The organism is Paenibacillus sambharensis, assembly GCF_003233845.1.
GTDB lineage: Bacteria > Bacillota > Bacilli > Paenibacillales > Paenibacillaceae > Paenibacillus_I > Paenibacillus_I sambharensis.
This window is the reverse complement of the sequence record NZ_QKRB01000053.1, coordinates 1-57,671: the sequence shown is the minus strand read 5'-3', so window position 1 is coordinate 57,671 and position 57,671 is coordinate 1. Positions and strand designations below refer to the sequence as shown.

50 protein-coding genes (1 of these 50 running past the window's edge) are annotated in these 57,671 nt (G+C 52.6%); 27 read left to right on the top strand and 23 right to left on the bottom strand.

From position 1 onward, the window contains the following. Positions 1 to 245 carry the end of a protease modulator HflC gene (gene hflC / locus DNH61_RS17920; protein WP_111148060.1) on the top strand. It extends 634 nt beyond the left edge of the window, so 245 of the gene's 879 nt are visible here — the last part of the coding sequence; its start codon lies off the left edge, out of view; it ends in the stop codon at positions 243 to 245. Positions 246 to 364: 119 nt separating this feature from the next. Here the strand turns inward: hflC and DNH61_RS17915 are convergent, their stop codons facing one another. The 3 genes from DNH61_RS17915 to DNH61_RS17905 form a co-directional block, all read right to left on the bottom strand. Further along, the gene (locus DNH61_RS17915; protein WP_245948254.1) at positions 365 to 1,336 is read right to left on the bottom strand and encodes an HD domain-containing protein; all 972 of its coding nucleotides are present in this window, start codon (positions 1,334 to 1,336) and stop codon (positions 365 to 367) included. A 184-nt stretch (positions 1,337 to 1,520) separates the two neighbouring features. After that, complete coding sequence (locus tag DNH61_RS17910) at positions 1,521 to 2,216, bottom strand: response regulator transcription factor (protein ID WP_111148058.1); 696 nt, start codon at positions 2,214 to 2,216, stop codon at positions 1,521 to 1,523. Between the two features lie 125 nt (positions 2,217 to 2,341). Then, positions 2,342 to 6,121 carry a response regulator gene (locus DNH61_RS17905; protein ID WP_181438768.1) on the bottom strand — a complete coding sequence of 1,260 codons (3,780 nt, stop codon included), beginning with the start codon at positions 6,119 to 6,121 and terminating at the stop codon, positions 2,342 to 2,344. Positions 6,122 to 6,308: 187 nt separating this feature from the next. Here DNH61_RS17905 and DNH61_RS17900 point away from each other — a divergent pair, with 187 nt between their 5' ends. The 3 genes from DNH61_RS17900 to DNH61_RS17890 all read left to right on the top strand — a co-directional run bounded on the left by DNH61_RS17900 (position 6,309) and on the right by DNH61_RS17890 (position 12,580). Then, a complete protein-coding gene (locus DNH61_RS17900) occupies positions 6,309 to 7,547 on the top strand; it encodes an ATP-binding protein (protein ID WP_111148056.1) in 1,239 nt (412 codons plus the stop codon). Between the two features lie 68 nt (positions 7,548 to 7,615). Next, positions 7,616 to 10,780 (top strand): PAS domain S-box protein, encoded by a 3,165-nt coding sequence (locus DNH61_RS17895; protein WP_111148055.1) that lies wholly within the window; start codon positions 7,616 to 7,618, stop codon positions 10,778 to 10,780. 189 nt (positions 10,781 to 10,969) lie between these two features. Further along, positions 10,970 to 12,580 (top strand): family 10 glycosylhydrolase, encoded by a 1,611-nt coding sequence (locus tag DNH61_RS17890; protein WP_111148054.1) that lies wholly within the window; start codon positions 10,970 to 10,972, stop codon positions 12,578 to 12,580. Between the two features lie 124 nt (positions 12,581 to 12,704). Here DNH61_RS17890 and yhbH read toward each other — a convergent pair whose 3' ends face one another. Beyond that, positions 12,705 to 13,853, bottom strand: coding sequence for a sporulation protein YhbH (gene yhbH, locus DNH61_RS17885; protein ID WP_111148053.1), 1,149 nt, complete (start codon positions 13,851 to 13,853; stop codon positions 12,705 to 12,707). 266 nt (positions 13,854 to 14,119) lie between these two features. On the opposite strand from yhbH, the gene DNH61_RS17880 reads away from it, so the two are divergent. After that, positions 14,120 to 14,617 carry a DNA-deoxyinosine glycosylase gene (locus tag DNH61_RS17880; RefSeq protein ID WP_245948236.1) on the top strand — a complete coding sequence of 166 codons (498 nt, stop codon included), beginning with the start codon at positions 14,120 to 14,122 and terminating at the stop codon, positions 14,615 to 14,617. 47 nt (positions 14,618 to 14,664) lie between these two features. On the opposite strand, the gene DNH61_RS17875 is transcribed toward DNH61_RS17880, so the two are convergent. Further along, positions 14,665 to 15,114 carry a hypothetical protein gene (locus DNH61_RS17875; protein WP_111148052.1) on the bottom strand — a complete coding sequence of 150 codons (450 nt, stop codon included), beginning with the start codon at positions 15,112 to 15,114 and terminating at the stop codon, positions 14,665 to 14,667. Positions 15,115 to 15,169: 55 nt separating this feature from the next. On the opposite strand from DNH61_RS17875, the gene DNH61_RS17870 reads away from it, so the two are divergent. Continuing rightward, the gene (locus DNH61_RS17870) at positions 15,170 to 15,556 is read left to right on the top strand and encodes a DUF423 domain-containing protein (RefSeq protein WP_342771462.1); all 387 of its coding nucleotides are present in this window, start codon (positions 15,170 to 15,172) and stop codon (positions 15,554 to 15,556) included. A gap of 128 nt (positions 15,557 to 15,684) precedes the next feature. On the opposite strand, the gene DNH61_RS17865 is transcribed toward DNH61_RS17870, so the two are convergent. Further along, entirely contained in the window at positions 15,685 to 16,269 is a 585-nt protein-coding gene (locus tag DNH61_RS17865) for a hypothetical protein (RefSeq protein ID WP_111148051.1), read from the bottom strand. Positions 16,270 to 16,464: 195 nt separating this feature from the next. Here DNH61_RS17865 and DNH61_RS17860 point away from each other — a divergent pair, with 195 nt between their 5' ends. Then, entirely contained in the window at positions 16,465 to 16,767 is a 303-nt protein-coding gene (locus DNH61_RS17860; RefSeq protein WP_111148050.1) for a YunC family protein, read from the top strand. A gap of 42 nt (positions 16,768 to 16,809) precedes the next feature. Here DNH61_RS17860 and mtnA read toward each other — a convergent pair whose 3' ends face one another. Together mtnA and mtnK are read right to left on the bottom strand one after the other, a co-directional pair. Further along, entirely contained in the window at positions 16,810 to 17,889 is a 1,080-nt protein-coding gene (gene mtnA / locus DNH61_RS17855; protein WP_111148049.1) for an S-methyl-5-thioribose-1-phosphate isomerase, read from the bottom strand. Between the two features lie 79 nt (positions 17,890 to 17,968). Then, the gene (gene mtnK, locus DNH61_RS17850) at positions 17,969 to 19,180 is read right to left on the bottom strand and encodes an S-methyl-5-thioribose kinase (protein WP_111148048.1); all 1,212 of its coding nucleotides are present in this window, start codon (positions 19,178 to 19,180) and stop codon (positions 17,969 to 17,971) included. Between the two features lie 179 nt (positions 19,181 to 19,359). On the opposite strand from mtnK, the gene DNH61_RS17845 reads away from it, so the two are divergent. The 9 genes from DNH61_RS17845 (at position 19,360) to DNH61_RS17805 (ending at position 27,735) form a co-directional block, all read left to right on the top strand. Then, positions 19,360 to 19,950 carry a DUF1802 family protein gene (locus DNH61_RS17845; protein ID WP_111148047.1) on the top strand — a complete coding sequence of 197 codons (591 nt, stop codon included), beginning with the start codon at positions 19,360 to 19,362 and terminating at the stop codon, positions 19,948 to 19,950. A gap of 186 nt (positions 19,951 to 20,136) precedes the next feature. Next, a complete protein-coding gene (gene sufC, locus DNH61_RS17840) occupies positions 20,137 to 20,916 on the top strand; it encodes a Fe-S cluster assembly ATPase SufC (RefSeq protein ID WP_111148046.1) in 780 nt (259 codons plus the stop codon). A 22-nt stretch (positions 20,917 to 20,938) separates the two neighbouring features. Further along, positions 20,939 to 22,246 carry a Fe-S cluster assembly protein SufD gene (sufD, locus tag DNH61_RS17835; protein ID WP_111148315.1) on the top strand — a complete coding sequence of 436 codons (1,308 nt, stop codon included), beginning with the start codon at positions 20,939 to 20,941 and terminating at the stop codon, positions 22,244 to 22,246. Next, positions 22,243 to 23,469: a cysteine desulfurase gene (locus DNH61_RS17830; protein WP_111148045.1), complete on the top strand. Its 1,227-nt coding sequence runs from the start codon at positions 22,243 to 22,245 to the stop codon at positions 23,467 to 23,469. Before sufD ends, DNH61_RS17830 begins: the two co-directional genes overlap by 4 nt. After that, a complete protein-coding gene (gene sufU / locus DNH61_RS17825; protein ID WP_111148044.1) occupies positions 23,456 to 23,872 on the top strand; it encodes a Fe-S cluster assembly sulfur transfer protein SufU in 417 nt (138 codons plus the stop codon). The genes DNH61_RS17830 and sufU overlap by 14 nt, the downstream gene beginning before the upstream one ends. A gap of 58 nt (positions 23,873 to 23,930) precedes the next feature. Further along, complete coding sequence (gene sufB, locus DNH61_RS17820) at positions 23,931 to 25,328, top strand: Fe-S cluster assembly protein SufB (protein WP_111148043.1); 1,398 nt, start codon at positions 23,931 to 23,933, stop codon at positions 25,326 to 25,328. Positions 25,329 to 25,510: 182 nt separating this feature from the next. Next, a complete protein-coding gene (locus tag DNH61_RS17815; protein ID WP_111148042.1) occupies positions 25,511 to 25,972 on the top strand; it encodes a hypothetical protein in 462 nt (153 codons plus the stop codon). 27 nt (positions 25,973 to 25,999) lie between these two features. Further along, positions 26,000 to 26,410 (top strand): hypothetical protein, encoded by a 411-nt coding sequence (locus DNH61_RS17810; RefSeq protein WP_111148041.1) that lies wholly within the window; start codon positions 26,000 to 26,002, stop codon positions 26,408 to 26,410. A gap of 146 nt (positions 26,411 to 26,556) precedes the next feature. Further along, positions 26,557 to 27,735: a C40 family peptidase gene (locus tag DNH61_RS17805; protein WP_111148040.1), complete on the top strand. Its 1,179-nt coding sequence runs from the start codon at positions 26,557 to 26,559 to the stop codon at positions 27,733 to 27,735. 95 nt (positions 27,736 to 27,830) lie between these two features. On the opposite strand, the gene DNH61_RS17800 is transcribed toward DNH61_RS17805, so the two are convergent. The 3 genes from DNH61_RS17800 to DNH61_RS17790 all read right to left on the bottom strand — a co-directional run bounded on the left by DNH61_RS17800 (position 27,831) and on the right by DNH61_RS17790 (position 30,816). Next, positions 27,831 to 28,880 (bottom strand): HD-GYP domain-containing protein, encoded by a 1,050-nt coding sequence (locus tag DNH61_RS17800; RefSeq protein WP_111148039.1) that lies wholly within the window; start codon positions 28,878 to 28,880, stop codon positions 27,831 to 27,833. A gap of 126 nt (positions 28,881 to 29,006) precedes the next feature. Then, a complete protein-coding gene (locus tag DNH61_RS17795) occupies positions 29,007 to 30,056 on the bottom strand; it encodes a ThiF family adenylyltransferase (protein ID WP_181438767.1) in 1,050 nt (349 codons plus the stop codon). Positions 30,057 to 30,078: 22 nt separating this feature from the next. Continuing rightward, positions 30,079 to 30,816, bottom strand: coding sequence for a molybdenum cofactor biosynthesis protein (locus DNH61_RS17790; protein WP_111148037.1), 738 nt, complete (start codon positions 30,814 to 30,816; stop codon positions 30,079 to 30,081). A gap of 100 nt (positions 30,817 to 30,916) precedes the next feature. On the opposite strand from DNH61_RS17790, the gene moaA reads away from it, so the two are divergent. The 7 genes from moaA (at position 30,917) to DNH61_RS17755 (ending at position 38,458) form a co-directional block, all read left to right on the top strand. Further along, the gene (moaA, locus tag DNH61_RS17785) at positions 30,917 to 31,921 is read left to right on the top strand and encodes a GTP 3',8-cyclase MoaA (protein WP_111148036.1); all 1,005 of its coding nucleotides are present in this window, start codon (positions 30,917 to 30,919) and stop codon (positions 31,919 to 31,921) included. A 55-nt stretch (positions 31,922 to 31,976) separates the two neighbouring features. Further along, positions 31,977 to 32,459: a hypothetical protein gene (locus DNH61_RS17780; protein WP_111148035.1), complete on the top strand. Its 483-nt coding sequence runs from the start codon at positions 31,977 to 31,979 to the stop codon at positions 32,457 to 32,459. 67 nt (positions 32,460 to 32,526) lie between these two features. Beyond that, on the top strand, positions 32,527 to 33,963 hold the full coding sequence (locus DNH61_RS17775; RefSeq protein ID WP_111148034.1) for a bifunctional metallophosphatase/5'-nucleotidase: 1,437 nt from the start codon (positions 32,527 to 32,529) through the stop codon (positions 33,961 to 33,963). A gap of 239 nt (positions 33,964 to 34,202) precedes the next feature. Beyond that, on the top strand, positions 34,203 to 35,315 hold the full coding sequence (locus DNH61_RS17770; RefSeq protein WP_111148033.1) for an HD-GYP domain-containing protein: 1,113 nt from the start codon (positions 34,203 to 34,205) through the stop codon (positions 35,313 to 35,315). 160 nt (positions 35,316 to 35,475) lie between these two features. After that, positions 35,476 to 36,618, top strand: coding sequence for a radical SAM/CxCxxxxC motif protein YfkAB (gene yfkAB, locus DNH61_RS17765; protein ID WP_425452276.1), 1,143 nt, complete (start codon positions 35,476 to 35,478; stop codon positions 36,616 to 36,618). 67 nt (positions 36,619 to 36,685) lie between these two features. Then, positions 36,686 to 37,717, top strand: a complete 1,032-nt coding sequence (ytvI, locus tag DNH61_RS17760; RefSeq protein WP_111148031.1) for a sporulation integral membrane protein YtvI — start codon at positions 36,686 to 36,688, stop codon at positions 37,715 to 37,717. A 57-nt stretch (positions 37,718 to 37,774) separates the two neighbouring features. Beyond that, the gene (locus DNH61_RS17755) at positions 37,775 to 38,458 is read left to right on the top strand and encodes an HAD-IB family phosphatase (RefSeq protein ID WP_111148030.1); all 684 of its coding nucleotides are present in this window, start codon (positions 37,775 to 37,777) and stop codon (positions 38,456 to 38,458) included. A 64-nt stretch (positions 38,459 to 38,522) separates the two neighbouring features. Here DNH61_RS17755 and DNH61_RS17750 read toward each other — a convergent pair whose 3' ends face one another. The 6 genes from DNH61_RS17750 to DNH61_RS17725 are packed head-to-tail and all read right to left on the bottom strand — an operon-like array spanning position 38,523 to position 45,324. Then, positions 38,523 to 39,734 (bottom strand): YheC/YheD family endospore coat-associated protein, encoded by a 1,212-nt coding sequence (locus tag DNH61_RS17750; protein WP_111148029.1) that lies wholly within the window; start codon positions 39,732 to 39,734, stop codon positions 38,523 to 38,525. Positions 39,735 to 39,737: 3 nt separating this feature from the next. Continuing rightward, a complete protein-coding gene (locus tag DNH61_RS17745) occupies positions 39,738 to 40,226 on the bottom strand; it encodes a GNAT family N-acetyltransferase (RefSeq protein ID WP_111148028.1) in 489 nt (162 codons plus the stop codon). Beyond that, complete coding sequence (locus DNH61_RS17740) at positions 40,226 to 41,371, bottom strand: YheC/YheD family endospore coat-associated protein (protein WP_111148027.1); 1,146 nt, start codon at positions 41,369 to 41,371, stop codon at positions 40,226 to 40,228. Before DNH61_RS17740 ends, DNH61_RS17745 begins: the two co-directional genes overlap by 1 nt. Beyond that, complete coding sequence (locus DNH61_RS17735; RefSeq protein ID WP_111148026.1) at positions 41,372 to 42,745, bottom strand: YheC/YheD family endospore coat-associated protein; 1,374 nt, start codon at positions 42,743 to 42,745, stop codon at positions 41,372 to 41,374. Positions 42,746 to 42,765: 20 nt separating this feature from the next. Then, entirely contained in the window at positions 42,766 to 43,944 is a 1,179-nt protein-coding gene (locus DNH61_RS17730) for a YheC/YheD family endospore coat-associated protein (protein ID WP_181438766.1), read from the bottom strand. Between the two features lie 15 nt (positions 43,945 to 43,959). Then, entirely contained in the window at positions 43,960 to 45,324 is a 1,365-nt protein-coding gene (locus tag DNH61_RS17725; protein WP_111148024.1) for a YheC/YheD family endospore coat-associated protein, read from the bottom strand. Positions 45,325 to 45,532: 208 nt separating this feature from the next. Here DNH61_RS17725 and DNH61_RS17720 point away from each other — a divergent pair, with 208 nt between their 5' ends. Then, positions 45,533 to 46,708, top strand: a complete 1,176-nt coding sequence (locus DNH61_RS17720) for a DUF445 domain-containing protein (protein ID WP_111148023.1) — start codon at positions 45,533 to 45,535, stop codon at positions 46,706 to 46,708. A 126-nt stretch (positions 46,709 to 46,834) separates the two neighbouring features. Next, the gene (locus DNH61_RS17715; RefSeq protein ID WP_111148022.1) at positions 46,835 to 47,107 is read left to right on the top strand and encodes a hypothetical protein; all 273 of its coding nucleotides are present in this window, start codon (positions 46,835 to 46,837) and stop codon (positions 47,105 to 47,107) included. Between the two features lie 457 nt (positions 47,108 to 47,564). On the opposite strand, the gene DNH61_RS17710 is transcribed toward DNH61_RS17715, so the two are convergent. From DNH61_RS17710 to DNH61_RS17700, 3 genes are all read right to left on the bottom strand, one after another. Beyond that, the gene (locus tag DNH61_RS17710; protein WP_181438765.1) at positions 47,565 to 48,482 is read right to left on the bottom strand and encodes a transposase; all 918 of its coding nucleotides are present in this window, start codon (positions 48,480 to 48,482) and stop codon (positions 47,565 to 47,567) included. 711 nt (positions 48,483 to 49,193) lie between these two features. Then, positions 49,194 to 50,507: a Spo0B domain-containing protein gene (locus DNH61_RS17705; RefSeq protein ID WP_111148020.1), complete on the bottom strand. Its 1,314-nt coding sequence runs from the start codon at positions 50,505 to 50,507 to the stop codon at positions 49,194 to 49,196. Between the two features lie 20 nt (positions 50,508 to 50,527). Continuing rightward, positions 50,528 to 51,412: a sensor histidine kinase gene (locus tag DNH61_RS17700; RefSeq protein ID WP_111148019.1), complete on the bottom strand. Its 885-nt coding sequence runs from the start codon at positions 51,410 to 51,412 to the stop codon at positions 50,528 to 50,530. A 245-nt stretch (positions 51,413 to 51,657) separates the two neighbouring features. Between DNH61_RS17700 and DNH61_RS17695 the strand changes: the two genes are divergently transcribed. Beyond that, a complete protein-coding gene (locus DNH61_RS17695; RefSeq protein WP_111148313.1) occupies positions 51,658 to 52,959 on the top strand; it encodes a DRTGG domain-containing protein in 1,302 nt (433 codons plus the stop codon). Between the two features lie 45 nt (positions 52,960 to 53,004). Here the strand turns inward: DNH61_RS17695 and DNH61_RS17690 are convergent, their stop codons facing one another. From DNH61_RS17690 to DNH61_RS17680, 3 genes are all read right to left on the bottom strand, one after another. After that, entirely contained in the window at positions 53,005 to 53,289 is a 285-nt protein-coding gene (locus DNH61_RS17690) for a YtpI family protein (RefSeq protein ID WP_111148018.1), read from the bottom strand. Between the two features lie 121 nt (positions 53,290 to 53,410). After that, positions 53,411 to 53,917 carry a sporulation membrane protein YtrI gene (locus DNH61_RS17685; protein ID WP_111148017.1) on the bottom strand — a complete coding sequence of 169 codons (507 nt, stop codon included), beginning with the start codon at positions 53,915 to 53,917 and terminating at the stop codon, positions 53,411 to 53,413. Between the two features lie 3 nt (positions 53,918 to 53,920). Then, entirely contained in the window at positions 53,921 to 54,247 is a 327-nt protein-coding gene (locus DNH61_RS17680; RefSeq protein WP_111148311.1) for a YtrH family sporulation protein, read from the bottom strand. A 157-nt stretch (positions 54,248 to 54,404) separates the two neighbouring features. On the opposite strand from DNH61_RS17680, the gene DNH61_RS17675 reads away from it, so the two are divergent. Continuing rightward, the coding region (locus DNH61_RS17675; RefSeq protein ID WP_111148016.1) for a DNA polymerase III subunit alpha at positions 54,405 to 57,671 on the top strand (3,267 nt) is incomplete at its 3' end.

Here is a 57,671-nt window from a genome sequence, read left to right as displayed (position 1 = left end):
TCACCTCCAATGCAGACCGTCAGGCGACGGAACTTATTGCCCAGGCCGAGGCCGATGCCAAGAAAATCGTAGCTGAAGGCGAGCGTGAAGCCGCCCGGATCTATAATGAAGCCTATGGCAAGGACCCGGAGTTCTATAAGCTGTATCGCACACTCGAGAGCTACGTGACGACATTCAAAGGCGAGCCTGTCATCATGCTGCCGATTGACTCGCCGTACACGCGCATACTGAAAGGTGAGAAGTAAGCTAACGATTCGGGTAACCTGCATAGTGTCAATGTAAAAAAGCCGGTCCCCCGGCGGTGCCCCTAAAACGGGAGCTGCTGGAGGACCGGCTTGCTTTGTTTACAGGCATATCCACGCTGTTAAGGCTTCACCAGTGAAGCGGGCATCGAGGACAAGCCGTCCGGCATCACGATTGTGCTGGTGCCGCTGAAGCGGAGCATCGGCCTGTCCGCACGCTCGGTCAGCTTGACGACAACAGCCGTGCGGCCGTCATGGACCTTGATTGTGCTGCCGGGCATATACTTGGGTGCGACCTGGACAAGCGCCTGGAGTTCATCTCCGGTAAACATAGTGTTATGCAGCGCCATCAGCACTTCAAGTGCGCCATAATGCATCGCCTCTCCCTCACAGCTTAAGTGATCCAGGTAATTGCACATTTGGCAGATCCGGGTCAGCTCCACGAAAGGCTTGTCTAACGTGAACCTGCGGAGTCCCGCCATCGGTACGTTCTGATGCTGCAGGACAATATGCGGTATATCGGAACTCGGCGGGAACTGCCGCTTCACAAACCGGTAGCCGGCCTCAGCATGCTCGCTCTGCTGTTCGGTCAGCAGCTTACCGATATCATGCAGCAGGCACCCTACTGTCAGATCAACGAGACTGCTTGCATGAAGGTCTATGTGGACACCGATCTGGGCAGCCCATATCGCAACGTTGACGACGTGTGCGAATGGCTGGAGAGCGCAGGGGACAGAGCTCGTTGGCAGGGGGACAATCATGGAGCGGGTCCGGGCCTGTTCAACAATGGACATCGCTGCATCGAACAGCTCAAATTCTGCAAAATCGCCTGAAGTCGCGTTCAAATAAACCTTTCGCATTATCAGCACATACCGCATCCACAGCTTGGATTCGATCAGCTCGTCGAACCGAACGTCCCTTGTCTCCTCATCCGTGATCACCGCATGGCGGATGCCAAGACGCCTCATATCCTCGAGCAGGGCAGCGGACAGCACGGTACCGGGCTCGATAATCGGCTGGCCGATCGTGCCGTATACAGGGCGTGAGGCAGCAGCCTGTTCGGGAGGGACAGTAGATAAATCCGTTATATGCACCAAAACTCATCTCCTAATTTCAAAGGTAGCTTACTACTATTATCGGAGAAAAGTTTGTGAAAAGTTGTACCTTAGGTATCAAACAAGTGTTAAAAAGCTGTGTGGTTTCCCCATGAAAAAGGCGGTATTCTCACATTTATCTGCGAGAATACCGCCTGCGGCCCTGCCCGGTCCGTGGCAGATGTCAGGGAACAAACTTGTAACCAACGCCCCATACCGTCTTGATGTGCTTCGGTTCCTTCGGATTGACCTCAATCTTCTTGCGGAGATTGGTAACATGCACGTCAATCGCCCGGTCGTTGATATAGGAATCCACACCCCGCAGTGCGTTGATCAGTTCTTCCCGGCTGAAGACACGGCTTGGGTTCTGGCAGAACATCCGCATGATTTCGAAGCCGGAATAGGTAGTTTCCTGATGCTGTCCATCAATGACGATGGTACGCCGCTCATGATCGATCTGAATTCGTTCGAGTGGAGCCTCGGGTGCCTGCTGAAGGCTGGTCTGCATCGCGGGATTCGCCTGGAAACGACGCCAGATTGTTTCAATCCGGGCTTTAAGCTCCTGCATGCTGAACGGTTTGCACATATAATCGTCTGCACCCGCCGTGAGGACCTTGATCTTCTCACTGACGTTCGACTTCATGGAAACGACGATAATCGGAGCCTGTGTGATACTGCGGATTTGTACACAGAGATCTGCCCCGTCTCCATCGGGCAGCACCAGGTCAAGCAGGATGACTCCGGGCTGGTAGGAGGTGACTGCCGCAAGCCCGTCCCGGGCGGTTTCGACATGCTTCACCTCAAAGTTCTCTCCAGTAAGATATAAACTCAGCATCTCTCCAAAAATCTTGTCATCTTCGATAATTAATATTCTCATCATGAGGTCGCACCTGCCTAAATATGTGAGCGATTTATTAAAAAATGAAACACTTTGTTAATAATTTTACCGCTAACCAGATTATAGCTCGTGCAGGGCTGGAAGTCTATTTCCGTTTTTGTCGATTATCAAATTTTTGCAATAATATTGTCGAAAGTTGATATATCCGTCCTTAATTCGTGAATGAGCTGAGGGAAAAATGCCGAATCCTGACGTTCGATGGCCGTTTCCAGCCTGCCGGCGGTACGGGAGACTGCCCCGGCAGCAAGGCTCCCGGCTGCACCGCGCAGCGAGTGGGCAAGCCGGCGTGCAGTTGCTAAATCCTGCTCTTGCAGATAAGATTCTATCCGGTCGGCTGCATCGCCGTACTGCTGACGGAAGGAGGTGAGCAGCTGCAGGAGAAGCTCTTCCTTGCCATCCAGCAGATGCAGAGCGGCCGACGGATTGAAGATGGCGGGATGGGCCTGAATATCCTGAAACCTGGATGACGTCATGTCATGCGGCCTGCCTGCTGAAGCCAAGTCCTGAATAACTTCTTCAGACGGGATGCCGCCGCCCGGCAGCCATCGGCTTACAGCCTGCACCAGAATTTCCGGCTGAAGCGGCTTAGTCAGAACATCATTCATGCCCGACCTCAGACAAGCTTCCCGGCCATCAAGAGTCGTATCCGCAGTTAAGGCAATAATAGGCATGTTATCGAATTCTGCCAGTGTGCGGATCCGCCTGGTTGTTTCAATTCCATCGAGACCCGGCATATGCATATCCATAAAGGTAAGATCAAACAGGTCTGTCTTCAGCAGCTCCAGCGCCTCATAGCCATCGCCCGCCACCGTGACACGCAGCCCCCGTTCCTCCAGCAGCTGTCTTGTAACCATCTGGTTAATCAGATTATCCTCAACCACCAGGATATGCCTGGTCTCTGCGTTAGCTAGCCGCTGTACCGCATGATCGGATATTGGCGTATCCGTACTGCCGTTCAGCCGCCTCTCCTCGATATTAAGCAGCACCTGATGCAAGGCTAAAGGGCTCAACGGCTTAACCATTACGGCATCGGGCTTCCACTGTTCATCCAGCTGCTCAATGGCGTGCCTGCCGTTTAAGGAGGTATACAGCACTGTGCTAACCTCTTGCTGGCGGGTCATACGGCTCATATTGAACCATGTATCCTCGCCAAACATGTCCTCTGCTTCCATATCGAGCAGCAGCACATCAGGCGGTGATGAGTCACGCAGCTTATGAAACGCTTCGGACCAGCTGGCTGCCGCCATTACCCGGCCGGAGCAGCCGGCGGCTGTGACGGCAAGATTATCGCGTGCCTCGGCGTTATCTTCGACAACCAGGACGTCAAGATTTGCCCGGTGAAGTCTCATACCTGTCGTATCAGCCGCTGTGCTGAATGGCAGGGTGAACCGGAACTCGCTGCCTACATCAAGTCTGCTGATCACCGTAAGTTCTCCGCCCATCCGGTCCACCAGCCGCCTGGTAATAGCCAGCCCAAGGCCAGTGCCGCCGTATTTCCGCGACATAGAGCCGTCTATCTGCACGAATGGCTGGAACAGGTGCTGGAGCTGCTCCTCTGAGATGCCAATTCCGGTATCGGTGACCGTAAAGGTCAGCAGCACGGATGCTTCCTGGTGGCCGGTTACTGATACGCCAAGCCGGATTGTCCCTTGGTCCGTAAACTTGATGGCATTACTGAGCAAATTAAGCAGCACTTGATTCAGTCTGCTTTCATCGCCAACAAGTGCAGCAGGCAGGTCTGGAGAGATATCGATAAGAACATCCACCGGCTTATAGCCAAGCAGAACACTTGCCGACCCGCACAGGCGGTGAATCGTATGCTGAAGGGAGAAAGGCGCCTTGGTAAGCGTCAGCTGATCGGCCTCCACCTTGGAGAAATCAAGAATATCGTTGATGATCCTCAGGAGTGAGTCGGAGGACTCCATAATATTTTGCATATATTCACTTTGCGTAACCGTAAGCGGTGTGCGCTGCATCAGATGGGATAACCCGATTATGCCGTTAAGCGGGGTCCGAATTTCATGACTCATGCGCGCGAGAAACATACTTTTGGCCTGATTAGCTTCAAGCAGCTGCTGCTGGATTTTCTTCTGCTCGCTAATATCCCGTATGATTGTAAAATAATAGGGTTCATCTTTGGCATGCTGAACCACGAGTGACTGGGACATCGTCGTGACCGAGCCGTCTGCGCCGATATATTCCACCTCATGCTCCCAGTATCCTTCACGGTCTGCAGACTGGAAGGCTTCCTCAAGATTATAAGCGCTCTCCGGGCTGATGTACTGCTTCAGATTGCGGTTCCTGTCGGTCAGCTCCGGGATGCCGAGAAACCGCATGCCGGCATCATTAATGAAGAACATGGCGCCGTCTGCGCGCAGACAGGCGATAAAGTCATGTGCCGAGTCGACGATGCTTAGCATCTGGTCCCGGGACACGACCGTTTCCTTGTATGCCGTAACATCGCGCGCGACAATGACGTAACCTTTGGTTTGGCCGTCTGGATGTGTCATCTCGGTCACATTGACATGCACCGGTATCCGGCGGCCGTCGCTTGCGATCCAGGTCCACTCTTCTTCCTCAGCCGATTGTCCGGCTGTCCGCGCGAAGAATGCGGCGGGCGTAAGCTCCTCACCCTTCAGGTCACGGGTATTGTCTATCCGCTGTGCCAGCTCTTGCGGATCCAGCCACAGCATGGGGGTTTCGGCATCAACCACATCATCCGCTCTGTAACCTAGCATCTCTTCGGCTCTGCTGTTAAAAAGGCTGACCCGGTAATCCGCGTCCGTTACAATCATGGCGTAATGGTTACGGTGGATGAACGTTTCGAAAGGTTCAAACATGCCTCTCAGGCTTCTTGCCATATCGTTCACGGAGCAGGCCAGCTGGCCCAGCTCATCCATGGTCTGGATCTCAATGGGGGGGAGCGTGAAATTGCCCCTTGCAACCTTGTCTGTAGCTGTGAGAATCTGGCGGACCCGCTGCATGATAACCCGGTGGAAGGACCAGTACACAATGATAAACAGGATCAATCCGCATATAACCGCAGCCGACAGCGTTGTCCAGAACAGATTGTGAAGCGGTTTATAGAAATCTTTGGTGGTTATGGAATAGGCGAGTGACCAGCTGCTGCCCGGAACAATGGCATAGAAGGTTTTGGTTGAATACCCAAGATCAAGATCTACAACCCCGTAAGGTGCAGCGAACAGCTGCTTGAGCTGCAAGGCCTGGGCAGCATATTCATCATAGTAGTTCCGGTTGCGGATGTATTCAGGATTGGAGTGGTAGAGCACATTGGCACTCTCATCCACAAGCATAACCCTTCTGGCAGCCTGCGGCTTGATCGATTGAAGCTGCTGCTCGAACAGTTTCATGGCATCGAGCGAGAAGAAGAGAATGCTGTCTACGCTGCCGGACAGATTTTTCACGGGTATGTAGAGATTGATGACATAGCGGTCCGATTCGTCGAATACGGGGTCGCTAAAGGAAGGACTGCCGCCAAGTGCTTGACGGAACTGTATGCTGTCGCCCAGCTGCCGGGTGTAGCCGTTAGACAGGCTCAAGGTGCCGTTAGGCTGGGCCAGTCCCGCACTGATGACAGCTTGTCTGTCCTGGTCGAGCTCTGCGTTCAGGTACGCAAATTTCTCTTCCATAGTACCGTGACGGATGACGTCGGTTCTGCCCATGGTTTCACCCTTGACGAGCTGCAGCTCCAGATAGTTGGACAAGCTGCTGGCGGTGTCCAATACAGCGCTGAGGCTGTTGCTCTCAAGCTGCTCGGTGAGCTCATACCTGGCCAGATAATAGTTGGCGAGTCCGGCGCTGCATAATACCAGGACGGTTGAGAGGAGAACGACTGCTGTCATCTTGGAACGAATGGATCGAAACAAGTTTAACGCCACCTTTTCTAATAGAAGATATGTCATGTGTCACAGGATCTGTATAATTTCGCTTTAGAAGCGGGCTCCGCAGCACAATGGCTTGCCGCAGATATACTGTTGTTTTGGCAGAGAATATAGTAAAATAGTAGTAAAATTGTCACGCTTTCGGACGGAGGAAAGAATTCTATTGACACCAATGATCCTGGCTCATGAAGTAAACGGCCTGCTTTGTTTAATGGCCGCCAGCCTGATTTACTTGTTTCTGTCCCCCCGGATGGAAGGACGCCGTCTTAACCGGAGCATGCTGCTTAGCGGCTTGCTGGTATTATCTTTCTTTTATTACATCGCAATGGAACCAAGCCCAGCCTTATATGTCGTCTATTCCATACCGCTCTGCTTAACCTTTGCACTTATGTATGAAGGGACCCTGCCGGCGGTTGTGACCTGGATACTATTTAATATCGGTAATTTTGTTCTCGATGTTAATGAAGCTTACGCTGCTGGAGCAGCCTCATTTGTGCTGGCAGCGGCCGGGTGGCTGGCGGGAGAGCGGGGGTGGCTGGCTGAACGCTTATCTCACAAGCTTATGCGGACAATCGCCATGCTGACGTTATACTTTGGGCTGTATAGACTTCTTGGGGCGAATCCGGAGTTAAGTGCAGGCGAGCTGCTGCTGGCTGTGACCGGCACTTATCTGGCGGCAGCGGCTCTGACTGTTGTTACTCATCTGGTTGCTAATCAGCAGCGTCAGCAGGAAGAACAGCTCAATATAGAAAAATATCAGATGGTAGGCCAGCTTGCGGCCTCCATTTCCCATGAGGTCCGAAATCCGCTGACTTCCGCTTTGGGTTTCCTCCAGCTGTTGAATAAGAGGGAACTTTCGGCCGAGCAGTTCGAGCTCTACCGGGACCAGGCGATCAAGGGGATTGAGCAGGCAAACCATGTTGTTACAGATTATCTTCATTTCGCAAAGCCGGCGGTTGACGAGATCCGTCAGCTGGATGCCGTACAGGAGATTGAGAACATCAAGCCCTGGGCCATTCCGCTTGCAGAGCAATCCGGGATTGAATTTCGGATTGATCACCATTCAGAAGGTGTGCTGCCAATACTCGGAGATTCCCGTAAGCTTCAGCAGTGCTTGTATAACATTATCAAGAACGCGGTAGAAGCCATGCCGAACGGCGGCAGGCTGTTGATCGAGACCTGGCGGGATGATAGCGGCAGTGTGGGGATTCGGATTAAAGATACAGGTATCGGCATGACGGATAAGGAGCTGGCAAGAATCGGACTGCCCTTCTTCACGACGAAGGAGAAAGGTACCGGGCTGGGTTTGATGGTCGTCATCAGTCTGATCCGGGCGATGAATGGAAGGTTGACGATACGTTCCAGGCCGGGGCTCGGTACAGAATGCCTCTTGAAATTTCAAACCCGCTAAATATGGGTAATAGATCCTGCGAGTTCGATAACAGGACGGAAAAGCTGAGTTAACGGGTGGGGAGTCATATGGCTGAGAAACAGCAGACAGAGCGTTTACGGGAATTAGCGAGACAGGGCAATTTGTTTGCCTCTTTATTCCGGGATCATTCCCAAGCGATCCTGATTGCGGATCACGAAGGGACAATCTTTGCCGCTAACACGGCAGCTGTGCAGTTAACCGGCTATACGGAAGAAGCGTTCTCCTCCTTAAGGCTGCAGCAGCTGTTTGTGACGATATATGGTGGCGGCAGGAAGAACGCAGATGAACGGAACGGGATTGTACAAGATGGATGGGCTCGTCTGCAGCGGGCCGACGGAAGCCTTATTGACGTTATGACAGAGCAGCTTCCTGTCCGGGACGGGGAAGAAGCTCTCGGCTGCTACATATTCATTAAGGAAGTGCAGATGGCCGGAAACGCTGGCCTGGATCCGGTTAGAGAACCGGAAATACTGCTGCGGATTATTACAGAACATGCACAGGATATTATTACATACAGTTCTCCGGACGGTAAGCTTCTGTACATCTCTCCTTCGGCAACACAGCTGCTTGGTTATGAAGCATCGGAGCTGGTGGATATGGATATCCGTACGCTTTTTGATGATCCAACGAATATTGTGGGGAAGGATTATTCGGATGGCAGCATCTACGAGCTCAGGGTCAGGCACAAGGATGGTACCTACAGGTGGTTTGAGACCACGATCAAGGTGATTGAAAATGGGGACGGCAGCACGCCCTATTATCTGGGAATAGGCCGTGATGTTACCGCGCGGAAGCACAGGGAGGAGCAGCTGCGCCACAGCGAGAACAATCTCGCGAAGGCACAGCAGCTGGCTAATCTAGGGTCGTGGAACTGGGATGTTCAGGCAGGCTTGTGGACATGCTCGGAGGAGATGCGAAGGATCTTTCGGCTGGAGGGGCAGGGGCCTTTCCAGTTGGAACGTTTCTTCTCAGCTGTGCATCCGGAAGACCGCGAGCGGGTTCGCAGTACGCTGAACGATTCCCTTAATAGCAGTGTTTACGAGACGGAATACCGCATCGTCATCGGTGAGGATGAGGAACGCGTAATTCATGCACAGGCCACTCTGGAGCGGGCTCCTGACGGCACGGCGGTCAACCTTATTGGAACCGTCCAGGATGTAACGGAGCAGCGGCTGCTTGAGGACCGGATACGCGAGAGTGAAGAGCGCTACAGATCCCTGTTCGAATATAACCCGGCGAGTGTGTTCTCTTATGACCTGGAAGGCCGGTATACATCGGCTAACCCAAGCTTTGAGGAGCTGACAGGGTATAACAGGCAGGAACTGCTAGAGCTGCCTTCCTTCCGCAGCCTGCTGCATCCCGATGATTATGAGCGGGCGGAGCAGTTCTTCAGGAAGGCAAGCGGGGGGGAGCCCCAGCGGTATGAGATGCGCATCATTCGCAAGGACAGACGCCAGGTCATGTGCGGGGTGACCAAAGTGCCGATTGTGGTGAAGGGGCAGGTCGTAGGCGTCTTTGGTATCCTCCACGATATAACGGAACGGACGCGTTATATTGAACAGATTGAAACGCTGAGCCACCGTCACAGCCTTATATTGAACTCGGTATCTGAGGGCATATATGGCATGGACCAATACGGCAGAACGATGTTTGTCAACCCGGCAGCCGAGCGGATCCTCGGCTTCGCAGCCCATGAGCTGATCGGCAAAGTGAATCATTATCTAATCCATCATACAAAAGCGGACGGAACCTCTTATCCGTTCGAGGCCTGCCCGGTCTACGCTACTCTCCAGGACGGAATGGTGCGGCTGGTATCCGACGAGGTATTCTGGCGCAAGGACGGTACGAGCTTTCTGGCTGAGTATCAGGTAAGCCCGATCAATGACAAGCTGGACAGTCAGGCTGTGATGGGTGTTGTGGTTGTGTTCCGCGATATAACGAATGAGCGGGAAATCATGTACGCCAAGGAACGTGCCGAGAAGGCGGATCAGGCGAAGTCGGAGTTTCTGGCTATGATGAGTCACGAGATACGTACGCCGATGAACGGCATTCTTGGAATGGCCGATCTGCTGCTCGAAACCGAGCTGACCGAAGAGCAGCGTGAATATACGGAAATAATCCATACGAGCGGAGATACCCTGCTGCATATGATAAACGGCATTCTGGACTACAGTATGATGGAGGCGGGGAAGCTTGTTCTGATCGACGAGCCGTTCGATATTGACGAAGTCCTGAATGAGACGGTGCAGCTGCTCAGGCCGCTCGCTGAGAAGAAGGGGCTCGAGCTTAGCTATCACATCAAGGACGGAACACCCCGTGAGCTTCAAGGAGACGGGACAAGGCTCCGCCAGATTCTCATTAACCTGATTGGCAATGCCATCAAGTTTACAGAGAAGGGGTACGTGCGGATCAAGGTGGAATGCGAGCCCCTGGAGCTGGAGGAAGGAACGGTCGTCAGGGTGGCGATTGAAGATACGGGTATCGGAATACCGGCTAACAAGCTTGGTGATCTGTTTCAATCCTTCTCTCAGCTCCATCCTGAGATCAACCGCAAATACGGCGGAACAGGCCTGGGGCTTGCGATCAGCAAGCGGCTGGCGGAATTAATGGGCGGCCATGTTACGGTTGACAGCGAGGAGGGCATGGGCTCCACGTTCACGCTGCATTTCATCTCCAATCAGCAGTCCGTGTGCACGGAAGCTTCAGAGGAAGAGCTTCCTGTGTACGATAGCAGCAGGAAAGGCAGTGGAAGTCTGCAGCTGTTTGGCTCCGAAATGCCGGCAGCAGCTGACGGGCAATGGGAAGGCCAGCCCAAGCTTCGCATACTTCTTGCCGAAGATAACCCGGCCCAACAGCAGTTCTTTTTGCGCATTCTCAGCAGATTAGGCTTGCAGGCGGATGTGGTTGAGAATGGGATAGAAGCGGTCGAGCATATGCTCCGCAGCCGTTATGATCTGGTGTTCGCCGATATCCAGATGCCTGTTATGGATGGCGTAAAGGCGGTCGGACTCATTACCGACCTGCTTCCGGCCCACAGGCTGCCGATCTTCGTAGGGCTTACGGCCATCCCGCAGACGAAGGGGGAAGTTACGGATATGCCTGCAGGCATGCATGATTGTCTGAGCAAGCCGATTCGGACGGAGGACGTCCGGATGCTGCTGGCCCGCTGGAAGAACAAGCTGGAATCCAAGTCTGGAGAAGAGTCGACCTAATTGTATAGGCTGTTACGCTTGGCTGTCTCCAGGGGTTGTACCCCTTTGGAGGCAGCTTTTTTTGAATTTTTTCCGACCTTTAAGGCTGCCGATTGGTTTATTTTGCCGTCAGCAGCAACAAAGAGGCTGTACATACGTCTAACATAGAGGAAGGAATGATCAGTTCAAATATTGGAGGTTATTGCTGGCATGGCATTTCGGAAATGGGTTACATGGTTGTTGATTGTGTCGCTGATGCTTCCGCTGATTAAGACAACGGTTCAGGCGGCTGATTCACGTACAATAACGTTATATCTGGAGGGCGAGCAGCTGGCAGCGGATGTGCCTCCTTTTATTATACCGAAGGTGAATGTCACCATGGTTCCGCTGAGGATAATCAGTGAAGGCCTGGGCGCCAGTGTCGCTTGGGTTCAGGCAGCGCGGACGGTAACCATCACGCGTGGTGACACGGTCATCCGCATGACAGGGGGCCAGGAGCAAGCCTATGTGAACGATATTCCGGTATCGCTTGATGCCTCTGTACGGATGATACAGGGCCGTACGATGGTGCCGATTCGGTTCGTCAGCGAGCAGCTTGGGCTGAAGGTCACGTGGAATCAGGCCGAAAGGACGATCAGCCTTTCAGACGGAGATACTTCTGTGCCTGTACCTGCTCCAGTTCCGGCAACGCCAGTTCCTGTGCCGGCTCCTCAGCTGCCGGTCAGCACGCCGGAGATGAGGGGGGTATGGATCTCAACGGTTTATAACCTGGACTGGCCAACTGCTTCCTCTTACGGCAAGCCGGAGGTTCAGAAGAAGGAGTATATCAAGCTGCTTGACGAGCTGCAGTCAGCCGGTATCAACACGGTGTTCGTGCAGGTTCGTCCTGCTGCTGACAGCTTCTACCCTTCCAAGCTTGTGCCATGGTCCAAGTATGCGGCCGGCGCCCAGGGCAGGGATCCGGGGTATGACCCGCTCGCTTTCATCATTGAGGAGACCCATCGCAGGGGGATGGCGTTTCATGCCTGGTTCAATCCGTTTCGTGCAAGTCCAGATGCCAAGCTGGAGAATCTGGCAAGCGGGCATGTGGCCAAGAGGTATCCGCAGTGGATAGTGAATTCTGGCGGTAAGCTCTATATTAATCCAGGTGTACCCGAAGCCAGGCAGCATATTATTGACGTCATCACAGAGGTTGCACAGCAGTATGATGTGGACGGCATCCATCTGGACGATTATTTCTACCCGTCCTCGGGCAAGTTTGCTGATGAACTCGCCTACCGGGCTTATAATCCTGCCAAGTTCACTACGATAGTTGAATGGCGGCGTGATAATATCAACAGCTTTATTCGTGATTTGGGTACTGCGGTCAAGCGGGTAAACCCGGGAGTCGAATTTGGTGTCAGTCCTTTCGGAGTGTGGCGTAATGCGAGTGTGGACCCGACAGGCTCCAATACGAAGGCAGGGGTAACCGCTTATGACAGCATGCACGCGGATGTCAGGACCTGGATCCGGCAGGGCTGGATAGATTATGTTATGCCGCAGCTGTACTGGAGCATGGCGAATACCGCTGTCCGGTATGATACGCTTGCCGACTGGTGGGCAGGAGAAGTCAAGGGTACGGGTGTGGATCTCTACATCGGCCATTCTCCTTACAAGCTGGGCACGCCAGAGGTGGGATGGCAGAGTCCGCAGGAGATCATTAATCAGCTGGTCTACAACAGGAAGCATCCGGAGATAAAAGGCGATGTCTTCTTCAGTGCGAAGGATCTGCGCCGCAACCCGCTGGGTGTCCTCGATGCCCTGCGTCTATATTATGAGTAGGGGCTTTTGCACGAGACGCCGGGCGGAACGGTAAGGAAGCTGGAAGGAGCTGTACCTCAGTCATCCGGGATGACTTGCGGGACAGCTCCTTCTGTTAGGAAACAGGGCAGGGAGTGCTGCTGTTCTAGACGCCGGCCGGCGTGGAGAAGAACTTCTTGAGTGCCTGATAGACTTCCGTCTTTTCCTTGATGATGGAATACAAAAATTTCCTGCTGTTGATGCTTTTATAGGCTGACATCAGGGTGCTGCTGCGATTATACTGATTAATCTCCCCGTAGCCAAACATATTCGAACGCGCCATCAGCTCATGGATCAGCTTGACGCACTTCTCATTATCCGAAGTGAGGTTATCGCCATCGGAGAAGTGAAAGGGGTATATGTTCCAGTTTTGAGGAGGATAGCGGGCATCAATTATATCGACGGCCTTCTGATAGGCTGATGAACAGATCGTTCCGCCGCTTTCCCCTCTTGTGAAGAAGTCTTCTTCGCTGACCTCCTTGGCTTCTGTGTGATGAGCAATGAACACGATCTCCACATGCTCATATTTGCGCCGCAAAAATTTGGTCATCCAGAAGAAGAAGCTGCGGGCTACATATTTTTCGAAGGAACCCATGCTTCCCGAGGTGTCCATCAGCGCTAGAACCACAGCATTGGAATGGGGCTTCATCACTTCCTGCCAAGTTTTGAAGCGCAGGTCCTCCGGGCTGATGCCTGATATGCCGGATTTGCCCGCATTTGCATTGCGTCTAAGATTCTCTATGAGCGTGCGCTTCTTATCGATATTGGACATAATGCCTTTCTTCCGTATATCGTGAAAGACTATATCGGTAGCCTCCATGATGTCCTTCTGCTTGTTCTCCAGATTGGGCAGCTCCAGCTCTTCGAACAGCATATCCTCAAGCTCAGCCATGCTGACCTCGGTTTCTACATAATCCTCACCAGGCTTATCGCCGGCTCCCTGGCCCTTGCCTGGGCCCTTGGCCTCCTTGGGATCCTTGCCGAGCACGTCCCCGACCTGGGAATCCCCGTCCCCTTGTCCGACATGCTTCTGTTTATTGAAGTTGTAGACAAAACGGTACTCATCCATGCTCTTGATTGGCACTTTAACAATTTGTCGTCCATCCGACAGAATGATGCTTTCATCGGTGACAAGATCAGGCAGGTTCTGCTTAATGGCTTCCCGGACTTTCTGCTGATGGCGGGATTGGTCCTGATATCCTTTCCGATGCAGCGACCAGTCTTCCCTGGACACGATAAACAGCGGCTCTGTCATGCTTGCCATCCCCTCCATAACCGGTTTACGGCCTTTGTTATAACAATATATTCAGCGGTGCAGCAGTTATGTGAGGGAATGGCTCTTCATACCTGCGGCTTTTGCTGCCAAACCTTACACGGGGTGGGGAAGCGGACAGGTTGAATGGCTTGTCAGGGATACGGTATAGTTAATAGAGAAGCTGGGAATGACCGGAATTCCGCGGCCCTGTTTGGGCGTCATAAACGGGAGGGATTTAATTGGAAATAGTAAAGGAGGTATGCGGCGTGAGTGAGCGCTTAGAAGCGCTGCTTCCAGTGGTGGATGAAGACTGCACCAGACTTGTGCTTGGATCGATGCCTGGAGAGGTATCGCTTCGGGAAGGGCGTTACTATGCTCATCCGCGCAACGGCTTTTGGCCGATTATGTACGGCCTATACGGGAAAGTGCCGGAGGAAGATTACGAGCTGCGCAAGCAGTTTTTGCTGCGGCGGGGGATCGGGCTCTGGGACGTGCTGGCAGCCTGTGAACGAAGCGGCAGTCTGGATTCCGCCATCCGAAATCCGGAGGTTAACGAGTTCGCTCCGCTGCTGGGCAGCTATCCGGGAATCCGGACCCTGTTCTTTAATGGAGGCAAGGCGTATGAGCTGTTCATGCGGCATGCTGCGCCCAAGCTGGCGGGGAATATGCCGGAGCTGGTCAAGCTGCCCTCCACAAGCCCGGCTTATACGATGCCTATAGAAGCAAAGCTGGAGCAGTGGCGGGTGGTCGCGGAGACCAAGTGAAAAACCGCTCTCCTCATAAGGAAAGCGGCTGTAAATGAAAGGTCTGTTCAGACTCCCTGCAGCAGTGGAGCCGTAATAAGCAGGAACGCAAAACCGAGCAGCAGCAGCCCGTTTAAAACAACGCCGATAATGCTGAAGACCTTGCGGCGGCGTTTGATGACCAGACCGATTATGCCGAGGACCAAGCCTACGAAGCTCAGGAAGAGTACGGCCAGGATCGACAGGGAAGAGATGATGACAACCGGGTCTGTCTCAAAGCCGGGAGCAATCGTGTTGTTCGGAAGCAGGTAAGTGCTTATGGACGCGGCTACCAAGAAGATGACCGCGATGATCCCAATGATGCTTACAATCCCAATAACGAAGGATGCTATGCCGAGACCGGAATGCTTGAGCGGCCCTTCATCGTGAGGTTCTCCCGTTACCGGCGTCATGCCTTGGGGCTGTTCGTTCTTATCGCGGTACGGGTTTTCTTGAGAAGGTTGTTGATGTTGATCCATATGTATGTGTATCTCCTTTATCCTGTTTTGTAAATTATACCCTATGACGAAGGTTGTGGAAACATTGAACAGTAAACTGTCGTTTTACGGCGCTATTCATGCCGCGTTGGCGGTCATGCTGGGAGCATTCGGTGCCCATGGTTTGGAGGAGCGGCTGACAGCTGATATGCTGGCCGTCTACGAGACCGGAGTAAGGTATCATATGTATCATGCGCTTGGCATGATACTGGCCGGCATCCTGTTGTCCCGGGAAGAAAACCGCAAGCTGCGGCTCGGGGGGCAGCTGATGCATATCGGCATCTTCCTGTTCTCGGGCAGTCTTTATGTGCTGGTGCTCTCGGACAATACGAAGCTCGGTATGATTACGCCGCTTGGCGGTGTCTTGTTCATTGCTGGTTGGGCTTTGATCGCAGCGGCGGTCTGGCCGGCCAAGCAGCGGTAAACCTTCAATCAACGGTTAAAGCCGGTTATCGTGCTTACAAATAGTGAGGCAGTCTGTCCAGGTGGCCAAGCCAACTGACAGACTGCCTCATGCTGTTGCGGGGGTTAACGATGTTGAAGTCTGCTTCGTTACTGGATGAAATCATCTATCTCATTCAAGCCGAAGGTGTAGACCTGCTTCTCATCTACATGGTAGACGGTAATCATCTGTGCCGACTCATCCATGTTTAATATCCGGCAGGGCACGCTGAGCTTTACTCCCCGGCCTTTGTTGACATTAAGACGGATCAGCTGGTTTGCGGCTATGAAAGACCGGATACGCTTTACAACTTGAGGGTCCATCTCCCCGTTCTTATCCGGCTTGCCGCTTCCCGTGCCATCCTTTGCGGCTTCTGGCTTGGCAGCCTCTGACTTGTCAGCAGCCGCTGGCTTGTCTGTTCCCGGCTTCTTTTGTTCTCCGGCTGGTACGCTGGGCTGTGCTTTGGTTTGGAGCTTGGCCGGGATTGATACAGCCTTGCCCGGTTCTGGTTTTTGAAGCGTCTGCTCAATCAACTGGCCGGCCTGGATGCCTGACTGGATCCGGAAATCAACGACGTGATCCTGATTAAGAAGCTTGATCAGCTTCTCCAGAGCGGATGCATTAGATTCGCTCTGGATCATCAGATCTACATTAAAGATATATGATTTTGCCGAGGTGGAGTCGTTGGGTTTCATAGGTCCTCCGTCTAGTAGTAATACTTTTATCATATCATTAATAGGTCTTTGGATATAGTCCTGTCTTTTAGCACTTTTTTACCCTATTCCGCCAGGTTTCAAACATAGGCGCCAGCCATAGGTATCAGCCCTTACACCGTGGTTATGTTCCGCATATGATGGTAAGGTCAATGATACTGGCGGGGGTGACTGCTGTTGATTCGGTTAATACCATACGTGTTGAACGGAATTACTGTTCTCGGTGTGGAAGTAAAGCTTCCCAAGACGACGCTGCTCGCAGTATCGACAGACAAGGGCTATATTATGTGCGGAGCTCTTGATGTCGGGCTGCTCAACGAAAAGCTGGCTGACCGAGGAATAGTGGCAGGGCGGGCTGTAGGTGTCCGCACACTAGAGGAGCTTCTTGAGGCGCCGCTGGAATCGGTCACGGTTGAGGCCGAGAAGCTGGGCATACACGCCGGCATGAAGGGGACAGACGCCCTCCAGCTCATGATATAAGGTGAGAGCCGCCTGGAACAGCCGGGCGGCTCTCACGCTGTCTTATGCTGTCGGTATGGAGTCAAACAGCTTCTTAAGATTGACATCGAACGGAGGGCGGATAATGCCCTTCTCGGTAATTATCGCATCCACATAGCTGTGCGGGGTGATATCGAACGCCGGGTTGAATACCTTCACGCCTTCCGGCGCTGTCCGTTTGCCAAAGCCCTCAGTAATTTCCTCCGCGGCCCGCTCCTCGATCGGAATCTCGGTTCCTGTCGGCGTTTCAAGATCAATCGTAGACATCGGACAAGCCACATAGAACGGAATGCCGTGTGCCTTCGCCAGAACCGCCACGCTGTATGTGCCGATCTTGTTGGCCACATCTCCATTAGCTGCCACACGGTCGGTCCCTACGATTACCGCATCAACCCAGCCTTTGGACATTACCATACCTGCCATGTTGTCACAGATCAGGGTGACATCGATGCCGGCCTGCTGAAGCTCGAAAGCGGTCAGGCGGGCACCCTGCAGGACAGGCCTTGTTTCATCGGCATATATCTTAAGATTGATGCCGTTCTCCTGTGCAAGGTAGAATGGGGCCAGCGCTGTACCATAGCGGGCTGTGGCCAGACCGCCGGCATTGCAGTGGGTGAGCACGCCCATCCCGTCCTTAAACAGCTCGAGCGCATGCTCGCCAATCAGCCGGCAGGTCTCCTCGTCCTCGCTCTGAATGGCTATAGCTTCTGAGAGCAGTCCTTCCTGGCACTGCTCCGCGGTTCTGCTGCCATCCGCCAGCTCTGCGGCGCGGCGTTTCATCCGGTCGAGCGCCCAGAACAGATTGACGGCGGTTGGCCGCGAGGTGGCCAGATATTCGGCGTGCTTCCCGACGGCTGCAAGCCATGCGTCAGGGCTGCTGCCGGCAGCTTCACTGCTCCCCAGCACCAGTCCGTACGCCGCAGAGATTCCGATTGCAGGGGCTCCTCGTACCTTGAGATGGCGGATGGCTTCCCACACATCCTCCGATGTGCGGAGCTCCAGATACAGCACTTCTTCAGGCAGAAGCCTCTGATCGAGCAGCTGCAGATGATCCGCAGCCCATATCACCGATTGCAGGTCTTTGCCGCGTGAATTTGTAGTCATGATCGTTTCCTTTCTGCGGAAGCTCCGCTTGTACTGGTTGCGTGCACGAGTGTTTAGCTGTTATACATGATGCAGCTGTTCAGCCTGCACTTGTGCCTGCGGCGATATCAACAGCCTGCTCAATGGATGACGCCGTGCGGTTCAGCTTGATCAGCGCAGTCCCGATGGCAAGCGCCTGGCGCTGTGCCTGTTCACGAATAGCGGAATCGCTGATCGAATTGATATCGGCTACATGAGAGAGGCCGACGATCCGGCGGACCATTTTACAGCCTGCATAGCCAATGGAATCCTGGAGCAGTCTGCGCATATAGTGATCCTGATAGCCAGGAGTGGAAGCCGCCATGCGGTCCACGCATGAGCTGTCCCAGTGCGTCCGGAATTTAGCTTCAAAGAGGTTCCAGACATCGCGCATGGTAGACAGGAGGTAGCTGCGGTATTCGCTCCTGGCATCATCCTCCTTGATCCAATAGGCTTGTCCGCAGTAATTCATCAGCAGGTTGGCAAACAATGCGCCGATATCAAAGCCCATTGGCCCATAGTAAGCAAATTCCGGGTCGATGACCTTGGTAGATTCAGGCGTCACGAAGATGCTGCCGGTATGCAGGTCGCCATGGAGGAGCGCCTGTCCCTGCGTCAGGAACTTTTCCCTCAGCAGCGCAACTTCCAGATGAAGCTCGGCATCTTCCCTCAGCGCTCTGGCCGCGTCTTCAATAGCAGGCTCATAATCGTTATTGTCCGAAACCGTATACGGGTCATCGAAGATGAGGTCCTCTGTTATTTTACACAGCTCCGGGTTAATGAAAGCACCGGCCTGCAGCTTCTTCTCCTGCTGGTTCATGCCGAGATCGGATGTGAAGAAGAGCGTATTCGCGATAAAAGTCGAAATATGCTCTGCGAAATGCGGATAGCGTCCGCCTTCCATCAAGCCTTTGCGCATAATAACATGGTCGCTTAGATCCTCCATAATGGTCAGCGCAAGCTCGGATTTGAAGTCATATACCTTCGGAGCAAGTCCGGGAGCAAGCTTGTACTGGATACGGAGCGCATCACTCTCAATCCTTGCACGGTCAAGCGTCAGCGGCCAGGATTCCCCTACAACCTTCGCATAGGGCAGTGCCTGCTTCATAATGATGCTGCGGCCGGAATGTTCGTCGCGGATATGGAAAACAAGATTCAGATTGCCGTCGCCGATTTCCCGGCTGGTAAGACGGGCCTCTGGACCAAACACTTCCGTTATTTCACTGGCAAGTTCAATGGCTTCCTGTTCAGAAAGCGGATGATATGCGGACAATTGGTCCACCTCCTATATAAATGCGGTGTGCGTGGGTACTGATTCCTAGAACAGTATAATAGAAATTGTTTCAATTTAAAATTGATTTTGCAAAAGCCTGACGGGTTCGCCGGTTCTGCTGTTATTTATCCGATCTTTTGTTATAATGTCAAAAATGAACGGATGGAGGTCGTTTCAATATGCTTGTAACGAGTGGATCGGACGGATCTGAACAAGTTGCATTGAAGGAATGGGCATCGGCCGTACAAGCCTTGAAGGAAGGCAAGCTCATCATGATCATGCGCAAAGGCGGTATTGCCGAGGAGACAAGGGATTTTCGGCTGGTGAGCCCGCGGTTTTTTCTGCTGCCTGCTTATGAGCATCAGCGCCGTGAGCTGCTGAAGCCGGAATACCAGGAGCTTGTCGACCAGACACTGGGGGAATGGAGCTCCGGGCAGGATTTCCTGCGCATTGATACGTATGCCGAGGCCGTCGATGATATTGAGGTAACGGACCAGGAGCAGCTGGATAAGCTTCGGGATTTACATATCTGGACTGATACCTTTGCTGAAGAACGGTTAAAATGGAAGAGGAAGCAGCCGCTTCATGTCCTGCTGCTTCGGGTGTTCCGGCTGGAGCAGCCGGTCGAAGTTCCGCTGAGGCCCGCGTACACTGGCTGTAAATCCTGGGTTAAGCTGGAGGAGGACATTGCTGAAGCCGCGATGAAGCCTGTTTTGACCGATGAACAGTTTCATGAAGAGATGGTTAACATCCGAAAAAGGTTTGATTAAACCTTGCTCTTAGGCCGACAAATGCCTGTTCACTTCCTTGCTTTGTAACAGGACTTATACTAAAATAATTATAATCAAGGTGAGAATCACTGAGAATCACTGACGCTCTCAATTGCATGCAGTGCCAAGTCCACGGCTCATGATGCAGTAAGAGATGCTGATGATAATATTGGAAGGGGACTGACCATGTCTACACATTTTAAGATTGAAGGCCTGAAGGCGGCCATCGAAGGAAAAGAAATTCTGAAAGGCATCAATATTGAAATCAAGGGTGGCGAAATCCACGCGATCATGGGACCGAACGGTACTGGCAAAAGTACGCTGGCTTCCGCGATCATGGGCCATCCCAAATATGAAGTAACCAGTGGTACCGCACTCCTGAACGGCGAGGATGTCCTGGAGATGGAAGTAGATGAGCGTGCGCGTGCCGGCATGTTCCTTGCTATGCAGTATCCTAGCGAGATCGCGGGTGTAACCAACTCTGACTTCCTGCGCAGCGCCATCAACGCACGCCGTGAGGAAGGAAGCGAGATTTCTCTGATTAAGTTCATTCGCCAGATGGAAGGCAAGATGAAGGAGCTTGAGATGAATCCCGAGTTTGCACACCGTTACCTGAATGAAGGCTTCTCCGGCGGTGAGAAGAAGCGGAACGAAATTCTGCAGATGATGATGCTCGATCCGAAGATTGTCATTCTCGATGAAATTGACTCCGGTCTTGACATTGACGCACTTCGTATTGTAGCAGACGGCGTAAACAGCATGCGTTCAGAAGACCGCGGTTTCCTGATTATTACCCACTATCAGCGCCTGCTGAACTATATTACGCCTGACTATGTACACGTTATGATGCAGGGCCGCATTGTGAAATCCGGCGGACCTGAGCTTGCACAACGCCTTGAGGCTGAAGGCTACGATTGGGTGAAAGAAGAACTGGGCATCGTCGACGAGACCGTCGGCCAGGCTTAACGAAGGGAGCGCGATGACGCATATGAGTACACAATTGAGCACCCCGGTAAGCCGCCAGACTGTTGAGTCACTATCACAAAACAAGCAGGAGCCTGCATGGCTGACCGAGCTTAGAGCGGAAGCGGCTGACCAGTCGGAAACACTGGAGTGGCCAAAGCCGGAGAAAGTTCGTATCGACCGCTGGAATTTGGGCGCGCTTGGGGTTTACAAGGCACAGAAGCAAGCTTCTCTGGCTGAACTGCCGGAAGAGGTTCAGGCAATCGTTCCAGAGGATGCATCAGGGAATCTTCTCGTGCAGCGGAACTCTGGAGCGGTATATCGTCAGCTGTCGGATGAACTGACGGCAAAAGGCGTAATATTCACAGATCTGGAAACAGCTGCGCGCGACCATGCGGACCTGGTTCAGCAGTATCTGTTCACAGCTATTCCGAAGGATGAGGACAAGCTGACGGCTACCCATGCCGCACTCTGGAACGGGGGCGTATTCATCTACGTGCCTAAGAATATTGAAGTGGAAATCCCGCTGCAGGCCATCCTGTTCCAGGATGATGCGGAAGCATCCTTTGCACCGCATATTCTGCTTGTTGCTGACCAATTCAGCAAGGTGACCTATGTCGACTATGTGGTCAGCGGAGCGGAAGGCAAGTCGGCCCCGGCTGTCCATCACAGTGCAGCTGAGGTGATTGTTAAGGCTGGGGCGAAAGTCACGTTTGCTACGGTTCATCATCTTGCCGACAATGTGATTGACCTGTCGCTTCGCCGTGCGGTCGTAGATAATGATGCCAGCATTGAATGGATCATCGGCGATCTGCACGACGGCAACCTGCTGTCAGATACGAAATCCGTGCTGAACGGCAATGGTTCGACTTCCGATGCGAAGGTTATATCCATCGGTACCCACTCGCAAAATATGAGCATCACTACACAAGCGGTTCACTGGGGCCGCAGCTCGGACAGCCAGATGGTAACCCGGGCGGTTATGCGTGATCAGGCGTCTGCAATTATTAACGGAATCACCAAGATTGAGAAAGGCGCTACCAAGGCAAACGGCGAGCAGACCGAACGTGTTCTCATGCTTAGTCCGAAGGCCCGTGGTGATGCCAATCCGATACTGCTGATTGACGAGGATGATGTGACAGCGGGCCATGCTGCAAGTGTCGGGCAGGTCAATGCGGAACAGATTTACTACCTGATGTCCCGGGGCATCTCGAGAGCCGAAGCGGAGCGCCTCATTATCTACGGCTTCCTTGCACCGGTTGTATCGGATATTCCGCTGGAGGCTGTGCGCAATCAGCTTAACCGTCTGATCGAAGGGAAATTGGGATCATGAATGTGCTCGAGCTCCGCAAGCTGTTCCCGATTCTCCATCAGGAGATCAACGGTCATCCACTCGTCTATCTGGACAATGCGGCGACTTCCCAGAAGCCGGAGTCGGTCATCAGTGCGGTGAAAGCCTATTACGAGCGTAATAATGCTAACGTTCACCGCGGGGTTCACACGCTGGGCTCGCGCGCTACCGATGCTTATGAAGGAGCCAGGGAGAAGGTTGCCCGCTTCTTGAACGCATCGGAATCAAACGAGATTGTCTTCACACGCGGCACAACGACAGCACTAAATCTGGTTGCTTCGTCTTACGCACGCTCAGTCTGCGGGGAAGGTGACGAGATTGTTCTGACCCCAATGGAGCATCATAGTAATCTAATTCCTTGGCAGCAGGTCGCGAAGGCGACCGGCGCCGTCTTGAAATATATTCCGCTGCAGGCTGACGGTACGATCGCCATGGCTGATGTGGAGCGGACTATTACGGACCGCACGAAGGTTGTGTCCGTCATGCAGGTATCGAACGTGCTGGGTGTCATTAATCCGGTGAAGGAGATCGCGGCAGTCGCCCATCGCCATGGTGCTGTCATGGTCGTGGACGGAGCCCAGTCGGCTCCGCACATGAAGGTTGATGTGAGGGATCTAGATTGTGATTTCTTCGCCTTCTCCGGCCACAAAATGTGCGGACCAACCGGTATTGGTGCTCTGTATGCCCGCAAGTCACTGCTGGAGCGGATGGAACCCATCGAATTTGGCGGCGAAATGATTGATCATGTTGATTTGTATGAGTCGACTTGGAAGGAAGCTCCCTGGAAATTCGAAGGCGGAACGCCTATAATTGCAGGAGCGGCAGGTTTGGCTGCTGCGATTGATTTTTTGACCGAAGTAGGGCTGGATGAAATCGACCGCCATGAGTCTAAGCTTGCAGCTTATGCATATGACAGGCTTTCCGAGATGGAAGGCATTACAATCTACGGTCCCCGTGAGGGCCGTGTAGGCCTTGTTACTTTTAATCTTGCGGATGTGCATCCTCATGATGTCGCAACGGTTCTGGATACGGAAGGGATTGCCGTTCGGGCCGGACACCACTGCTGCCAGCCGCTGATGAGGCAGCTGGAAGTTTCCGCGACGGCTCGCGCAAGCTTTTATCTCTATAACACCGAAGACGAAGTGGAGCGGCTGGTGTCCGCATTACAACGTACAAAGGAGTTCTTCGGACATGCAATTGGATGATCTGTACCGCCGTGTCATAATGGATCACTATAAGAACCCGCGTAACCGTGGTACGATGGAAGCGGAATCGGTTACGATTCAGCTGAATAATCCGACCTGCGGAGACCGTATTTCCCTGCAGCTGCAGGTGGAAGACGGAATCGTCCGGGAGGCCCGGTTCACCGGAGAAGGTTGCTCGATCAGCATGTCCTCCGCCTCCATGATGACCGAAGCAGTCAAAGGCAGAACCAAGGAAGAGGCACTCGGCATGGCGGATAAGTTCTCGTCGCTGATGAAGGGTGATGACGTAGAGTTTGAGGAATATGAAGACCTGGAAGCACTGTCGGGCGTGAACAAGTTTCCGGCACGGATCAAATGTGCCACGCTCGCTTGGAACGCGCTGCGCAAAGGGGTCGAGTCCTGATCCTGGAGAAGCCGCAGCTATAGCGGGACAGTGCTTCACACTAAGGAGGTAATTTGTAATGGCCAAGAAAGCCCCGGAACTCGAAGAGTACAAATATGGTTTCCGTGATGAGCATAAGTCCGTTTTCCAATCAGGCAAAGGTCTTACACCGGAGATTGTAAAGACAATTTCCCAAATGAAGAATGAACCCGAATGGATGCTTGATTTCAGGCTGAAATCGCTGGAGCAGTTCAACAAGATGGAGATGCCTCGCTGGGGCGGCGACCTGGATGAGCTGGATTTCAATGATATTCAGTATTATGTTAAGCCTTCCGAGAAGCAGGGTAAGACGTGGGAGGAAGTACCGACCGAGATCAAGGAAACCTTCGACAAGCTGGGTATCCCTGAAGCGGAACAGAAGTTCCTTGCCGGTGTTTCTGCGCAGTATGAATCCGAGGTTGTTTACCACAGCATGCAGGAGGATTTGGAGAAGCAGGGTGTTATTTTCATGGATACCGACACTGCACTGCGTGAGCATCCGGAAATTTTCCGCGAGCACTTCGGTACCGTTATACCGCCAAATGACAACAAGTTTGCTGCATTGAACAGCGCAGTTTGGTCCGGAGGCAGCTTCATCTATGTGCCAAAGGGTGTAAAATGCGAGGTTCCTCTGCAGGCGTATTTCCGGATTAACTCCGAAAACATGGGCCAGTTCGAGCGTACGCTGATCATCGCAGATGAAGACAGCTTCGTGCATTACGTAGAGGGCTGTACTGCGCCGATCTACAGTACCAACTCACTGCACAGTGCGGTAGTGGAAATTATCGTAAAGAAGAACGCACGCGTTCGCTATACGACGATTCAGAACTGGGCGCCGAACATCTATAACCTTGTTACCAAGCGTGCTGTTGCGGATGAGAATGCAACGATGGAATGGGTGGATGGCAACATCGGCTCGAAGCTGACGATGAAATATCCGGCTGTCGTGCTCCGCGGCCGTGGCGCCAAGGGGATGGTTCTCTCCATCGCTGTTGCCGGCAAAGGCCAGCATCAGGACGCTGGTGCTAAGATGATCCACCTGGCACCTGATACGACATCTACGATTGTATCCAAGTCGATCAGTAAGCATGGCGGTAAAGTGTCCTACCGTGGTCTTGCATCGTTCGGACGCAACTCTGACGGCGCCAAGGCAAACATCAAGTGTGATACCCTGATCCTGGATAATCAGTCCACGTCGGATACGATTCCTTATAACGAGATCATGAATGACAATATTACACTTGAGCATGAAGCGACCGTTTCCAAGGTATCCGAGGACCAGCTGTTCTACCTGATGAGCCGCGGACTGACCGAGGACGAAGCGACGCAAATGATCGTAATGGGCTTCATTGAGCCGTTCACGAAAGAACTTCCAATGGAGTATGCCGTAGAGATGAACCGTCTCATCAAGTTCGAGATGGAAGGCAGTATCGGTTAATAAACAGTTCAGCATATGTGCCTGCAGGACCTTACACCAATCGTGGGGTCCTGTAGGTTCTTTTTTATAATATCTTAACCTCTATCTACAATTTTTCTCTTACTTCGACATAAAAGATATAGTATATATCTGATGTATATAAATTCCATATTAGGATTTTGATGTAAGATGAAATTTCGAAAATGGATTGTTGGAACTCTGGATTTATCAATTCTGATGGCAGCATTCTCACCACTATCGGCTTTCGCAGCGTCTTCTGCTCCAATGCCTCAATATTACATGAGAAAAACAAGGAGTTAGACCAAGGTGCTGGAATTATTGAAGCGCAAGGGGTAAAAGTGAAGGCTGTGGAAGTAGCTATTAAAGCACTCGAAAAGGTTATCGACAATCCAGTTACACGATGGGCTCTTGAAGCAGTGTTTGATGAAGATACAGTTGCAGCAGTATTAAAGCAGAATAAGAAGATTTTTTCTGTGCTTGATGAGTATCTTTATGCAGTAGATCTTACAACTAGAGAGATTGCTGCAGGAGCAAAGGATGCAATCATAAGAGAGTTAAGAGGTGTAGTTGGCAAAGAGACAGCTCAATCAATTGGACAAGTTGTAGAGTGGCTTATCTATTACGGAAGCAAGATTTTACTCTAATTATTTTCAACGAGGGGAACTATGCAGATGGATGACTTCAAAGTAGAGAGACTCGAAAAACGAATTGAAGTGCTTTCGGAGTGGAAGTCAAGAATGCTGGAACTGTACGGAGAAGAATTATCGCCTTTCGATAAATGGTGTTTGGAGAACGAGTTAAGCAGAGAAGATCAGCATTTTATAACAAATCTTAGTCTACTGTTCTCTATTCATTTACACCCTGAACCGGACAATTCCGAAGTTCGGAATATCCTTCATAACACGAAGGCCTACTTCAATGTGGATCATATCGAACTGACCTTTGAAGAATTTGATCGTTTTATCAAAGAATATCAACGAAAAGAAAAACCTATCTTTTATTGGGACACACGTGAGCTGCTAGAGAAATTAGCGCAGAGCAATAGAAGTGTCCAATTAAAAGAATGGCTGATTGGTCAGTAAACAGCTATACTTTCCAAATGTCCCGCCAGCAGGCGGGATTCTTTTAGTGAGCAGGGATGATTATATGCTGTGCATCTGCATAGTTCTGCACCCGCTAATCCATCCTAAAGAAGGTAACGGAACCTTCACGGGAGGATGAATAGCGCATGGTATCGACAAGGTATAGAATTGCAGCCATTGTTCTGGCTGCCAGTTTGACGGCTGCAAGTGTAACGGGTTGTGCAGCCGGAGGAGGCAACCAGAAGGCCCAGCAGACTGGCGGCGGTGGCGGGCAGAAGCAGCAGTCCGCAGGAGGACAGAAGCAGCAGTCGGCAGGAACGCAGAAGAAGCAGCAGGCAAGTGATAACAAGCATCACGGGGGCAGTACGCAGGATACGCCGCAGCAGACTGGCATGATTGAACAGAAGGTTGCCGGCAGCAACGAAGCTTTGATGCTGGAGAATGGCCAAGCCGTCGTAGAGCTCGAGAAGATCGAGGGCACTCTCTATGCGGATGCGGCTAAATTGGCGGGCTTAATCGGTTTCCAGGCCGTCATGGAGAAGGATAAAAATAATACCGAGCTGTGGATCGGTGACCATGATCCTGTACTTAAACTGCGTGCCCAATCGGCAATCGTTGTGCAAGAGGGCCGGGAAATCCAATTAAACAGTCCCGTTGTGAAGCGGGAGGATAGAATGCTGATCCCGGCTGATTCGCTCAAGCAGCTGTTTAACAAGGAAGCCGTGTTCACCATGGACAATGAACGTGTGGCGATCTTCCCGCAGCCGCTGCCTGCAGATCCTGGGGCAGATCAAGGTTTTGCGGATGATCCAGCTGACCCGGCAAAGAAGCCGGGCGCTCAGCAGGAGGCGGGCTTGCCGGCAATGAGTGATGCGGAGCCATCGGCTCAAGGCATTGGAGTATATGGCGATGATGCCATGCCGGCTATGAAGAATGCGGTCGCCGTTGTGGATGAAGCCAGGAAGCATCTGGGCGTTCCTTATAAATTCGGGGCTGGCCCATTCGCACGGACCAAGCGTTTTGACTGTTCGTCTTATGTACAGTATGTTTACAAGAAGGCGGGCTACACGCTGCCCCGGACGGCAAGAGAACAGGCGAAACTGGGCACGAATGTCTCCCGAAACCAGCTGCGAGTAGGGGATCTGTTGTATTTTTATGTGCCGGGCAGATTCAAGAGTAATAAAACCGTTGGCCATGTCGGTATCTATATGGGCGCTCAGAAGATGATCCACTCCAGCCCGATGCCTAAGGACGGTGTTCAAGTCACGGATATCAATAAGAAGTACTGGAAGGACACCTATCTTTACTCCAAACGTCTTCCCTAAGGGAACATCATTATAAAAACAAGGGATGTTGATCTGGCGGCCATGTGGCTCGCTCGTGATCAACATCCCTTGTGTGTTTTCTTGCATCGTATCTATTAGAGCTGAATATCTTTGATTCCTTTATCGGGCTTGCGGGATATATCGATAAATTCCTCGCCAACCTGAATCAGCGGACGGAAGAAATCGCTTGGATTGGTCATTACGATCGTGCCGGTTTCCCCGGTTTCAAGCTCGACCTTCTTCCCGATAAAGTTAGGAATCATATTCTTGATGAATGTCTGGGTAATGATGGGGTCCAGCTTGTGAAAGCTGAGCTCGTACAGTTCGTTGAGGACATGCAGCAAGTCCTGCTTCTCCTGGTAGACACGAGACGAAATCATTGCACTGTAGATATCGGCGATAGCTACAATTCTCGCGGCGGGAATAATCTCTTCACCCTTCAAGCCATGTGGATAGCCGCTACCGTCAAAACGCTCGTGATGCTGAAGGGCAACCAGCGCATACATCTCGTCTTCAAGGGATTCCCGCAAAATTTCTTCTCCATGAAGCGTGTGCTGTTTAACGGTCTCGAACTCTTCCTCTGTAAGCTTGCCAGGCTTATTGAGGATTTGATAATCGATCCGGCATTTGCCGATATCATGCAGGAAGCCGGCCTTACCGACCTGCTGAGCCTCTTCCTCACTGTAGCCCATCCATCCGGCAATGTAGTAGGAGATCATGCCGACCTGTACAGAATGCTGGCAGGTATAATCGTCTTTGTCGTTTAAGGCGACCAGCAGGGATACAACATCCTTCTCTGTACGACAGCCTTCGACGAGGGGAGTGAATGTACGATCCACATCCTCGGACTGAACCTTGCCTTCTGCCATTGCGTTCACGAACAGTTCACTAATTCCCTGCAGCGCATCTTCGAATACCGGGAGCAGCTTGTCTGCCCCATGATGATTGGAGTTCTGCGATGAATCCGGTAAGCCAGGCTCTATTCGCTCTTCGATGTCCACATAATCAATCTGGTGCTGCAATAGTCTGGAAATTTCCCGATCATTAAGTACCGTTCCCTGAGATAACACGTTCAACCCGAAGTTATTGAATACGTCCTGGGCCAGCTTGTCTCCCGGTTGTAGATCCATGATGTGTGCGCGCATTATCCACCTCTGGAAGTATAGGTTTTTAGCCTCATATTATCAGGTATTTTCTATCCTTACAATAGTTGGTATAATAGAAATGTGTCTAAATCATGACATTATAAGTCTTTTGAATGATAAAATGTTTCAAGGAGCCATAATCCGGGTATATAGGCGCCTTGCTTGATCTGGGTCATTGGTCCCTTGGATCAGTGCCCTTCCATCCGGAAAGAGGACAAGTGACTGATCATTCGGAAGCAGCAGCTTCAGGAGATAGGGGTTGCGTTCCACGGTTCCAGCAGCCTGCAGCCGGCTGGCCAACTCGTCTAGATTAAGCCGCATGGGAACTGCGGGCGTGAGCTGAACGCTGCTGCGGCCGCAGAGCGCTTCCACGGCTGGATGAGCCTCATCCGGTTCTAGGAATTCATAATGGTGCAGGCCGCAGCACGGACAATCTGCACGCTTGGAGTCAGAGATCTTAAGCTGTGTCATCCCGGTGTCCCAGATATCAAACTGGATCAGGCTGCCGTGCAGCTTGTCGCTTCTGCCGGACAGAAGCTTGAATGCCTCTGCTGTCTGAAGGCTGGCAGCCATATCGATGGCAGGCGACAAGACACCGGCGGTCTCGCATGTATCTGTCGTTCCGGGGGCCGGTGCCGCAGGGAACAAGCAGCGGTAACAGGGAGTACTGCCAGGGCGGATGGCCATCATCATGCCGCCGGACCCGACAGCTCCCCCGTAAATCCAGGGTATGCCATGCTTGACCGAATAGTCATTGATCAGGTAACGGGTGCTAAAGTTGTCGGTGCCGTCGAGAATCAGGTCAACGCCCTTCAGAAGCTCTTCAGCATTGGCTGGTGTTAAATCCTCAACCATGGCATCCACTTGAATGGAGCTGTTGGCTGCCTTCAGCCGTCTGGCGGCAGCCTGTGCCTTGGGCATGACTGCGTACACATCATCTTCATCATAAAGAATCTGTCTTTGCAGATTGCTCGCTTCTACAATATCCCGGTCAATCAGACGGAGGTAACCGGCACCTCCTCTGGCAAGGTGCTGGGCAATCACACAGCCGAGCGCCCCCATGCCGACTACAGCGACCTTGGATGCCGTAATAAGAGATTGCCCGTCCACGGCGAGGGGCTTGAACCGGATTTGCCGGGCATAACGGACTTCATCGGGTATCCTGTGGTTCATCATGATGTCCTCCTGCTTCATTGTATCAGGTTGACGGCGCCGTCGGATCCCAGGGTCCCTGCTGATGACCCTTCCATTCGGAGCCGTCCTCCCAGATTTCCTTCTTCCAGATGGGAACAATCTGCTTCAGGCGGTCGATTGCATAGCGGCTTGCTTCATAGCAGGCATTCCGGTGCGGGGAGGAAACGGCAATGACTACGCTTGCCTCCCCGATTTCCACAATACCAAGCCGGTGGGCAATCGCAGTCAGTGTGCCGGGCCAGCGAGCATTGATCTCCTCTCCGATTTGGCGCATGGTCTTTAGTGCCATGGGCGCATAAGCTTCATAAGACAGGTGCACGGTTTGCTGCTCACCGGTCCATTCCCGTGTAGTGCCGATAAATACAAGTGATGCCCCGTGGTTCGGCGACATGACATAAGAGGCTGTCTGCTCTGCATTCAGGGGCAGCTCGGTCAGACTGAACCGCTCATCGGGCATAGCCGTACTGCCAGCCATAATTTCTGTATCCTCGCCGCCTGAGACCGGCGGAAGCAGGGCAATCTCATCCGTGTGGTTCAGGATTGCGTCATCTGGTGCGTACTGCTGGTTACATGCGGCAAAAGAGACGCGCAGCAGTTCCTCGTGCTCAGGGTATATATGTATGAGGAGTGCTTTAAGCCTGCTGGCGGTAAGGGAAGAGGCCTCGTTCTCTATCGTCAGTGACTGGGTACCGATTCGCTCAGCCAGGCCGGCGAACAATTGGATGTTCCATTGTTTTTTCATGGCAGATTACCTCACATATTTGCTGGTTTCAATGGGATAAGCATATCATATTTTATGGTTTAATGTTAAACTAGGAGGAAGACAGAAAGGGGTGCGGACGATGACATCACAGTTAAAGGACCGCTTCGGACGCGTGCACAACTACCTGCGTATTTCCGTAACAGACCGCTGCAACTTAAGGTGTATGTACTGCATGCCCGAAGAAGGTGTACCATTCGCCGAACCTTCCAGCCTGCTGACATATGACGAGATAGAGTCTGTCGTCAAGACCGCTGCTTCCATGGGAATTACCAAGCTTAGAATCACGGGCGGGGAGCCCTTGGTCAGACCAGGGTTAGATTCACTTATCAGCCGCCTTGCTGCGATTCCGGGCATTCATGATATTGCACTTACAACGAATGGGATGCTGCTTGCGGCACAAGCTGAGGCGCTTAAGCAAGCAGGCCTGACCCGTGTGAATATCAGCCTGGACACTCTCGATCCAGCCCGGTTTCGGTTAATTGCCCGCAGAGGCGATCTTAAGCGGGTGTTTGAAGGAATTGAGGCGGCAGGGCGAGTCGGATTCGATCCTATTAAGCTAAACTGCGTACTGCTTAAAGGGGTTAACGAGGATGAGATCCCGGCTTTTCTGAAGCTGGCCTATGAACAGCCGCTTCATGTCCGGTTCATTGAATATATGCCGATCGGCCATGCCGATGACAACTGGCGGAAGCACTACCTTCCCTTGTCAGCTGTATTGGAGAAGGCGCGTGCAGAGGGTTTTGATATGGAGCGGAGAGAGGATGTCAGGGGCAACGGCCCGTCGGAGGACTGGCAGCTTACTGGAGGCAAGGGCTCGTTCGGATTAATTCATCCGGTCAGCGATCAGTTCTGCTCCCGCTGCAACCGTCTGCGGCTGACTGCTGACGGCCATCTGCAGCCATGCCTCTACTGGATGGATGAGCTTAACGTACGGCCTGCTGCCGGAGACGAGCAAGCTCTGCGCAAGCTGTTCTTGAAGGCCTTGGACCTAAAGCCCGAGAACCATGAAATGGCCGCCAAGCTTGCTGACCAGGCGCAAAGCCATAACCCTACGGAAAGAAGAATGTCTCAGATTGGCGGATGACTTCCGCAAGAACAGATTTTCAGAGGACAAGGAAAGGCAAAGGAGACGTGAGAGGATGCATCCCCGTAGTATTAGGATTGAACATTTTGGCCAAGATGCTGTTACTGCTACAGCGGAAGCGATGGCAATTGATGCGGGGAGAACCTTTCCTGCAGCTGACAGGGTTCCGGAAGCGGCGGGGGATGCCTTCGACTGGCTTGACTGGTATAGGGCCTGGGCGGCCAAGCAAGGCCTTGATCGCGAAGGAAGCCCTGAACCAACCCACCTGCAGGTAGAGGCGGCGGATTCCTTCGAGGCGGTTATCCCCTGGTCACAGCTGAGGCGGGCGGCGGTTGTTTATGCCGTCAACGGGCAGGATCTGGGCGCATCTGGTCCGCTCCGCCTGTATGTTCCAGACGGTATAAGCGCCTGTCTGAATGTCAAGCGTGTAACGGTATTCAGGATCGGCTATGCGGACGGAATACAGCCCGAAGCTTCTTACGGGTTCAAAAGCCAATTTACGCCCGGGGATTTGATGAGCTCGCTGCGCAAAGCTTGACTCGCTGCCGAGGCGCTTAGCGTGTAATGGGTAACAGATATTTAAAGACAACTCGCAGGAGGCATGTATGGAGATAGCAAACACACCTGCCCGCGTCCTGCTGCTTCACAGCAACGATCTTCACAGCCGCCTGGAACAGGCTGCGAAAATGTCGGCTTACATAACGGAGGCACGGCGCTCTTATGGTGAAGACCTGCTGGTGCTGGATATTGGGGATCATATGGACCGTATGCGGCTGGAGACCGAGGGCAGTGACGGACTCGTTAATATCGCTCTCTTAAATGAAGCCGGTTATGATGCGGTAACACTCGGCAACAATGAAGGGCTGACCTACTCTCATCATGTTCTGGACCGGGCCTATGGTGAGGAAGCGAGGTTTCAGGTTCTTTGTGCCAATCTAATAGAAGCAGCAACCGGGCAGCCGCCGGAATGGATGCAGGCTCATACTATCATCGACAAAGGCGGCTTGCGATTTGGGATAATCGGCTTGACAGCGGCCTTCTCTATGTTCTACGACATGCTGGGGTGGTCTGTCCTTGATCCGGTCGCATGCTGCGCAGAACAGGTGGAGCTGCTCCGTCCAAAAGTTGACTGCATTATTGTGCTTTCTCACCTCGGCTTAAGCTTTGACAAGCGGATGGCCGAGGAAATTGAGGGGATCGACCTTATTCTTGGCGGACATACCCACCATTTGCTGGAGGAGCCGCTCAGGCTGAAAGAGACGACGATCTGTGCGGCGGGCAGGTATGGTGAATATCTTGGGCGGGTTGAGATTACAGGTCAAGCGAATGGCGGTAAGGTGACAATAGAGGCGGAATGTGTGCCTATGGCGGCGTTTCACGAGGACCCGGAGGCCGCAGCGATCATAAGCGGCTATCGGGAAACGGGCATCCGGCGAATGAGCCGGGTGATCGCAAGCCTGGAGGCTGCTGTGCCCGCTTATGCCGAGCGGGAATCGCCGCTTGGCAATATGCTTGCCGCTGCCCTTCGCCGCTGGACTGAGGCCGAGATCGGGATTGTTAACGCAGGGCAGCTGCTGGGCGGCCTTGCCAAGGGCGATGTAACGGAAGCGCAGCTTCATGCGCTGTGCCCGTCGCCCATCAACCCCTGCCGGATGCAGTTGACCGGCAGCCAGATCCGTCAAGCGTTAGAAGAATCGCTGCTTGACGAGAATATTCATAAGCCGATCTTTGGATTCGGCTTTCGGGGTCTGATTCTAGGGACGCTTGCTGTGGATGGTCTTACCGTCCATTATGACCCTGAGGCGCCGCCAATGCATCGAATCCGCCGTATACTGGCTTCGGACGGGCCGCTTCAGGACAGCCGCTGCTACTCAGTTGGTACCATCTCCATGTTCTCATTCGGGATCGGGTACCATACGCTTCAGGACAACAAGCAGCCCCGCTTCTATTTGCCGGAGTTTCTTCGTGATCTGCTCGCTGGTGAACTCCGTGATCCGGATGCAATTACGGAGTCCAACAGAGAACGCTGGGTAATGGTTTAATCTGTAGAAAATAAAACTACAGGTTAAACCCTTTTTTTATATAATTCTACGACATACTTCGACCTTTTTCTGTCATTTTATAGCGAAAATGCATTGCGGTCTATGGCAAAATGTCATACAGTTAATTATAGAATGCAATTAACCGATGTATATAGTGAAGGCAGACAACCGGGGCGTACCGGTCAATATAATTCTCCTGGTCATTAATGCGTGCAGAAGCGGAAACGGAGTCGACACGAATGCGATTAATACCTATAACGATGTGCAGGCCCGGTATGAAGCTCGCACAGCGGATTTTTGCCGAGGATGGTCAAATCCTGCTAACCGAGCAAAAAGAGCTGACCGACAGACTGATTCGAAGGCTGGGTCAATGCGGAATCAGTTATGTGTACATACAGGATGGGGCCACCGATGATATTGAAGTCCCTCAGCTGATTACGGATGAGACTAGAATAAGGGCGCTGGGAGAGCTGCGGAGCGCGTTTCGGACTATGGCTAATACGCCTGGCAGAAAAGGTGTTACCTATCCCTATGTGGCCAAACAGTTCAAAGGCATCATGACATCAATCTTGGATGAGATAGCGGACCGTGAGGACGCGATGATCATGCTGCATAATATGGGCACGGTGGACCATTACCTGTATCAGCACTCTCTTAATGTATGTATCTACACAACCTTGCTTGGGATATCGGCAGGATACACGAAGGATGAGCTAATGGTGCTTGGTCTTGGTGCTTTGCTTCATGATGTGGGCAAAATCTATATTCCGCAGCCGCTTCTCGCTAAGCCGGGGTCATTAACCAAGCAGGAATACGCCGCTATCCAGCGGCACACGGAGCAAGGCTTCCAGCTGTTGAAGGATGAGCCAAACCTGCCTCTGCTTGTGGCTCATTGCGCGCTGCAGCATCATGAGAGACTGGATGGAAGCGGATATCCCCGCGGCATAAGAGGCGATGAAATCCATGACTATGCCAAGTGGATCGGGGTTGTTGATTCTTACGATGCCATGACTTCTTCACGTGTATACCGCAGCGCTATGCTGCCGCATCAAGCAATAGAATCGTTATTTGCCGGAACTGGTACGCTCTATGAGCAGCACATGATTCAAGTGTTTCGGGATAAGGTGGCGATTTACCCAATCGGCTTGACAGTAAAACTAAGCACGGGAGAAGAAGGGGTAGTTGTGGATATCAATGCAGCCTACGCCCATCGTCCTGTTATACGCGTACTGTTCAATGAAGCGGGAGATTTGCTGCGGGAGCCTTATGAAATTGATTTGTCGAAGCATCTATCGATTATGATTACAGCAATACCAGGTGAGGATATCGGCCCGGATAGCGCGGCCGGTTAGCCAGAGACCGCCCGTTCAGCCACTGAACCGGTGGTCTCTTTGTCTGCTGCATTTGCCAAGGCAGTACCAGGGACATTACAATAGATGAATATATGAGTGCAAGTGATAACGAAATGGAATTAGGTGTTTATACATGAGTGGTTTACAGATGAACAAGCATATGAATCATATGGAGGACAGGGATATTCAACCCCCGGGCAGTTATCCGCTCTCTCCCGGATGGGACCCTTGGGACCCGATCCGGTCTTTGGAGAAGCATGGAAAGCACGTGCTGACCAGCGTGGAAATGACGGTTTCCAACCTTTGTAACATGCGGTGTGAGCATTGTGCGGTAGGTGATACACTGACGTTCCGCGAGCCGGACAAAATCCCGCTGTCCCTTATGCTTAGCCGGCTGGATGAGGTCGAACACCTAGAGACGATCAGCATTACCGGAGGGGAGCCTTCATTCACGGAACGGACAGTTGATGATTATATCATTCCGCTGCTCCGCTATGCTAAAGAACGCGGAGTCAGATCTCAGATAAATTCGAATCTTACGCTCGATTACGGACGCTATGAGCGTCTTGCCCCCTACTTGGATGTTATGCATATTTCCTACAATTATCTGTCGGCAGATGACTTCCACCGTATTGGCTTCGGCAAGTCTCCTCATCCTGTGCCGAAAGAGACGGCTTATAAGCTCTATGAGCGTATGATAGACAATGCCCGGCGCCTGAGCGCGGGCGGCATGCTCGTTTCCGCCGAATCCATGATCAATTACAGAACCCACCTGGATATCGTGGAGATCCACCGGCAGATCATTGAGATGGGCTGCCGCCGGCATGAGGTGCATCCGATGTACCCGAGCTCCTTTGCCGTAGATTTGCCTATGCTGTCCAGGGATGAAATGGCAGCGGCTGTTGAACGGCTGCTGGATGCGCGTGATCCGAGTATCTGGATGCTGTTTGGCACCCTGCCTTTCTTCCGCTGCAGTGTGGATGAGCGGGAGCGGGGGCTCGTTAAGCGGCTTTCGGAGGAGCACGGGGTAACGGTTCGTAACGACCCGGATGGCCGCAACCGCTTGAATGTGAATTTATTTACGGGTGATGTGTTTGTGACCGACTTTGCCGATGTTCCGTCCTTTGGCAGCGTCAAGTCGGATAAGCTGGATGACTTGTTCAGCCGCTGGCTGCAAGGACCGCTCGCTGCAAGCGTGAACTGCCACTGTCCGGCTGCGGGCTGCTGCGGGCCCAATTTACTCGTGAAGGATATGTATTACCAGGAAGAAAATTTCCTTCTGAGAAGTGCTGTTCTCGAATAGGATAGGGACGGGAAGTATTGGAGCTGCCCGGGAGACGGGCGGAATTCAGAGGAGATGGCGAGGTTTTATGACAATCCGTACACTGGTTACAATGGGACTCGGTCTTGTGCTTTTGTATCTGTTTTTTACCGTTGGGGCTCCTTTCCTGCTTGCGTTAATTGTAGCCATATTCATGGAGCCGCTGACCATGTTTTTCATCCGCAAGCTGCGGATGAACCGCGTGGCTGCAGCTACGGTATCCAGCAGTATTTTTACCCTGGGACTGCTCGGATTGATGGCATTGCTTGGCGCCAAAATTCTAGCAGAGCTCATTGCCTTCTGGGACAAAGCGCCAGCTTATGTACAGGAGGCCAATATCTTCCTTCAGCGGACAATACAGGACGCCAAGGACTTGTATGACACGCTGCCGCCGGAGACGGCTGTGCAGCTTGAGAATTGGACAGTAACCCTGACGAATTCATTGAATGGTTTGATTTCACGAATCTCGAGCATTTTCTTGAATTTTGCAGCTGGCATCCCCGGCATGTTCATCTTCTTCATCGTGTTCCTGGTGGCGGTGTATATGTTCAGCATGAGTCTGAACACGATGAAAGCACAGGTTCTGTCCCTCTTTGACGAAGATTCACGAGACAAGGTGGATAACGTGCTGCAGAACCTGCGCAGATCGATATTTGGTTTTTTGCGGTCCCAGATTATTCTTAGCGCGATGACCTATGCGATCACGCTGGTCGGATTCCTGTTCCTCGGTGTGAAATATCCGCTTGCGGTTGCGCTGCTTGTCGTGATCGTCGATATTTTGCCCATTCTCGGAACCGGATCTGTGCTTGTTCCCTGGGCATCCTACCTGATGCTTACTGGCGATATGTTCACGGGTGTGGGCCTGCTAATTCTGTTCCTTGTCATTACGGTATTCCGCAGAGTTGTAGAGCCTAAGGTACTTGGCGATTCGGTCGGGATCGGTGCCTTGTCGGCCCTTGTCAGCCTGTATGTCGGCTTTAAGCTGGTAGGGGTTATCGGCGTTTTCCTTGGACCGATCGTTGTGATTGTTTATATGGCGGCCCGCAAGGCAGGCTTGTTCCAGCGCAAAATTTCCCTATAATAGAGTAGATGACTCAGTTAGATTGGGCGCATAGAACATGGAGGGAGAGTGCAAGAGATGGCTGACCGGCAATTATCTTTTCCGGAAGCAGTAATATTTGATATGGATGGCACGCTCTTCCAGACGGAGACGCTGCTTACGGTCGTTCACGACCGCTTGTTCCAGCAGCTTCGCGAGGAAGGGCTGTATACGAAGGAGACACCGCCGGTTGAGGCTCTTCTATCTTGTCTGGGGATGCTTCTTAAGGATATCTGGTTCCGTGTTATTCCGGACGGCACACCGGAGGTTCATCAGCGGGCCGATGAACTGATGCTTGAGCTAGAACTTGAGGAAATCGCGGCTAGCCGGGGCAACCTGTACCCGTATGTGCCTGAAACGCTGAAGGCTCTCAAGGACAAAGGCATCAAGCTGTTCGTAGCAAGCAACGGACTTCAGGACTATGTCGAGGCGATTGCACTGCACCGCACAATAGACAAGCTGTTCGACGGCCTTTATACAGCAGGGGGAAGAAGTACAGCAACCAAGGTAGAGCTGGTAAGAATACTTCTAGAAGAGCATGGCATCAAGAGCGCCTGGATGGTTGGGGACCGTTCGTCGGATGTCGAGGCAGGCAAAGGCAATGGGCTGGAGGTAATCGGCTGCGGTTACGCTGCATTCGGCAAGCCGGATGAGCTCGAAGGCTCGGATGTCATCATTACAGATTTCCGTGAGCTGCTGGATCTGCTCCCTAAGCAAGGCTAAGCAGGACTAAGCAGGACAATAAAGCTGCTTCAACTCAACATACATTACATTTGAAGGCTCCAGGCTATATTAGCCCTGGGCCTTCGTTGTTTTTCAAAATTGATTGGTGCCCCGTACGGGAGCCCTGTAGCGGCCGGGTTCTTGGCCGGCGTTTGCTCGTGCGGGATTTCAGCCCCTTCGAACGGGAACGCTGGCTGTATACCCACAGGGCATATTCCAGTGGGCGTACGATTGCTTTATAGTAGGTTTCCTCTTCGCCAATTCTTGCGAATACTTCACGGGCCGGCTTGGGATTAACCTCCAGCAGCCAGATTTGGCCGCTGCGGTCGATGGCTATATCAAGAGCCAGCTCACATAGGCCGCCATACGCCTGCTCTAGGAAACGGGCAACACCCAGGCCAAATGCATCAGCATGCTGCTTGATCCGAGCCACATGGGCTTCGTTGCCAATCCACTGCCTCAGCAGGTCATCCATCCGCTCCGCTCTGCCGCCGCCATGAAGATTCGAGGTTACACTTCCCGCTGCACCGACCCGGCCGGCACAGCCGGTTACCTCCCATACGCCATTCCCATTCTTCTGAACGAGCATACGGTAATCGTGAACACGTCCGTTATCCAGCTTTAGCTGAATCCCCTGCTGAACCAGGTATTTCCTCTCCTTCAGATTCCACGAGGATAATCTTCCGAGAAGAGCCTGGGGCAGAACGCGCTGCGGGCGAATGATCCGGCGGGATAAGTCCCTGCCTTGGATGAGCAGCCTGCCTTTGTCCTTTTGAATCCGCAGGATTCCGCGGCCTCCTGTTCCGTTAAAGGGCTTAAGGTACAGAAGAGGGTATTTATCCAGCATCTCCTTTAAATCCCGGGAGGAGTGATACATCCTCGTTTCAGGGAGGTGGGGACGAAAGCGGCTGTCCTGCGACAGTGTCCGATAGACGGTCCACTTATTGCGCATAGGCCGGTTTAAGAACAGGTGATTGGCGTATTTCGCCCGGAAATACTTAAGCCTTTCAAAGCGCTTGCTCTTCTGTATCCGGCATCGGTCAAAGATAATTTGAGGGAATGTGGTCCACTTGCGTGACCAGTGCCTCGTTTCCGGGTCGTAAATAAGGGCATGGATTCTGTCCTGCTTATAATTCACATCTTCGGGTGTAAATACGAATACGTCCATACCCAGTCTTCTGGCAGCGGATGTCATGCGCTGGTAGACCGGGCGCTCTTCTAATACCCGTTTTTCATTCAAATATAGGGTAAGGATGCCAAGGACGGGATTAGCCATCCGTCACCTCCTCCTTCTGATACGGGGCTTGATTCCCGCACCTGCGGAGGAATGCCCCTCAAAGCACAGGGTTGGTTTGCCTGTGGCGCCCGTCACCACGTGGACAGCAGCCATTCCCGCTCGAAGACAGGCTGAAATGCTGGCCATATTGTCGGCGGCAACATGGCAGCTCAGCCCGCCTAGTTTACTGCGGAGTGAGCCAAGAAGCAGCGTCGCAATCCCCTGGCGACGGGAATCGGGATGCACAATTACCAGACACGCATCCTTTCCTCCATTAATTGCGGCTGCCAGGCCAAGCAGCCGTCCCCCCTCACGGACAACCGCGACAGCCGTTCTGCTGCTGTAGGGATGAGCGAGCTCAGCGGGGTCAATCCGGCCAAACAGCTTCAAGCTGTCTGCCGTTATTCTTTTGTCACCATGCTTTAGGGCGAATGCCAGCAGCCGTTTGCGGTGCATGATCCAGTTCATTGGTGTAATCCACTGAACCTCCATTACGCTCCACCTGCCCGTTTTGTTTTTTTGGTCAACAGATATTGGCTGTATTGAAAGAGACGCTCGAGCGACTTCTTACGGATATGGGGCTCATCGAATTTCATTGGCTTGGAGTTGGCCTCAAAAAACCAGATGCTGCCATGCTTATCTACGCCAAGATCCATCGACATCTCGCCAAGGGAATGGCCCGAGCCGCGTTCGATCTGCCTGGCAATCAGGATAGCTGCGCTCTTGACCTTGATCATGACCTTCCTGGCCTGCTCCTGGCCGAACGAATACTGGAGCAGCCTGTCGGGGTCTTCAATACTGCCGCCGCGCGGTACATGGGTTGTAATGCTGGAGCTTCCGGCCATTCGTGCGCCAATGCCTGTTACATCCCACTGTCCGCGTTGATTTTTCTGTACCAGAACCCGCAGATCAAACTGCCGGTCCTGATGCTTGAGCAGCTCAATTCCCTGTTGAGCGATATAGGCTTCACCGCTGCTTTCCTTGCGGATTTTGGCCCACAGCTTGGAGATAGTGGCGCAATTGTAATTAAGGCTTCGCCGTTTCTCCTGCATGCGCAGCCGGTATGGCATTTGCTTCTCAGGCTGCAGCCGGATCGCCATAATCCCCTTGCCGGCTTTGCCGCTAACCGGCTTAAGATACAGGAATAGATGCCGCTTCAAGAGCAGTCGTAGACTGTTCTGTGTAACGAGCTTGCGTGTTGCCGGTATATAAGGCCTTGTGGATTTGGACATGTTCAGCCATTCGAAGAGACTCCACTTATTGAAGAAAGCGGGATTGAAGATCCGGATGGTCGGATGCTTCAGCAGCGCATTGATTTTCCGCTTAACATGGGGCTGAAGCTCATCCTCCCGCATGGGTACCCGGTTGTAGACTATATCGGGAAGCGGGAATAAACCTTTCTGCCAGGACTGGGATTCTTCAATAAAAGTAAACCCGGTAACCTTGCTCTTAAGCAGCTTTAAGTGCTTGACAGTCACGACATATACGGTGAATCCATGCTCATGACCAGCCCGCAAAATATCAGCGAAGTTGCTGCGATTCCCGCGAAACAGCTGCAGCTCGTCGTCTACTGTCAGTATGGCAAGGACCGGACGTTTGGGCTGGCTCCGGTTATTCTCCAGAATCGGGTGCTCCACTTATGCATCCCTCCTCCTGAAGCGGCTGAGATACAAGCAGTGCTCCAGTATATATTCCATCGAAGCCCGGCCCTGAGATTTGAGCGCGGGATGCTTGAAGATGGAACGACCCGGCTTGGCATTGGCTTCAAACATCCAAATCTCTCCGTCCTTGTCAATTCCGATATCAAGTCCGAGCTCGCCTAGTGTATGCGGGTAGTTACGCTCAATTGCCTCTGAGAGCCGGACTGCAGAACGTTTAGCCTGCTCCAGCACTTCACCGGCCTTATCGCCGAAGGTTCGGTTCAGCGCCTGTTCTGGTGTCAGCAGTGAGCCGCCATTCTTAATATGAGTTGTAACACTGCCGCGGCCAGCCTTCTTTGCTCCTATACCCGCAGCAACCCACTCGTTGCGTCCATTCTTGTGCATGTGAAAGCGGAAATCGAGCGGACACCCGTCAATTTCCACTAGGCGGATGCCCTGCTGGATAATGTATCGGCTGAGTCCGCTGCCGTGTCTGGCCCGGAACATACGCATCAGGCTGCTGAATTTGGAGAAACGCAGCAGTACATTGTTAGGGCCCTTACGGTAGCGGACAAAATAGCCGCGCTTAGGGTGGTAGGTGAGTCTGTAGATGCCTGCGCCAAGACTGCCAGCTGTTGGTTTATAATAGACGAACTGGTGCTTCTCGAGCATTTCCTTGATTTTCTCTGGGGTAGGGTTGATGACGGATTCGGGCAGATGGCGCGAGGCCTCCAGATCCCCGTCGAGCAGCTTATAAACATCTGATTTATTGAAGAAGCTCCAGTTGAAGAACGGAATTTTCTTGCGTACGAAGCGTTCCCGCAGTCCTGCAATGGAGGACGTCGTCTCGGCCTTGCGGCTTGGCAGCCGGTTATAGACAACATCTGGGAGCGGGACCGTTCGTCGAACCCAGCTGCCGGTAGGGGACAGGAAATAGCCGTATACCGTTTCGTTCTGCCAGTTAATATCGCGGGGCGTGAAGGCGAAGAAATAGGCCTTGTTCTGCCCGATCTTCAGCAGTTGTTTAATATAGCCCGTTCTAGTCCCGAAAGGAAGGATTCCTGAGCGGGTGTTAGAATCGGTCAGTACACCGATCAGGGGGCCGATCTGAATCTCGTCATCTGCTGAATTATGGATATAGATGCCTCCCGATTTTGGGATGCGCATTAGACTTTTCAGACCTGCAGAGACATACATATGCTTGCCCTGCCGCTTGAGCGGCCGGATAGCTGCGGTAGCGACCTCTTTGCCAAATTTCACTTGAACCCGTTTCTTGCCGGTCAGCTTGAACTGTTTTAGCAGCGTATTGGAGAGATATAGGATGCGATCGGGCTGTTGGGAGAAACGGACATTACAATAAGTCAGACTCATGAATGAACCTCCTGAAGGTTTCAGCTATGGAAACTCTTATGGTAAGCATCAGCTGCAGGGTTAACGACCGTTCCTCGCCGGAGGGCGGATTGACGGGCCAATGTCCGCGCGTACTGCAGAAGCCAGGAGAGGGACCGAAGCTCGCCCTTGTGGTCTCCCAGCTTGCGGAAGAAGGTTCTTCCCGGTTTCGAATTGGCTTCAATAAACCACAGCCGACCATCCGGCTCAATTCCAAAATCCAGTCCCAGCTCGGCAAACCGGCCATAGGATTGCTCCAGGTTCCGGGCTGCTTGCAGTGCGCTCGTAATCATGTGTTCCTTTAGTTCTCCAGCTTGTTGTCTTCCAAATTGCTTGGTTAGAAAAGGGTCTAGCGGATGGGCGGAACCTCCGCCGTGCAGGTTGGCTGTCATCGTTCCAGGCGCACCTTGCCGGGCAGTTGTACCCGAAATGCGCCAACGGCCGGTGCCATCCTTTTGTACCAGTACGCGGACATCATAAGGCTCCCCGGCGGCCGTCAACAGGTTTAGTAAAGGCTGGACCAGATACGGCACACGGGAAGAGTGGCTGCCGATCCAAGCCAGAAGCCTGGCATGATCCTTTACTATCATTGTATAGGGCTTATTAAGATGGCTTCTCCCTCTAACCAGATAACCGTCGTGTAAGGGTGCCTGCTGAATAGCGATGGTTCCTTTCCCCTGCATACCGCTTGAAGGCTTCAAGAACACCCCAGTCGGATAACGGGCAAGCATTCCTTCCAACCCGCTTGCTGAGTCCGCGCGCAGGATCTTGGTAGGAGGGATCAAGCTCAGAAGCTCCTGATTACCGGCAAGCTTACGGTAAACTTCACGTTTTCCGGGAAGGGGAGAGCCGTTAAGTGTTATGGTGCCGAGACGTTCTAGCTGCTGCAGGGTATGCCTGGCAGTAGCCCTGTCAGTGGCATTGCGGCTGAAATGCCGGTCATATACGATATGCGGGGTACTGGTCAGGTGCCTCACCCAAACCCCTTTATGCAGAGTAATACCATCGATCTGCCCCGTTATAGGATTGTAAGCGGCAGGGTGGAAGACAACAGTTTCCCAGCCGTTCGCCTTAGCGTTCAGAGCGAGCAGGCGGCATAAGCGTTCCTCCGGTACTTTGAACGCAGTGGAGATGCCGCAAGCAGTAGTAATGGCCGACATAATACCAAGCAGCTTCAGCATTGGAGCCGCCATCTGCTAAAACCCGGCCAAATGTCTGGCATACTGGAGCATAATGCGTACGGATGGCCGGATACCCTTGTCAGTCAAAGGTGTATTGTCATTCTTGGAAGGCTTGGAATTTACCTCCAAGAGCCAAACGCGTCCATTTACATCCATAGCCAGATCGATGCCAAGCTCTCCAAAATGCGCGGGGATATGCTGATCAACGCCCACCGCAATATCCAGCGCCGCCCGGTTCAGGCGGGAGGAGGCATCTTTCTTTGCTGAAGAAGCTACATTAGACTTAGCAATGGCTTCCTTGACCGTGCTCAAGCTGCCGCCCCTCGCAAGGTTGGAGACGAAATGCTGCCCGCCGGCTACTCTGGCTACAATGGAAGTTACAGCCCACTTACCGGTTGCATTCTTCTGAACAAGTGCCCGAAAGTCAACCGGACGTTTCTGGATATCAATTAGCTGCAGGCCTTGTTGGATTTGATATTTGACGGTCTTCATCTTCCCAGAGATGCTGGCAAACAGCTTGAGCAGACTGGTATAATGCTGCTTGCGTGTGCCCCCAACAGTGGCATGCAGGGCGTTGTAACCGCTGGAGGAGGCTTTTGTAACCTTAATAATGCCTTTGCCCAAGCTTCCCCGAACCGGCTTAAGGAAGACGGAGCTGTAACGGCTGCACATCGCTTTAAGAATTGTGAAGTTTCGCAGTAAATGCGATTCGGGTAAATAGCGGTGCAGTGATGAGTCGTGTTTCAGGGCATCGAACACTTCGGATTTATCCAGGAACTTTTCATTGAATACCTGGGTTCCGTAACGGGATTTTACTTCTCTCCAGAAATGTTGTACGCTGGATTTGTTCTCGAGCTTACGGGTTGTAAGACGGTTGTTCAGCACATCGGCAACAGGAACTTTCATGCGGCGCCATCCATGACCGTACACCCATGCTTCGAGTGAACTGGAGCTGTTAATATGGCTCGGAGTAAAGAAATAGACATGGGCACCCTGCGTTTCACAGGCGTCCACCAATTCCTTGCAAAACTGAGTGATGGCTCCAAAGGGACGGTCCGGTGTTTGCGGATAATCCCGACTAACCATCACGCCAATTAACGGGCCAAGCGACAAGGTCTGCATAGATGGCCGATACTGCATACGAAGGGTAAGGTTTCTTGCCAGCCCCATCCTTCTCGCGAGGCTGTGGCTGATTCTTAGCCCGTCATACCGCTGGACGGAAATGATTTTGACATGCTGGCGGTAGGAACCGAATTTGAGCCACACCGGCTGCCCCTGCGGTATTTTCCAATGCTTCACGTAAGCTTCGCCGAGCATAAGCGTATCGTCCGGAATTATTCCGGAGCTGACAATTTGAACGGCCAATTTAGATTTTTGCATCTTGGTCTCCTTCCAACCGAACAGGCTGCGCCTTACCAAGGCGCTAATAAGGAGGGTTGGGGCATTTTCACGAATTTACTTCATCATATGAGGACATCTATCCCTTGGAGACTGTCCGCCTATAATCGTTGCGCCTATTGGCTATACGGCTTGGGATGGGGACCATCACGAGCTGTCATCATGTTTCTATAGAGAAAGAAGGATTGATATGCAACCCTGGTTATTCATACTTGTTAATATGGCAGTCGCGGCCTTTGTAGGCGGACTGACGAATCACTTTGCGATTAAGATGCTGTTTCACCCAAGACAAGCCATTTACTTGCTGGGAAAGCGGATCCCGTTCACACCGGGCTTGATTCCCAAACGCAAGTCGCAGATTGCTGAATCATTGGGCGATGTTGTGGCTTCCTATCTGGTAACAACCGAGGGGCTGCGTGAACTGCTGGAACAGGAGAAGTTCCGGCAAGCGGCAGCAGACAAGCTGAATGACAAGCTGACCGAGATTGCCCGGATGGAGCCTGGCTTAACTTTGCAGGCGATCGGAACCAAGTACTGGGGCGAAGAGGGTTGGACTGCCAGAAAGGCTGAATGGTCCGGTACCATTCGCGACTATCTTCACAACGGACTTGATCAAGTTTGGACAAACCGGGGATGGTCATCCCGAACTATTGCCGAGACCGTACCTGGCTGGTCGGGAGAGACAATAATCAACTGGTCTCAAATGGCAGAGAATATGATTGTGAATGCGCTGCGGGAGGAAATTCTCTCGCCGCGTGGCCAACGTCTTCTCCGCCAGCTGGCTTCCGGTATGCTGGATAAGGCAGGCGGATTCCTCGGCGCGCTGGCCGGCATCTTCATGGATGAGGACAAAATGATTGAGCGGTTAACCCCTATACTGCTTGAACAGCTGGGAGGGGAGACGGTCCGTACGGCTATCAGGGGCATGATAGCCAAGCAGCTGGAAGCGGCCGGCGGCTGGACGCTTGAGCAGACGGTCAGCCGCTTCGCAGCTGGCGAGGAGCCGCTTGTCTGGATGAAGCTCAAGTTAGATGCTGTACTGCGGCTTGAAGAGCGATTTGAGCAGCTGGAAGCTTATGATATCAGCCAGTGGCTTCTCCGCAACGAGGACTTGTGGCGCAAATGGGTGCAGACGGTTCTGGGAGCTTCCTTCAACCTTCTGAATCGCAATATGCACACCATTATTGAAGCAATCGAACTGCCTTCCTTGGTTAAGCAGCAGGTGGAGAAATTTCCGATTGAGCGGCTTGAGCATATTATATTAAGTGTGTCAGGCAAAGAATTCAAAGCCATTACTTGGCTTGGTGCCGTGCTTGGCGGCCTGATCGGTTTATTCCAGTCCATCTTTATACTCTGGATTATGTAGCCGGGATGGCCCATATGAGCCTGCAAGAAGCACTTGCTTGTACATATTTGTTGACTCTTCGGAATAGGATGATAGCGGGGCATTAGGGAATGCTTAGCGAAAGTTCGCGTGAAGGAGAGTGAATGAATGGTGAACAAGCGTAAAGCCAAGCATGCATTGTTCGCGATAGCTTCATTGGCGATGCTGTTTTATGGATTACCGAGGATTGAGCTAGGTGAGGGATTTACACTGCAAAATGTTTTTGGCGCGATATGGGTAGGCTTCGCCATGATGGTGGCTGCGGCCCATCTTCATATGCTGTTCAATGTCAGTGAAGAGACCAGTCGTCATCTAACCAGTGTGAAGAGAAAAAAATATGCCATGTGGCAGCAGACGATCGAGAGACGCTTTAACCGATAAGGTTGAAGCGTCTCTTATAATTTAATCAGCTATATAGGGATAGTTGGGGAGAGGGGGATTTTATCCCAAGTTTTTGGCTGTTATACCTCTCATCCGCCTTTTGGTCACTATCCCGTTGGGTAAGGAATGGATGGGATGATCCATGTCCACTAAAAGCCGGTAGATTCACCCCGATCCGCCTGGTTTAGGCAGCTGCCAGTGTCTCTTTAAGGGTGAATTCAAGCTAAATCAATAATTAATGATATTGGGTGCCCATAAAATCTATAAATATTAATTAAACATGATGATTGGTGTGGGATTGGTGTGGGATTGGTGGTTCTTGAAGGTTCAAGCAGGTGAACGAACACCAGGGGCCATTATCCCGTTGTGTAAGGTAGATAAGGCTGAAATGTGAAATGGGGTGTCATTATCCCGTTCCGTAAGGGGAAAGGCCAAAGCAAAGACATTAATCACAACGTCAAGCGGTTGCTTGCATCACATTGTAAACTCGAAGGCTTGGTGCTCTCTCTTTCCCGATCAGCTGCGGATAGGTGATTACTGGTACGCGCGAACAGTAGGAAATAAGCGTGGGGGCAGGCAGTTCTTCACGCTCAACAGCGTTAATTCGAAAAGCATATTCGTTAAGGTATGCATGAAGATATTTTGTTCCGAGGCCATGATAGGCGTCGTTTAATGTACTTGATGCCTGCTTGAGCACTTGTCTTAGAGGCCAGAAGCGAAGCTGGTAGACCAGCTGATGTCCGCCGTTAATGACGGTTGCGGAAGGGTCAATGTAACGGTGGACGAATTGTTTGACATCGGGTTGAACATAAGCGGTTTGTAGATAAGGGAACTGGGTTTCGCCGGCAGCGGGTACCGGTTCACTCTTGAATTGAACGATATGGTCCCCGGTCGAAGTTTGAGCTGCAAGAAGCACACGATGATTCTGATGCTTAACATTATATAGACTATAAAACCGTGAGCAATCAACCCTCACAACATTCGAGAGCCGGATCTGGCTTTCAGCCGTCGTGATGGCATGTCTAAGCTTGTGAAGGATAAGCCAAGCGGTTTTGTATGTAACCTGGATAAGACCTGCCAGTTTTATAGCGTTAATTGAAGCAGAGGAATGGCAGATGCTGTAGATAGCAAAGAACCATTTCAGCAATGGCGTACGGCTGCCTTCCATTACTGTACCAGCTGTGAGCGAAGTCTGGCGATGACAGGCTGTACACTCGTACAGGGGGAGACGCCGAGTCTGCAAGGTGTAAGCAGAATGATGCCCGCAGCGGGGACAACGAAACCCTTCGGGCCATTTTGCACAGTAAAGAGCTGCTGCGCAGTCGGCCTCCGTCTGGTATAACTCCGTAAAAGAATTATCAGTTCCGCAAGTCATCTTAAACATCCTCCGTCACAATATAGAACAAATGTTCCTATCTAATTATACCAAACATGTGTTCTTGTGTCAAAGTGCTGTTCGGATGACTTTCACTCAGTGAGTCTTCTTACGGAGGACAAAGAATGGCTGTAAATTACCTGTACAAAGGGGATAGTGGATATGTCAGTTTGGTGTGCGAGGGTTTGCGCGCAGGATTCATAGACATGCGGAAGATGCTATGCGTTACGGTTAGGGTAAATACAACTACTTACGGAATGGGATAACGGCCCAAAGCCGAAAAAGGGGCTTACAGCAGTTCAACAGTCTGCAGTTCAACAGTCTGCAGTTCAACAGTTTCAGCAGGGGGCCTTACAGAAAGGGATAGCGATCAAAAGAGGATGGGGCATCCAGTAGTCCGTAAACTGACAGTTTGAGCGGGAGCCTTATTAAAGGGGATAACGGCTAAAAGGATGAGCAGATAGCACTTCATCTATACCTATAAAGTCACTTACGGAACGGGATAAAAACTAAAAGGGCATGAACGCCCAGAAGTCCAGAAGCCCAGATACCAAGATACCAAGATACCAAGATACCAAGATACCAAGATGCCAAGATGCCCAGCCCTCGGCACCCTAAAATAAAGAGAAGCCGAGCGGCTTCCTATTTTGCCGGATGAACAAACAGAAACCGTCGGCATTCCGGTCGAGGGATGGACGGTTTACGGTTCGTTCATTGGAGATGGGCAGATAGTCCTGAGATGTTTAGAGGAAATTTCAAATGATAGCTGACCTCGTCACGGGTGTCCTGGATAATGGATAACTCACCGTGGCATCGCTTGATTTGTTTGGCCAATCGTTTGGCAGCAGGCGGTAAGCCCGGCGCTTTGGAGGCATGAGCCGCATACGGATCAACCGGCTTAGTCATTCGGATCTGGAGCTGGTCGGTTTGTTCAAATACAGCCAGTTCCAGCTGTCGCAGATTGTAGGGCAGGTTCATCGTTTCATCCAAGATCAAATCAATCAGCTGGCTGGTGATTTCGATCATATCCAGCATACGAATATCCGTTTTCTGCTGCGGGAGTTTATCAATCTTTACCTGCATGGAAATCCGGTGTTCGGCAGCGAGTGCAGTTTTGGCCTGAATTAATGCCGCTAACGCCGGTATAGTCATGGCATCTCTTTGTTCGCTCAGTGCCTGAATATCCTCGACCACTTCTTCCATATAGGCTTCAAGCTGCTTTCTCTTGTTCAGCTTCAGCATGGCATGCATCGTTTGAACATGGTTGACAAAATCATGGCGCTGGCTGCGGTAGGCCGTAAACAGCTGCAGAAGATCTCCTACATAAACTGTACGAGCCCGGTCCACGGCTTGTTTACGGCTGAGCAGCAGCAGCTTCACGGATATGCCAGTAACTGCGACAATAGACAGAATGCCGGCTATGAAGAGGATGTCCCGGTAGCCTTGCTGTCCGAACATGATGGTCGTAACGTAAAAAATGATCAGCACGATCAGCTGCGCGGTTATCAGCATAATAAACAGGAGCAGATACCCATCCCGTGCCTCTGCTATAAGCAGCGCTGTCCGTTTCCCCGGAAAGAAGCTGTACCGGTGCATCAGCCAGGCAATTAAGACAAATAATCCGAAGAAGGGCCACATAATGAATTTATAGTAGAAGGGCCCTGTGACCAGCAGTTCGTAAGGAATAAGCGGTCTGGTCAGAAGCAGGCTTGCAAACTCCGATAAAATGGTTGAGCACAAGATACCGGCAGCAAGCAAAGCGATGATGCGCCAGCTGTACCGCCTGAAGAACAAATAGAGCATCAGGGTGGTCAGCGTGGTAGAGAAAAGCATGTGCACCGGTGTTTCCAAATTCATGAAGCTGAAGTTGAGACTGAATGCGAGTGCGATGGAAAAACCCAGGCAGCGCGCGACCAGCCTGTCGGGCAGCAAACCGAAGAACACCAGTACGAAGCATATGGAGCTGAACGCTTGCGGTACCGACAGGAGGAGTGCTACTTCAATGGCATGCTTGAATGGTTCCATCCTAATCCCTCCTCTTCCTATCAGCCTGCTGCCCCTGCTTCAGATGGAAGCCGGATGACAAACGAAATTCGCTGTTCAGGCTGCTGGCATACTTCCAATCGTCCGCCGTACTGGTGGACAAGCTTCAGAACAATCGGAAGGCCAAGACCCGAATGGCTGTCTGCCTTGGTGCTGAAGCCTGGAGTGAACATCTGCTGCTTATCCTCCTCCGATAAAGGCCGTGAGGTGTTGGTGACCGTAATCAGCAGTTCATCCGCTCTGCTCCCCGCATGCTTATCCACATCGACATATACGCGTACAAACCGCTGTACAGCAGGAAGCTTAACGACCTCGTCGAAGGCGTTATTCAGAAGGTTGCCGATAATCCGCACCAGATCACTGTTTTTACCCGGAAATATAGCTTCGACTTCAGGAACGATCCGATATTCATAATGAATCTTGTGGTCCACTGCCGTTGCTATCTGTGCATGCAGGAAGGTCTCCAGCGCCGAGGCAGGTGCAGCGTGTTCATCGGGATTTACGAGCCGGATTTCTTGTGCCGTCCATTCCATGTAACGCTGGAGCTCCTGCAGATCATTATTCTTCAAGAGGGTATACATATGCTGCACATGGCCGATAAAATCATGCCGCTGGCCCCGAATGCTGCTAAACACCTGCATTAGATCATTCACGAACGCCCTCTCAGTTGCTTCGGCTGCTTCGTTGCGGGTACGCACCATTACTTTCAAGGTTAGGAACGCAGCAGCAACGATAACTGCCAGTCCGATGCCAAATGCTATCTTCGGTAGTGATTCGCCGTTTGAGCTGTAACGGGTTAGAATAAAGAGGATGAGCATTTTTAATTGTATAGCGAGAAGTAGTAGTATATAGATAGCAGGTGTATGTTTGCGGGCTTGTTTCTTCATTGCACTGCACTCCTTCTGCCCGTGGGATGCTTTTCTACATCCTTAAGCATTCGCAGGACCGGAGAATCAATTTCCAGAAAAGTCTAATAATGTCGAATGTCAGGCCCGGCTATATAATACTTTACTTTCTTTTTGCAGAATTGAAAATGATTTTTTGTAAGAGCAAAAATGCAAGTGAAAGCTACAGGAGGGGTTGACGGTTGTCGCCACTAGATCCGCGCGGGGACGCGCTTACGAAGCATGAAATGATACTCAATCATATTAAGGACCTGGATATTGGCACCCGAATTTCCGTCAGGAGCATTGCCAAAGCGCTGAATGTGAGCGAAGGCACAGCATACCGCGCCGTTAAAGAGGCCGAAAATATTGGCTATGTCAGCACCAAGGAACGGATCGGCACGGTCAGGATCGATAAGAAGCAGCGGGGAAGGATGGACCGGCTGACGTTCGGGGATGTGGCCGATATTGTGGAGGGGCATGTGCTGGGCGGTGTACTTGGTCTTGGCAAGCCCCTGCATAAATTCGTCATCGGCGCGATGGAGCTGGATGATATGCTGACTTACATCGATACAGGCAGCCTCCTGATCGTCGGGAACCGGGAGAATGCGCACCGCAAAGCGCTTGATGAGCAGGCAGGCGTTCTTATAACAGGCGGATTTGATACGAGCAATGAGATTAAGCGCCTGGCCGATGAGAAGGGGCTTCCGATTATTTCCTCCAGACATGATACCTTCACGGTTGCCTCGATGATTAACCGGGCGATGTATGACCGTCTGATCAAGCGCAAAATCATGCTTATTGAGGACATCGTGACCTTCGGCAATATTACCGGTGTGCTCCGGCTCGGACAGACGGTGTCTGATTTTCAGCAAATGCTGCAGAAAACCGGGCATACCCGGTATCCCGTAGTGGATGAATGGAACAGGGTTATCGGCATGATTACGGCCAAGGATGTAGCAGGCTCGGAGCCTGGACAGACGGTGGACCGGCTGATGACACGCAGCCCGATCACCGCACATCCGACCATCCCCGTCGTGTCGGCAGCACATCGGATGATGAATGAAGGAATTGATCTGCTGCCGATTGTGGATAAGCACCGCAAGCTGCTTGCCGTCGTTTCCCGTGCAGAGGTAACGCGAGCGCTGCAGTTTGCCGGCAAGCAGAAGCAGACGGGTGAAACGTTTGACGACTTGATCTGGAGCGGCTTTCAGGAAGTGAGGGAGAATGAGGATACCCTTGCCATCTACAAGGGCAGAATCACTCCGCAGATGTCCGGGCCGCTGGGAACTGCTTCGGAAGGTGTGCTGGCAACGCTGCTGACGCAGGCTTCCCGGTCGCTGATCCGCGAGCTGGGCAGGCGCGACCATGTGGTGGAGAGCATGACTTCTTATTATGTCCGACCGGTTCAGATTGATTCTGAGGTTACAATTAAACCTAGCGTGCTGGAGCTCAGCCGGAAATCAGCCAAGGTGGAGATGGAGCTCCACGATGAGCACGGCATTGTCATTAAGGGAATGCTCTCCGCCCAGATGATTGAAACATCCTGACATTCAGGCTGCAGGACAAACAAATAAACCATCCGGGCGGATGGTTTATTTGCTGAATATGCTGTGGTTGCGGATACCGGCAAACAGGTTGAACAAGCCAAGCAGCAGAAAGACTGAGCCGATTACGACCCGCACGGTGTCGCCCGTAAACATGAGAATCTGGATGACCGCCATGAGAATCAGCATGATGCCCATATAGATATTCATCTTGGCGGCGTACAATGCCCTTACCTTGTGCTCGCTGCTCCTGCGGGCCTTCCAGCTGTTGTAAACGGACAGAATCAGTGCCAGAATAATGCCGGCAATTACAATCCATTGGATAATTTCCATGTTAATTCAAGCGCTCCTTCGGTCCCTGTATGGCTCCCATTGTAACAGAAACAGGGGACCGGCTCCAGCAGGGGCGGATCGTGACGTCAGGTTGGTCCTGCTGCTTTTGTCCTGCTGCTTCTTACTCTGGCGCCCGAGGTTCGGCCGTTACCCAGACGGTAAGCGTGTTGTCGACGACAAGGGCTGTCTTGATCTCAACCGTGTAATCGTTCCCTAGAACGGTGTAAACCTTCCGGTCCAGCAGCAGCCTTGCAAACCGGGCATCCGAATCAATCTCATAGATGCTGCGGCCTTCAAATACGGACAGATCTTCCTTAATGATTTTCCGCAGTGCTGCTTCAGTCGCCGCATCAAGGGAGCCCTGCTCGGTCTTCTCCGTCCTTCTTCTTTCAACATGAGTGTGGACGGTCTTGATAACGCTGTTCTGGTTTTTGTAGCGGTTCAGCTTGCGGATCTCCTGCTCATACTGCTCGAGCTTTACTTCCAGGTCGCCGTTCTGCGTCACGAGTGCTTCAAACTTGGCTACAAGTATTCCGTTATAGACTGCAGCGCCCACGATCATGCCCAGTATAAAGAGACCTGCGGAAGAGCTGAAGCGCCGGAAGCGTGCAAAGGGCGGGACTCTCATAAGCTACAGCGACTCCCTGCATATCCAGCGGATCAGCTCGGTTCCCATATGGGCGCCAAGAAAAGCGAAGCCGATAAACATAATCTGCTGCGCAACGGGAGACAGGTGTCCCTCCTGCATGTTATATTCGATTACCCGGACGGGGTCAATCGTGCCGCCGATGGCCACAACGATTGCCCAAATCTTCAGTCTCATGGCTGTGTCGTACATGGCCGTCGCGGCTGACCCGGATACAAGCACTGACCCGACGGCTGCCATCAGGGAGCCGCCAATAATAACGCCGAAGGCGATACAGAAATCCATTGCTGCTTTGGCGAGCACAAGATTCAATTTTTGCACCTCATTTCCCATCCTTCTCTCCGGCAGCCGCGGTTTGCGGTTCCCCGGTTTGTGTACATGCCCTGCTGCTATCATTCTATGGGCTTTGCGGGAGGGATTATGATAAAATAATTGGAAAAGCTGCGGATTGAAGAAGAGAGGTGCGGCGATGATTCCCAAACATGATTTTGTGCATCTCCACGTGCACTGCGAATACAGCCTGCTCGATGGCGCCGCCCGAATCCGGGACTTGACGGCCAGAGCGGCCGAGCTTGGCATGAAAGCACTGGCATTAACGGATCATGGTGTCATGTATGGCTCCATTCCTTTTTATATGGCCTGCAAGCGGCATGATATCAAGCCGATCATCGGCTGTGAAGTGTATCTGACGACAGGCTCCCGGCATGACAAGGGCACGAGGAAAGACAATCCGATCTATCATTTGATCTTGCTGGCGAAGAACCGGGAGGGCTACCAGAACCTGATGAGGCTGACGTCAATTGCCCATCTGGAGGGTTTTCACTATAAGCCGAGAATTGATCTGGAATCACTTGCCGCTCATTCAGAGGGACTGGTCTGCCTCAGCTCCTGCATGAATGGGGATATTCCACAGCATCTGCTGCATGACCGTTACGACGAAGCGAAGCGGGCAGCCCTGCGCTATAAGGACATGTTCGGAGATGACTTCTACCTTGAGCTGCAGGATCACGGCATACTCGACCAGAAGAAGGTCGCGGAAGGAATTATTCGTCTGGCAGAGGAAACGGGGATTCAGCTGGTCGCTACCAATGACGTGCATTATATCAGACAGGAAGACGCAGCGGTTCAGGATGTGCTGATCTGCATTGGAACTGGCAAGTCGGTAGAGGATGAAGACCGTATGCGGATCATGACCGACCAGCTGTACCTGAAGAGCGCAGATGAGATGGCGGGGCTGTTCCGCCATGTGCCCGAGGCTATCACCAATACGGTACGGATTGCTGAGAAGTGCGAGCTGGACCTGACCTTCGGGCGGGCTCTGCTCCCGTCCTTCGGCCCGATACCGGAGGGGATGGACTCGGCAGGCTACCTGCGGGCGCTATGCCGTGACGGGCTGGAGGCTCGTTACGGGGCAGCACCCGGCTGGGAGTCGGATGAAGGCTTCAGAGAGGAAGCCGAGCAGCGGCTGGACTATGAGCTGTCCGTCATTGAGAATATGGGCTTTAGCGACTATTTTCTGATTGTGTGGGATTTTATCCGGTTTGCGCATGAGCGCGGCATCCGGACAGGTCCTGGCCGGGGGTCTTCAGCAGGCAGTCTTGTCGCCTATACACTGTTCATTACCGATGTCGATCCACTTAAATACAAGCTGCTCTTTGAACGGTTCCTGAACCCAGAACGAATCAGTATGCCGGATATTGATATCGACTTTAATGACGAGCGCCGCGATGAGGTGATTGCCTATGTAGCGGCCAAATATGGCGAAGCGCATGTTGCACAGATCATCACGTTCGGTACGATGGCTGCCAAGGCGGCGGTACGTGACGTCGGCCGCGCGCTGGCCATCCCTTATGGGGAAGTGGACAGGGCGGCTAAGCTGATCCCTCATCAGCTCGGGATGACGCTGGAAGCGGCTCTACAGGCCAGTCCGGAGCTGCGCGAAGCCTGCGAACGGAGTCCAAAGACGGATGAGCTGATCCGCACCGCCATTAAGGTGGAAGGCATGCCCCGGCATGCCTCGACGCATGCGGCAGGCGTGGTGATATCCAAGGAGCCGCTGACTCATCATGTACCGCTGCAGAGCGGCGGCGAGGGCGTGGCGCTGACCCAGTACTCAATGGAGTACCTGGAGGCAGTGGGCCTGCTCAAGATGGACTTCCTAGGTCTGCGCACCCTGTCCATCCTGGAACGAACGCTGGCCTGGGTGAAGCAGCAGTATCATAGGGACGTCGATTTCCGTACGGTGCCGGATAACGATCCGGCGACTTATGAGCTGCTTGGACGCGGAGAGACAACGGGTATCTTCCAGCTGGAGTCTGCCGGGATGCGCCGGGTGCTGCGTGATTTGAAGCCATCCTCCTTTGAAGATATCGTATCCGTGCTGGCCCTGTACCGACCGGGCCCGATGGAATTCATACCGAACTACATCGCGGCCAAGCATGGACGCGAGGAAGTGGTGTATCCCCATCCGTCACTTGAGCCTGTACTGGGTGATACCTACGGCATTATTGTCTACCAGGAGCAGATTATGCAGATTGCTTCAGGTATGGCTGGTTTTACCCTTGGTGAGGCGGATCTCTTGCGCCGCGCCGTGTCGAAGAAGAAGCGCGAGGTTCTGGATGAAGAGCGCGCGCATTTTGTAGGCGGCAGCGTCAAGCAGGGCTTCACAGAGGAGGAGGCCAACCGGGTCTATGACATGATTGTCCGGTTCGCGGATTATGGCTTCCCGAGAGCCCATGCCGCTGCTTATGGAGTGTTGGCCTTCCAGACGGCGTGGCTGAAGACCCACTATCCGATCCCGTTCATGGCCTCCATGCTGGCTTCTGTGACCGGCAACCAGAGGAAAACGGCCGAATATGTCGATGAATGCCGCCGGATGGGGATCAAGGTTCTGCCGCCGGACGTCAATGAAAGCGGCGTTTCCTTCACGCCAGTGGAGGGGGCTGTCCGCTTCGGCCTCGCTGCGATCAAGAATGTCGGCTCGCAGGCCATTGAAGCCCTCCGCTCGGCAAGGGCGGACAAGCCGTTCGAGAGCATGCTGGATCTGTGCCGCAGGGTAGATTTGCGGGTAGTCAACAAGCGGGTACTGGAATCGCTTATCCAGGCGGGGGCCTGTGAACAGCTTGAAGGACACAGGGCCCAGCAGCTCGCTGTGCTTGATGAGACGATCGAAACGGCAGTGAAATGGCGCAAGGAGCGGGAAGAGCTGCAGATTGAGCTGTTCGGCTTTGATGAGGTGCAGAACTGGGATGTGGAGCTGCCGGAGGTTCAGCCTTTCACGCAGGGACAGAAGCTGGAGCTTGAGCGCGAGCTGCTCGGCCTGTATCTGTCCGGACACCCGCTCGATGAGCGGGAGCAGGAGCTGGAGGAGCTGGACCTGGAGCGGCTCAGCAATCTGACGGAGGCAGCCGATGAGTCACCGGCTGTAACAGCCGCCATGGTGGTATCCGTGAAGCCGTTCACCAGCCGCAAAGGTCAGGCAATGGGCTTCATCGAGCTGGAGGATCGCATCCTGCGCGTTGAAGGGGTCGTCTTCCCGAATACATGGAAGAAGGCGAAGGATGTTCTCGAGAAGGGACGGCTGGTGCTTGTCCAGGGAATCGTCCAGCAGCAGGAGGACGATTTCAAGCTGATCGTGGACGAAGCCGTCCCGCTGGATGGGCCGAACCTGGCGGAGCAGGTTCGGCGCCTGCAGCGGCAGGCGCGCGCGCGTGCGATGCGCGCGCGGCCGCAGGGC

Coding starts and splice junctions, on each gene's coding strand:
- DNH61_RS17910 (WP_111148058.1), bottom strand. CDS start 2,216: ATGATGAGAATATTAATTATCGAAGATGACAAGATTTTTGGAGAGATG.
- DNH61_RS17900 (WP_111148056.1), top strand. CDS start 6,309: ATGATCCTGGCTCATGAAGTAAACGGCCTGCTTTGTTTAATGGCCGCC.
- DNH61_RS17895 (WP_111148055.1), top strand. CDS start 7,616: ATGGCTGAGAAACAGCAGACAGAGCGTTTACGGGAATTAGCGAGACAG.
- DNH61_RS17890 (WP_111148054.1), top strand. CDS start 10,970: ATGGCATTTCGGAAATGGGTTACATGGTTGTTGATTGTGTCGCTGATG.
- yhbH (WP_111148053.1), bottom strand. CDS start 13,853: ATGACAGAGCCGCTGTTTATCGTGTCCAGGGAAGACTGGTCGCTGCAT.
- DNH61_RS17875 (WP_111148052.1), bottom strand. CDS start 15,114: ATGGATCAACATCAACAACCTTCTCAAGAAAACCCGTACCGCGATAAG.
- DNH61_RS17865 (WP_111148051.1), bottom strand. CDS start 16,269: ATGAAACCCAACGACTCCACCTCGGCAAAATCATATATCTTTAATGTA.
- mtnA (WP_111148049.1), bottom strand. CDS start 17,889: ATGACTACAAATTCACGCGGCAAAGACCTGCAATCGGTGATATGGGCT.
- DNH61_RS17845 (WP_111148047.1), top strand. CDS start 19,360: ATGCTTGTAACGAGTGGATCGGACGGATCTGAACAAGTTGCATTGAAG.
- sufC (WP_111148046.1), top strand. CDS start 20,137: ATGTCTACACATTTTAAGATTGAAGGCCTGAAGGCGGCCATCGAAGGA.
- sufD (WP_111148315.1), top strand. CDS start 20,939: ATGAGTACACAATTGAGCACCCCGGTAAGCCGCCAGACTGTTGAGTCA.
- DNH61_RS17830 (WP_111148045.1), top strand. CDS start 22,243: ATGAATGTGCTCGAGCTCCGCAAGCTGTTCCCGATTCTCCATCAGGAG.
- sufU (WP_111148044.1), top strand. CDS start 23,456: ATGCAATTGGATGATCTGTACCGCCGTGTCATAATGGATCACTATAAG.
- sufB (WP_111148043.1), top strand. CDS start 23,931: ATGGCCAAGAAAGCCCCGGAACTCGAAGAGTACAAATATGGTTTCCGT.
- DNH61_RS17815 (WP_111148042.1), top strand. CDS start 25,511: ATGGATTGTTGGAACTCTGGATTTATCAATTCTGATGGCAGCATTCTC.
- DNH61_RS17810 (WP_111148041.1), top strand. CDS start 26,000: ATGGATGACTTCAAAGTAGAGAGACTCGAAAAACGAATTGAAGTGCTT.
- DNH61_RS17805 (WP_111148040.1), top strand. CDS start 26,557: ATGGTATCGACAAGGTATAGAATTGCAGCCATTGTTCTGGCTGCCAGT.
- DNH61_RS17800 (WP_111148039.1), bottom strand. CDS start 28,880: ATGCGCGCACACATCATGGATCTACAACCGGGAGACAAGCTGGCCCAG.
- DNH61_RS17795 (WP_181438767.1), bottom strand. CDS start 30,056: ATGATGAACCACAGGATACCCGATGAAGTCCGTTATGCCCGGCAAATC.
- DNH61_RS17790 (WP_111148037.1), bottom strand. CDS start 30,816: ATGAAAAAACAATGGAACATCCAATTGTTCGCCGGCCTGGCTGAGCGA.
- moaA (WP_111148036.1), top strand. CDS start 30,917: ATGACATCACAGTTAAAGGACCGCTTCGGACGCGTGCACAACTACCTG.
- DNH61_RS17780 (WP_111148035.1), top strand. CDS start 31,977: ATGCATCCCCGTAGTATTAGGATTGAACATTTTGGCCAAGATGCTGTT.
- DNH61_RS17775 (WP_111148034.1), top strand. CDS start 32,527: ATGGAGATAGCAAACACACCTGCCCGCGTCCTGCTGCTTCACAGCAAC.
- DNH61_RS17770 (WP_111148033.1), top strand. CDS start 34,203: ATGCGATTAATACCTATAACGATGTGCAGGCCCGGTATGAAGCTCGCA.
- yfkAB (WP_425452276.1), top strand. CDS start 35,476: ATGAATCATATGGAGGACAGGGATATTCAACCCCCGGGCAGTTATCCG.
- ytvI (WP_111148031.1), top strand. CDS start 36,686: ATGACAATCCGTACACTGGTTACAATGGGACTCGGTCTTGTGCTTTTG.
- DNH61_RS17755 (WP_111148030.1), top strand. CDS start 37,775: ATGGCTGACCGGCAATTATCTTTTCCGGAAGCAGTAATATTTGATATG.
- DNH61_RS17750 (WP_111148029.1), bottom strand. CDS start 39,734: ATGGCTAATCCCGTCCTTGGCATCCTTACCCTATATTTGAATGAAAAA.
- DNH61_RS17745 (WP_111148028.1), bottom strand. CDS start 40,226: ATGGAGGTTCAGTGGATTACACCAATGAACTGGATCATGCACCGCAAA.
- DNH61_RS17735 (WP_111148026.1), bottom strand. CDS start 42,745: ATGAGTCTGACTTATTGTAATGTCCGTTTCTCCCAACAGCCCGATCGC.
- DNH61_RS17730 (WP_181438766.1), bottom strand. CDS start 43,944: ATGCTGAAGCTGCTTGGTATTATGTCGGCCATTACTACTGCTTGCGGC.
- DNH61_RS17725 (WP_111148024.1), bottom strand. CDS start 45,324: ATGCAAAAATCTAAATTGGCCGTTCAAATTGTCAGCTCCGGAATAATT.
- DNH61_RS17720 (WP_111148023.1), top strand. CDS start 45,533: ATGCAACCCTGGTTATTCATACTTGTTAATATGGCAGTCGCGGCCTTT.
- DNH61_RS17715 (WP_111148022.1), top strand. CDS start 46,835: ATGGTGAACAAGCGTAAAGCCAAGCATGCATTGTTCGCGATAGCTTCA.
- DNH61_RS17710 (WP_181438765.1), bottom strand. CDS start 48,482: ATGACTTGCGGAACTGATAATTCTTTTACGGAGTTATACCAGACGGAG.
- DNH61_RS17705 (WP_111148020.1), bottom strand. CDS start 50,507: ATGGAACCATTCAAGCATGCCATTGAAGTAGCACTCCTCCTGTCGGTA.
- DNH61_RS17700 (WP_111148019.1), bottom strand. CDS start 51,412: ATGAAGAAACAAGCCCGCAAACATACACCTGCTATCTATATACTACTA.
- DNH61_RS17695 (WP_111148313.1), top strand. CDS start 51,658: ATGATACTCAATCATATTAAGGACCTGGATATTGGCACCCGAATTTCC.
- DNH61_RS17690 (WP_111148018.1), bottom strand. CDS start 53,289: ATGGAAATTATCCAATGGATTGTAATTGCCGGCATTATTCTGGCACTG.
- DNH61_RS17685 (WP_111148017.1), bottom strand. CDS start 53,917: ATGAGAGTCCCGCCCTTTGCACGCTTCCGGCGCTTCAGCTCTTCCGCA.